The organism is Mesorhizobium tianshanense (assembly GCF_007830515.1).
Lineage (GTDB): Bacteria > Pseudomonadota > Alphaproteobacteria > Rhizobiales > Rhizobiaceae > Mesorhizobium > Mesorhizobium tianshanense.
This window is the reverse complement of record NZ_VLKT01000010.1, coordinates 1-55,011: the sequence shown is the minus strand read 5'-3', so window position 1 is coordinate 55,011 and position 55,011 is coordinate 1. Positions and strand designations below refer to the sequence as shown.

Genomic DNA, 55,011 nt, shown 5'->3' with positions numbered 1-55,011 from the left:
CTCTGCTTGGGCATGAATGGATTGCCACCCATGCCGTTCCCGGTTGAGTGCGATGCGCTCCTTCCTAGGGATCGAACATCGAGACGCCGCCAAGGGTCGCCGTCACCGGCACCTCGTTCTGCAATACGTCCCAATGTTCAGCCAGCTTGCCGTCTTGAATCCAAAAGAGATCGACCACCACCTGCGGTGCGTCCGCCCAGCCGCGGATGCGGCCGTGGATGGCGACGAAATCACCTTCCGCTACGATCAGGCCGGGCTCGTAATAGACGTCCTTCGACAGCTCAGCGACGAGCGCCTGCAGCGCGTCGCGACCTTGGGGAATGTTGGGATTGTGTTGGATATAGTCTGTCGCGTAGAGGCGTTCCACTGCCGACGCATCACGACGTTGGAATAGCGAGATCATCGCCTCGATCACGAGCGCCTTGTTGCGCTGGGGACGATCATCGAAGACACGATCCGGTGGCCGAGTGATCGCAAATGGCCCGGTCATTCGAATAAACTGGCCACTAGGCAGCGTAGCAAACGAGTGGATCAGGCCGCGATCATAGTCCTGAACGTTCGTTACAGTCGCGCCGTCCTTCTCCTGCCAGCTTACAGCGAAGATGCTGTTGCTGAGGGGCACGACCTGAATATCGACGGTCTCCGTCCGAGCGAACGACCCTTCCTTGATCTCGAACCTCAGTTGCGTGACTGAGAGTAGCGTCAGGCTGACTTTGAAGTTCGGATAGGTGACATCCATTTCCTGTCCGATGGGGAAGCGCTCCACCGACATCTTCATGGTCCTTTCTATGAGGCGATGGATTGCCAGGCTAAGCCGGCTGCAGTCGCGGGTATGGCTGGAGGAAGTGGTCGTTGATCATGCCGGCCGCCCCGCATTCAGGCATGGGCAGCCGTCTTGTGGAGCGGGGATGACGCAGCTCGATAAGCAGTCAGCGTGCTGGCGCTGGATCGCTCAAGACTTTCGTCACCCCGCCCAGATCAGCCCGCGGTGTTCGGCACCGGCGTGTTAAGCAGCTGCTGCTCCCAAAGATACGCGATGCCGCTGCCGCCGAAGTGCTGGATGAGAATCTCGGTCAGCTCCTCGACGTGCTCGGTGCGCGCCCAATCGCGTTGCCATTCGCCAGCGAGCGCCATCACGGTCATCACGTTCGCGCCGGCCGCGGCCATGCGCTGGATGGCAACTTCGTGAGACTCCTTCGAAATCCCGCCCGACGCGTCGGTGATCACGGTCACATCCCAGCCTTCGCCGGCGGCCTGGATGACAGGCATTGCGACGCAGACCTCGGTCCACAGGCCGGCGATGATCAGTTGCTTGCGGCCGGTCGCCTTGACGACGTTCACCACATTCTCGTCCTGCCAGGTGTTCACCCAGGTGCGATCGATGACTTCCTGGTCCGGAAATACGTCGGTGATCTGCTTAAAGAGAAGTCCACCGCGCGCCGCGATCACGCTGGTGAGAATGGTCGGAACATTGAAGGCTTTTGCTAGCTTCGCCAGCGCGGTCGTGTTGTTGACCACCATATGCGGATCGTGGCTGTTCAGGTTCGCGAGTTGATAAGGTTGGTGATCGATCAGAACGAGGACCGAATCTTCGGGACGAAGAAGCGAATCGAGGCCGTTACGAGGGGTCATCAAGACTTCCTTTCTCTGCCGCTATGGACGGCGATGGGTTCACGGGAGACATGCGCCAGCGGGCGACGTTGCCTGGACGCAATTTGCTGTTCCTTTTGGTGGTGCGGTAGTGCCAAAGTCGGGCAAGCTGTGTCGCGAAATAAGGAACGCCGGAATGGACATCGAAGATCTACAGACATTCGTCGCAGTGGCCGATGCCGGGGGCGTATCGGCCGCCGCGCGCCGGCTTGGCGTCTCCAAGTCAATCGTCAGTCGACGGCTCTTTCGGGTTGAAGCAGAGCTTGGCGTTCAGTTGCTTGCACGAACGACCCGCGGCGCCGCGCTCACGGAAGCGGGGATCACGTTCAGGGACCATGCGGCCAGAGCCAGCGCCGAGATCGACACCGCCAAGGAAACGATCCTCCCGACCGGCGACCTTCGCGGCCGCCTGAGGGTTGCCATGCCGCTTACTTTCGGCCCAACCCACTTCGCCCCGGTGCTCGCGGAAATGGCGCGCCAGCACCCGCGGCTTCACATTCATACCTCCTACAGCGATCGCTTCGTCGATCTCATCGCAGAGGGTTTCGATTGCGCGATCCGGGGCGCCTACCTTCAGGACTCCAACCTGATCGCGAAGCGCGTCGGGCCGATCCATGGAAAGCTTGTCGCCAGCCCGGATTATATCGAAGCGCACGGATCACCCGAAACGCTGGACGAACTCGTAACCCATCAGGCCCTCATGCAGGGAACGGAAGCCTGGCAGTTCATGGATGGCGACAAGATCGTCACGGTCCAGCCGCAGGGCAGGTTCAAGGCCGACAGCGCCACGGTGCTTGCCGCCGCGGCGGCGGCAGGTCTCGGCATCGCCTGGCTCCCTGATTGCATCACACATGAATATGTGGCCTCCGGCGCGCTGGTCCCGATCATGACACGCTATCCGGTGCCTTCGGGGGCCGCGTATGTCGTCCGCCCGCCGGGTCAGCACCCCACACGGAAAGTCCGGGTCCTCACCGACATGCTGATTGAGTATTTCAAACGGAATCCGGATCTTTGGGGTCTCGACCGTTAAAACACGAACGGGGCGAAGCCTTATTAAAGAGTTGCGTTCGGCGGTCGCTCTACAGCGAGCCGCTGAGCTCGACCACATTGCCCGCACGTTCCACTTACTGCGACACAGCTTGACGTATCACAGGGCTAGTTGGGCAGACGGTCGCTCGCCAGTTTAGGCATTCGTCGGGCCGAGAACGCTCTTCCCGCTCGCGCGATCCAGATTAATCGAAATCGGGCATGCGCATCGGCAAGGGCGAGGCCTCCCGGAAACCCAAGAGAGGATGAGGCGCATGAGTTGGAACCCGGCAATCGAACCGGGCTGCCCCGATGAGGTTGGCCTCGACGCGATCGAAACCCTCATCATCCCGCGCGCTCGAGACCTGGGCGGCTTCGAGGTTCGGCGCGCCCTGCCCGCACCCAAGCGGCAGATGGTGGGGCCATTCATCTTCTTCGATCAGGCCGGCCCTGCCGAGCTGCTGACCGGGCAAGGCGTCGATGTCCGACCGCACCCGCATACCGGTCTCGGCACCGTTACGTACCTCTTTCGCGGCGACTTCCATCATCGGGACAGCACCGGGGCAGACCAGATCATCCGCCCCGGCGAATTGAACTGGATGGTCGCCGGGCGCGGTGTCACCCATTCGGAGCGCACGTCCGCAGCGGCCCGAAGCGGTCCGAACAGCCTGTTCGGGATCCAGACCTGGCTGGCTCTACCCGACAGCCATGAGGACATGGCGCCCATGTTCGAGCATTACGGCAAGGAGGCGCTGCCGGTGATCGAGGATCGTGGCGTCTCGGTTCGGCTTATCCTCGGGAACGCCTACGGCAAGGCTGCCCCAGCGACGATGTATTCGGAGACATTTTATGCCGATGTGCAGCTCGAACCGGGAAGCCGGTTGCCGATGCCGCACGATCACGAGGACCGGGGCATCCACATCGTCGAAGGCTCGATCTCGATCGCCGGCCTGGATTTCGAGGCTGGCCGGATGATGGTCTTCCGCCCCGGCGACAGGATCACGGTCGCCGCCGGCGCAAGAGGCGCGCGGCTGATGATTCTCGGCGGCGCGACCCTTTCGGGTCCCCGCTATATCTGGTGGAATTTCGTCGCGTCTTCGCAGGAGCGCATCGAAGAGGCCAAAGCCGAATGGCGCGCGCAGAACTGGGGCAAGGGGCGCTTCGACCTCCCGGTCGATGACCGGGATGAGCACATTCCTCTTCCGGACTGACCGGCACAGGTGACTCAACCACGCCAGCTAGAAGGAGCAATTCCCATGAAGGTTCGCAAGTTCACCATCACCGACGCAGTGCTGGAGCGTTCCCCGGGACAGGACGGGGACGTGTTTGTGGGCAATCTGGTCGACCAGCGCCATGCCTCCCCGATCACCATCGGTTACGGGCGCTATGGGCCGAACCAGACACTCGAGGAGACAATGGCCGTCGATGATGTGATGGTCGTCCTCGAGGGGCGGCTGTCGGTGTCCGGAAACTCAGACAGCGTTACCGCAGGGCCGGGCGAGATCGTCCATATGCCCAATGGCCAGAAGGTCACGATCCGCTCGCACGAGCAAGGCGCGGTCACCGCCTATGTCACCTATCCCCACTGGGAGGAGGCACGGGAGTAAGTCCTCCGGGCGACGCCGCAGGCTCGACGTCCACGCGGATCATGCTCAACCGAGTGGCGTTGAGGTCTTGCCTGTGCAGATCTGGCGCGAGGCCTCTCCGCTTTGTCCCAGCGACGCCTCGCGCGCGCAGGCTCAAAGCTGTGCAAATCCGCCGTCCACGAACACCTCGCGCCCGTCTCGAAGCTGCTGTCGTTGAGGCAGCGACGGCAGTGATAACGGGCGGCAACGTTCGGATGCCGCCGCGGCGAACTGAACGGCGGACTCGGGCGCAAAGCGGCCGTCCAGAGTCTTAGGATGTGGCCGTCGCCACGGTTGGTGAGCGATATGTGCCCCTCGTTCTTCAAAACTTACGGTAAGGAAGGCTATGGAGGGCTATAGCGTAGACATAGTTCTCATCGCTATCTCGCGCGGCCCGCCAGATGCCGCCAATTATCTTATTGAATTAATTCAATAAAGAACACTCAGTTGCCTTTTCCCTAGCCAAATCGCTTCGCCATTTTGAACCGACTCGGGCAGCTGGAAGCGCCGCATGGAATCACTGCGAGGCTGCCGGCGACAGTCGTAAGATCCGCCCCGCTGGTTCGTCGGTCAGCGCCATCACTGCGCCGTCGGGAGCCTGCACCACGTCTCGGATACGCCTGCCGAGAGCGAGGACTTCCTCACCCGCGACCTGCTCGCCATCAATCCTGACACGAATGATGCCTTCCGCCGACAATCCGCCAATCAGGAGGTCGCCTCGCCAGTCGGCAAACATGCCGCCGGTGTAGAAGGTCATGCCGGAAGGCGAGATAACGGGCGTCCAGCTATGGATGGTGCCGGCAAACTCCGGCCGAGTCGACGGATCGGGGATGCGTTCCCCCGAATAGTGCCGGCCCCAACTGACCACGGGCCAGCCGTAATTCCTGCCTGCTTCCGGAATGTTCAGCTCGTCGCCGCCGCGCGGTCCCAGTTCCGCTGCCCAGAGCACGCCGGTTTCGGGATGGATCGCCGCGCTTTGCACATTGCGATGGCCGTAGGACCATATCTCGTCGGCGCCGTCCTTGCCGACGAAGGGATTGTCGTCAGGCACGGAACCATCGGGATTGATGCGCACGATCGTCCCGAGATGATTGTTCGCGTCCTGCGCCTGCCGCATCTTGAAGCGCTCGCCGAGCGTGACGAAGAGCTTGCCGTCCGGCGCGAATACCAGGCGGGAACCGTAGTGGTTCTGGCCGGAGACGGCCGGTTCCTGCCGGAAGATCACTTCGAAGTCCGAAAGCGCGCTCTCGTTCTCGTTCAGACGTCCACGTCCGACGGATGTGGCCGCGCCGCCGCGTTCCTCCGAGTAGGAGAGATAGACCATCCGGTTGTTGGCAAAATCCGGATCGAGCGCCACATCCAGCAGGCCGCCTTGTCCGCCTGCGACGACGTCCGGCACACCGCCGATCGGATCGGAAACGGCCCCGTCGGTCGAGACGAGCCGCAGGCGCCCCGGACGCTCGGTGACCAGCAGCGCACCGTCTGGCAGGTAGGTCGCGCCCCAGGGGTGTTCGAGCCCTTCGGCAAAGGTCTCGATTGCAATACGGCCTGTTTCGCTCTCTATGCTCCTGGAAGGGGCCTGGGCGAGCGTGGGCGCACTGAAGGCAAGAAGAAAAGACGAAGCAATGAGTATACGCAGCATGATTTCTCCATCCGAACGGGGTATGGCGGAGGAGCCGGCGGCTCCTCGATATTTAATGACCGGCTGCCGATGCGGTTCCCAACCTGCGCGCCTGCGGCGAATTCCTCGGAACATGCGGCGCACGCACCGCCTCCGCCAGCCGTCGATCGCCGCATGAGCTTACATAAGGGCTTGAACGACCTGGTGCACCCATCGGCTCGTGCCGTAAACGCTGCGTTGGCCGCTTGCATCAGCGTAGACGTGGTTCTCATCGCTCTCCGGCAGCCGCCGATGGCATAATAAAATCAAAAGGTTAGGAACGAGTTTGGTTTTGTCGTGTAAAGGCCGCCTCGTGGGCGGGCACGAAAAGTTGACTTTTCGACCTGGGGATATGCCACTAGCCTGTCCTCGCCCTCAACAAAGCTAGGAGCCATAGGATGAAGACCGCTCTCTTGGTTGTCGCCGCTCTGGGCCTTTCAGTGTCCGGCGCCGCGGCGGAATGTGTTGGCCACACCAAAACGACAGCTTCCGTAGATCAGCAAACCAAAGTAGCAAGCATCGCGAACAGCAGTGCACCGACGGCTGCCGACGCCGCGACGACTGCCGACACGCCGATCCTCAAAAAGGACGAGGCGAAAGAGGCGGAATAGGCGCTTCAGCAGGAAGCAAGCGCTAAGCCAATCGCCAACTAGGTGTCGGCGAGCGCCTGACATTGGCCGAAGCATCTTCGGCTTCGCGCCACGAACGGCATTGTTCCCAATGCCCGCACAAACCATTCGAAAAGAGAGGCGCCGGGCTCGGCTCGGCGCCTCTCTCTGCTTTCCTCACTTGCTTGGGCTTGCTCACTTGCTCGACCACACTGCCAGTTCGTAGCCGTCCGGATCGGAAAAGTGGAAGCGCCGGCCGCCCGGGAAGGAATAGGCGGGCTTGACGATCTTCCCGCCAACCTCCTCGACACGGCGCTGGGTCTCGTCCAGCCTGTCGGCATAGAGGATCACCAGCGGTCCGCCCGCCGTCTTTTTCTGGCCGCCGAGAGCGAAGCCGCCGAACAGGCGGCCGTCGTTGAACTCGCAATAGCTCGGCCCGTAGTCCTTGAAGGACCAGCCGAAGGCCTTGCCATAGAAGTTGCGCGAGCGCGCGATATCGCCGACCGAAAACTCGACATAGTCTATGCGCTTGTCGTTGCTGGATTTGGCCATGATCTTCTCCTTTCGTGCTCTTTGGAAGCTCAGCGTTCGAGCATTGCCTTCAGGCTGTTGAGGTCGCGCTGCACCGCGGCGGCGTCGGCGGCGAACGTCTCCTCCGTCATGTCCGGCGCCTTCAGAAGCGTGAACATGACCTCCGCGCCGGTGCCGTTGGGAACCACGCGCACCGCATTGCGGGTTTCCTTGCCCTCGGCAAAGACGATGTGATCGAGGACACCGAATTCGTTGGGCCGGGAGAAGCGGATGCGGATGAGCCGGCCGTCGGGGTCCTCCGCCGTCCAGTCCTCGCCCGATCTCTCGAAGCGCCTGCCGAGGCCTGCCGCCCAGCGCTGGAAATTCTCCGGGATGGAGGCGAAGTCGTAGACTTCGCGCCAGTCCCGGTCGATAGACACGGTGATGATACGGGATCTGTAGATAGTCATATCTGCCTCCTTTCCAATGAAGGCAGACTAAGCGGATACGGCGGTGGCGTATTGAACGAAACGGCCAGCTCAGGCGCCGAACTGTCGCAGGACCGTTGCGGGCGAGAAACCCGACAGACGCCGCACCTCGCGCGTGAGATGCGCCTGGTCGGCATAGCCCGCATCGAACGCAAGATCGGCCAGGCGCGGCTCGGCGGATTGCTGCGCCAGGTTCAGAAACCGCTGGAAACGGAGGATGCGGTCAAGCGTCTTCGGACCGTAGCCGAAAGCCTCCTGGCAGCGGCGGCGAAGCGTTCGCGGGCTGACGTCCAGCCGGTCGAGGATCACCGCCATGCCCGGCCCGGCGGATTCCGTTTTCAGCGCGTTGAAGGCAAATCCCATGTCCGGAGGCGGCGGCTCGACATCGGGCGCGAGCCTGGAGAGTGCCGCTTGCATCGCCCGCATCCGCTCCGTCGTGGAGGACGCATCACCGATCCTCTGGGCGATTTCGCGCGCCAGCGCGCCCCAGAAATGGCTGAGCGCCACCCGGCTGCCGACGATCTCCGACATCGGCAGGCCAAGCCACCGGCTTGCCGCACCTGGTCGGAAGCGGGTGCCGATCACCGTAGTACCGGGTGTCATCACAGACAGGGCGACGGCAATGTCGGGGCCCGCCACGACCAGCTCGCCGTCGATCCAGGTGATGTCGACGCAGCCGTCGGGGACCACGGCCGATAAGCGCCCCGCGTCCGGTTGCAACGTATTGGACCAGACACACCGGAAATGCCCTTCGAGTGCGGCCGGAGGATCGAACTCGCGGTATTCTCCGATCACCCCGGAAAGGACGGGCACCCCGGAAAGGATAGGCGCCCCGGAAAGGACGGGGGTGTTGTCGTCAGACCTCACGAGCCTCTCCTGTGAGGAACACGTTCTCAGGCATCGTCGGCCCCGTAATCTATTGCGACGATGGCTTGCATCAACCCCTCTTGACGTTCTCAATACTCGCCTGGCCCGCCATTTTCCGCCGATTCCACGCCGCGCCGCGACACAGTCGCCGATTGCCGCATGGCACCGTTTTTACTATCCCTATTCCTGCAGAGGACCGGTTGGCATGAGCATTTTCGACAGATTTTCCTTGGCTGGGCGTGTGGCGCTCATCACCGGAGGTGGGCGCGGGCTCGGCTTCGAGATCGCGCGCGCCTTTGCCGAAGCGGGAGCTCATGTGGTTGTGACCGGACGTACGGCAGCGGTGCTCGATGGCGCCGTCGCTGCCATCGCCAAGGGTGGCGGCAGTGCCCAGGCGGCGGCCTTCGACATAGCGGACGTGGCGGCCGGCCGGAAGGCGATCGCGGATATCGCCGAGACCCGTGGCCGGCTCGATATCCTCGTCAACAATGTCGGCGCCCGCGACAGGAGGCCGCTCGCCGCGTTCGGCGACGACGATATCCTTGATCTGATCCGGACGGATCTGCTTTCGGCGATCTCGCTGTCGCGGGATGCGGCGGAAATCATGAAGGCGCAAGGCCATGGGCGGCTGATCTCTGTTACCTCGATCGTTGGCGAGATGGCACGTCCGGGCGATGCCGTCTATCCCGCTGCCAAGCAGGGGCTGACCGGCCTGATGCGCAGCATGGCCGTCGAATACGGCGCGCACGGGATAACCAGCAACGCCGTCGCCCCGGGGATGTTCGCTACCGAGACCAATGCTGCGCTGGCGGAAGATCCCGACATGCTCTCCTTCGCCCGCCAGCGGGTTCCGCTGCAACGCTGGGGACGGCCGGAGGAAATCGCCGGCGCCGCCCTTTTCCTGGCCAGCGATGCGGCATCCTTCGTCAACGGGCATGTTCTGACCGTTGACGGCGGAATGTCCGTGCAGATGTGACGATTGCGGAAAATCCCCGTTCATGGTGATTCCACCGCGATCAGCCGGTTTACCGGCCTTGGCTTCAAGCGGTCTCTTGACGCGCGGGAACCATACACGTTAGGGCGTCGGATACTCGACGCCGATGATCGGCAAACAAGCAAGGAACTTCCGGTTGATGGAAATTTTTACCGCCGCAGGCTTCTCGGCCCTGCTCCAGGTTATCGCCATCGACCTCGTACTTGCAGGCGACAACGCCATCGTCATCGGCCTTGCCGCGGCCGGCCTGCCGGCCGAACAGCGCAAGAAGGCCATCCTCATCGGCGTGCTCGCGGCGACCGTGCTGCGCATCTGCTTTGCGGCAGTAACCGTTCAATTGCTCCTGATCGTCGGCCTGCTGCTGGCCGGTGGCATCCTGCTTCTGTGGGTTTGCTGGAAGATGTGGCGCGAACTGCGCACCTCCCATGCCGACGAACTGGAAGCGACCGAGGCGCTGTCCGACACCGATTTCGACGCGGATCATGCAGTGGCCGGCAAGACGCCGCGCAAGACACTTGGCCAGGCAGCGCTCCAGATCGTCGTCGCCGACGTCTCGATGTCGCTCGACAACGTTCTGGCGGTCGCTGGTGCGGCGCGCGATCATTTCTCCGTGCTGATCATCGGCCTGGTTCTGTCGATCGCGCTGATGGGTCTGGCCGCGAGCTTCATAGCAAGGCTGCTGTACCGCCACCGCTGGATTGCCTATATCGGCCTGCTGATCATCCTCTATGTCGCGCTCGACATGGTCTATCGAGGCGCGCTGGAAGTCTGGCCGCATGTGAACAACGCGGTGAGCTGACGCCGCCCGTCACGCCGCTTCCGCCATCGGCACAAATACATTCTTCGTGTTTCGTCGCGGGCTGCCGCGGGCCATACCAATGCCGCAATAAGTGTGGTACTGCGCCGCCAATCCCGAAAAAGCCGGAAAACCGTCATGTCCGCCCCTCGCGTCAGCTTCGTCAGCCTTGGATGCCCGAAAGCCCTCGTGGATTCGGAGCGCATCATCACGCGCCTGCGCGCCGAGGGCTATGAGATCGCGCGCAAGCATGATGGCGCCGATCTGGTCGTCGTCAACACCTGCGGTTTCCTCGATTCGGCTCGCGATGAATCGCTCGATGCCATCGGCTCCGCCCTTTCGGAGAACGGCAGGGTCATCGTCACCGGTTGCCTCGGCGCCGAACCGGACGTCATCCGCGAAAAACACCCCAACGTTCTCGCCATCACCGGTCCGCAGGCCTACGAGAGCGTGATGGCGGCGGTGCATGAGGCCGCGCCCCCGAGGCACGATCCCTATGTCGACCTTTTGCCGCCGCAAGGCGTCAAGCTCACGCCGCGCCACTATGCCTATCTCAAGATTTCGGAGGGTTGCAACAACCGCTGCACCTTCTGCATCATCCCGGCGCTGCGCGGCGACCTGGTCTCGCGGCCGGCGGCCGACGTGCTGCGCGAAGCCGAGAAACTGGCCAAGGCCGGCGTCAAGGAAATCCTGGTCATTTCGCAGGACACCAGCGCCTACGGCATCGACATCAAATACCAGGCAAGTATGTTCGGCGATCGCGAAGTGCGGGCAAAGTTCCTCGATCTGTCGGAGGAATTGGGTAAGCTCGGCATTTGGGTGCGCATGCATTATGTCTACCCCTATCCGCATGTCGCCGATGTCATCCCGCTGATGGCTGAGGGAAAGATCCTTCCTTATTTGGATATCCCGTTCCAGCACGCCTCGCCGCAGGTGCTGAAGAACATGCGCCGGCCCGCCCACGGCGAAAAGACGCTCGACCGCATTCGCGGCTGGCGCGAAATCTGTCCGGATCTCGCCATCCGCTCCACCTTCATCGTCGGCTTCCCCGGCGAGACGGACGATGATTTCGAGATGCTGCTCGACTGGCTGGACGAAGCCAGGATCGACCGCGCCGGCTGTTTCAAATACGAGCCGGTCAGGGGCGCCCGCTCCAACGAGCTCGGCCTTGAACAGGTACCGCAGGAGATCAAGGAGGCGCGCTGGCACCGCTTCATGCAGCGCCAGCAGAAGATCTCGGCGACGCAACTCGCCAGGAAGGTCGGCAAGCGCCTGCCTGTCCTGATCGACGAGGCGCATGGCACCTCGGCGAAGGGCCGCACCAAATACGACGCGCCTGAAATCGATGGCTCGGTGCACATCCAGTCGCGGCGTCCGTTGCGCGCCGGCGACATCGTCACCGTCAAGATCGACCGTGCCGACGCTTACGACCTCTACGGCTCGGCAGTCTGACGGCTAATATGCGAAATCCAGGCAAATCCAGTGCGGTCAATAAGGAATTTTTTGACCGTGTAAAACCGATCATGGAATCGTGGGGGCTATCAAAGCACCCGAATCCAACGTCTTACTTTGGTCGAAGCGGTCACGGATTCAGGTATGATTTTGCGGACCTGAGCAACAATAATGACATTAAGATAACGGCATTTTATATCTTAGATCGGAGCGGCCCTTCGCTATGGATAAAGGGCTTCGCTTGAATCATGGACTTCATGACAGTGCAGACCTGCCAATAATATTTGACAGTCTGGACGGCGTCTTCACACTTGAGAGAAAATGGTCAATACTCCGACCATTAAATGTTAGATTTGAATTTTACAAAAAAGGTAACGAATCCAACGAATCGGCCGCATCTCGACTCATGGATGTTGTCGTTAGCGAGATACCTAAACTAAGAAACTACTTATACGGCTAATTTGCCAGGCCAAGTACGGCCGAGTGCTAAACGGCACCCTAAGTCGAGCATGATGGCCCCGCTTATGGTTGTTAAAAAACCAGAATGCCGCCGATTTTGGCGGCCTTGGGCTGCATCCCGCTGATGGTCCTGATCTCGTGGGCGATCTGGCGGTATTTCAAACGGCCAACCCAGCGCTGGGCCAAGGCCTGGATCGGCCGCGTGATCGATGCCGTGCTGGCGCGGTTTCGCGTCACCGGTACGCAACCCGCGGAATGAAAAAGGGCGCCATGTGGCGCCCTTTTTTGTCTCGCGTTTCCTGGGCTTTACTGCGGCAGCTTGTCGTCGACGCCCTTCACATAGAAGTTCATGCCGAGCAGCGTGCCGTCGTCCGCAACCTCCCCTTCTTTCAGCCACGGCGTGCCGTCCTGCTTGGCAATCGGCCCGGTGAAGGGGTTCCATCCGTCGACGATCTTCTTCTCGGTGGCTTGCGCCATCGCCTTAACGTCGTCGGGCATGTTGGTGTAAGCGGCCATTTTAACGGCGCCGTCCTTGATGCCCAGCCAGACATTGCCGGGCTTCCATGTGCCGTCGAGCGCTGCCTTCACCCGGCTGACATAATACGGGCCCCAATCGTCGACGATCGAGGTCAACTGCGCCTTGGGGGCGAACTTGATCATGTCCGAAGACTGACCGAATCCCTGCAGGCCGCGCTCTTCGGCGACTTGCAGGGCAGCTGTCGAGTCGGTGTGCTGGACGATGATGTCGGCACCCTGGTCGAACAGAGCCTTGGCGGCGTCGGCTTCCTTGCCCGGATCGAACCATGAATTGACCCAGACGATCTTCGCCTTGAAGTCCGGGTTGATCGACTGTGCGCCGAGCATGAAGGAGTTGATGCCCATCACCACTTCGGGGATCGGGAACGAGACTATGTAGCCGGCGACGCCCGACTTCGATTGCTTGGCGGCGATCTGGCCGAGAATGTAGCGGCCTTCATAGAAGCGTGCATTATAGATGCCGAGATTGTCCGATGTCTTGTAGCCGGTCGCGTGCTCGAACATCACGTCGGGGAATTTCTTGGCGACCTTCACTTCGGGGTCCATGAAGCCGAAGGAGGTGCCGAAGATGATCTTGCATCCCTCGCGCGCCAGGCGCTCGAAAGCACGATCGGCATCGGGACCTTCGGAGACGTTCTCCAGATAGGCCGTCTCGACCTTGTCGCCGAGTGCCTTCTCTACATCCAGGCGGCCCTGGTCATGCTGGTACGAATAGCCGAAATCGCCGATCGGGCCGGTATAGACCCAACAGGCTTTCAGCTTTTCCTGAGCTTCGGCGGTCGCCGCCAGCGACAATGCCGCCGCCGTCGTCACCAGCGCAATAAGCAGTTTTTTCATCGTGTTACCTCTCTGAGTTAGCCTTGGAGCTTCCCGTCTGTCTTTTGTTGTCAACGATCCGGAACGAATGGCTGCCCCAAGGAAGCCGGTGTGTTCATCATCGTCAAACGCTTGTTGCGCGAGATTAGAACGAGAACCACGATGGTTGCCAGATAGGGCAACGAAGAAAGCAGTTGCGAGGGAACCGGAATGCCAAAAGCCTGTGCATGAAGCTGGCCGATCCATACGGCGCCGAAGATATAGGCGCCAGCCAGCACCCGCCACGGCCGCCATGATGCGAACACGACCAGCGCCAGCGCGATCCAGCCGCGTCCGGCGGTCATGTTCTCCACCCATTGCGGCGTATAGACCAGCGACAGGTGGCCCCCGGCAAGGCCCGCACAAGCGCCGCCGAAGATCACCGCCAGATAGCGGTAGCGGATGACGTGGATGCCAAGCGCATGGGCCGATGTGTGGCTGTCGCCGATCGAGCGCAGCGTGAGCCCGGTGCGGGTCTTGAACAGGAACCACATGACGGCGGCGGTCAATGCGATCGAGATATAGAAGATCGGGTCCTGGCCGAACAACAGCCTGCCGACGACGGGGATCGCTGTCAGGCCTGGAATGTCGAGGTTTGGCAGCCTCGCGCCGGGCTGGCCGACAAAGCTGGTTCCCATCATGCCGGAAAGGCCGAGGCCGAGTAATGTCAGCGACAGGCCGGTGGCCACCTGGTTGGTGGCCAGCGACAGCGTCATGACGGCGAACAGCAACGAAAACACCGCGCCCAGGGCGATCGCCGCCAACAACCCGATCCACGGCGATCCGGTGAGATAACCGGCGCCGAAACCGCCGACCGCCCCCATGATCATCATCCCTTCGACACCGAGATTGAGCACGCCGGAACGTTCGACCACCAGCTCGCCGATCGCCGCGATCAGCAAGGGCGTCGCCGCGGTTGCAATGGTCAAGAGAATGTTGACGGTGATGTCCATCAGCGGGCTTCCTCCAGCTTCGGCGCGGCTTCAAGCTTCGGTGTGGCAAAGCCGATCAGGCGAATGCGGTAGTGGATGAGCGTGTCGCAGCCGAGCACGAAGAACAGGAGCATGCCCTGGAACACGCGCGCCACCTTGTCGGAGATGCCGAGCGCGCTTTGCACCGCCTCGCCGCCGAGATAGGTCAGCGCCAGCACCAGGCCCGCAGCGACGATGCCCAGCGGATTGAGCCGGCCGAGGAACGCCACGATGATGGCGGTGAAGCCGTAGCCGGGCGAAATGACCGGCTGCAGCTGGCCGATGGCGCCGGAGACTTCCGAGATGCCGGCAAGTCCGGCCAGTGCACCCGACAGCATGAAGGCGAAGAACACCATCCGGTTGATGCCGAAGCCGGCGAAGCGCCCTGCCCTGGGGCTTGAGCCGAGCACGCGGACCTCGAAGCCTTTCAGCATGCGGCTCATCAGGATCCAGACCAGCACCGCTGCGACCAGCGCGAAGACGAAACCCCAATTGGCGCGGCCGGAGGCCGGCATCAGTTCCGGCAATATCGCCGAATCGTTGAACTGTATCGTCTGCGGGAAATTGAAGCCCTTCGGATCGCGCCACGGCCCGCGCACCAGCCAGTCGAGGAAGAGTTGGGCGACATAGACCAGCATCAGGCTGGTCAGGATCTCGTTGGTGTTGAAGCGCGTCTTGAGCAACGCCGGAATGGCGGCATAGGCAGCACCGCCGACCATGCCGAACAGCAGCATCAGCGGCAGCACCAGCGGGCCTTCAAACTGCGGAAACAGCACCGGAATGATCGAGCCGACGATACCGCCCAGGATGAATTGGCCTTCTGCGCCGATGTTCCAGATATTGGCCCTGTAGCAAACCGACAGGCCGACCCCGATCAGGATGAGCGGTGCCGCCTTGATCGCCAGCTCATGCAGCTGCCAGACCTGACTGACCGGCTCGATGAAGTAAATCTCAAACGCCTTCAAAGGGTTGACGCCAAGCAGCGCGAACAGGATGGCGCCGGCAACGATCGTCAGCATGAATGCAATGAAGGGCGACAGCGCCGAAAACAGCATGGAGCGCTGCGGGCGTTTGATGAGTTCGAGGCGCATCATGCCGTCTCCAGAGTGTGTTCGGCGTGACCAGGCTCGGCGCCGCCCATCAACAGTCCGATCTTTTCGAAGGTGGCCTCGGCGATCGGCAAAGGCTTCGACAATTCGCCATTGTGCATCACGGCGATCGCATCGGATATCTCGAACAACTCGTCGAGATCCTGGCTGATGACCAGCACCGCCGACCCGCTGCGCGCCAATCCGATCAGCGTCTGGCGAATGTGGGCGGCCGCACCGGCATCGACGCCCCATGTCGGCTGATTGACGACCATGACATCAGGCCTGCGGTCGAGCTCTCGGCCGACGATGAATTTCTGCAGATTGCCGCCTGAAAGCGCTGCCGCCTCCGGGTCGGGAGCGCTCTTGCGCACATCCATCGCCTCGATGATGCGCTGGGAAGCAGCATAGATCGCATCGCTTTTGACCATTCCGCCGGCGCCGACAAACACTTTGCCGTCGGTGGCATGGCGCGACAGAAGCAGGTTCTCCGAAAGCTTCATGCGCGGCGCCGCACCGTGGCCGAGCCGCTCCTCCGGCACGAAGGCGGCGCCCATCAGCCGCCTGCCGGTGATGCCGAGACCGCCGGCATCCTTGCCGCGGATGCGCACCGAGGCGGCGTCCTGCTGCGGCACTTCGCCGGAAACGGATTCGAAGAACTCGCCCTGGCCGTTGCCGGCGACGCCGGCAATGCCGATCACTTCGCCGGCGCGCACGGTCAGGTTGATGTTCTTGAGCGGGATCGAGAACGGCGTTGCCGGCTTGCGGCTGAGTGCACGGATTTCAAGTAGCGGCTGCGCGGTCTCGATACCCTCGGCCGGCGCGCGCACCACGGCCTGCACGTCGTTGCCGACCATCATGCGCGCCAGCGATGCCGCGGTTTCCGCGCGCGGGTTGCAATGGCCAACCACCTTGCCGTGGCGCAGCACCGTGGCGCGGTCGCAGATGCGTTTGACCTCTTCCAGCCGGTGCGAAATGTAGAGGATGGACTTTCCTTCCGAGCGCAGCCGTTCGAGCGTCTCGAACAGCTTGTCGGCTTCCTGCGGCGTCAGCACCGAAGTCGGCTCGTCGAGGATGATGAGCTGCGGCGTCTGCAGAAGGCAGCGGATGATCTCGATGCGCTGACGCTCGCCGACCGACAGATCGCCGACCAGCGATTGCGGGTCGAGCGGCAGGCCGTAGCTGTAGGAAAGTGCCCTCGCCTTCGCGGCGATCGCGCTGATCGGCGAACCGTCCTCCAGCGACAGCGCGATGTTCTCGGCCGCCGTCAGTGCCTCGAACAGGGAAAAATGCTGGAACACCATGCCGATGCCGAGCTTCTTGGCAAAGCCGGGATCGGTGATCGTCACCGCCTGACCGTTCCATAGAATCTCGCCCGAATTGGGCTCCAGTGTTCCGAACAGCATTTTGACAAGTGTCGACTTGCCGGCGCCGTTCTCGCCGAGCAACGCGTGGATTTCGCCTTTTGCGACGTCGAGATCGATATGGTCGCACGCTGTCAGCGTGCCGAATACCTTGGTGAGGCCACGGACCTCGAGCAGGTTTGCGCCGTCCTGATTTGCACTCACAGTGCCTCCCATCTGGTTTGCCAGATATGTTCTGTGTTCCCGCAAGCATGGTATGCGCGGCCGGCTCTCGTCGGAAAGCGGCACACGTCTTGAAAGAGCTTCAAGAATTTCAGCGGAAAACCTAGCGCATCGGCCCGAAAATCGAAATCGATTTTCGGAAAAGCACGATGCGGGGTCAAAATATCAGAGGGCACCTTGTGCGTCCGGGTGGACGCATAACGCTCTATGGGAAAGCAGGGCCCAAGTGGTGGAAAGGCTCAAGTGGTGGAAAAGCTCAGGGGATGAGAATGGTTGTCCCGGTCGTCCTGCGGCCCTCAAGGTCGGAATGCGCCTTGCCGGCGTCCTTGAGCGCGTAGCGCTGGTTGATCCTGATCTTGACCGCGCCACTGAGCACGATTTCGAACAGCGCGGCGGCGGACGCCTCCAGGTCTTCGCGCCTGGCGTTGTAGACGAACAGCGTCGGACGGGTTGCGAACAGCGAACCTTTCTGCGCCAGCAACGACATGCTGAACGGCGGGATCGGACCTGACGATTGACCGAAGCTGGCGAACATGCCGAGCGGCTTCAGGCAGTCGAGCGAGGCCGGAAAGGTGTCGTTGCCGACTGAATCATAGACGACGTCGCACTTCTTGCCGCCGGTGATGGCGATGACGCCGGCGACGAAATCCTGCTCGCGGTAATTGATGACATGGTCGAAGCCGTGCGCCTTGGCCAGTTCGATCTTGTCGGTGGAGCTGGCGGTGCCGATGACGGTCGCGCCGAGATGCTTGGCCCATTGGCCAAGGATCAGCCCGACGCCGCCGGCCGCCGCGTGGAACAGAATCGTATCGCCCGCTTTCACCTTGAAGGTGCGGCGCAGCAGATATTCCGCCGTCATCCCTTTCAGCATCATGGCAGCCGCCTGTTCGTCGCTGATGCCGTCCGGCAGCTTCACCACGCGGTCGGCGGCGATCACGCGCTGTTCGGCATAGGCGCCGGTCGTCACGGCGTAAGCGATGCGATCGCCTGGCTTCAGCCAGTCGACGTCCGCACCCACTTCCACCACCACCCCGGCCGCCTCGCCACCGGGTATCAGCGGGAAACCGCCCGGCGGCGGATAAAGACCCGAGCGATAATACACATCGATGAAATTGAGACCGATCGCCGTGTGCCTGACCAGGATCTGTCCCGAGCCGGGTTGCCCCGGATCGGCGTTCTCATAGGTCATAACTTCCGGACCGCCATTGGCGTGGATGCGGATTGCTTTGGACATTGATCAGGCTCTCTTGGGATCTCGTCTCTTGGGATCAGGCTTTCCTGGCGCCGAGCGTTGGAAAGATCTGCATGATACCGCCGATGCAAGCGAGGTAAACCCCGGTGACCGTGATGCCGATCTTGGTGAACACACTCACCTGCTCGCCCAAGACGCCAATCTGGTCGTAGAAGGCGGCAAGAGCTGCCTGCGCCAGGGCCAGCGCGCCGAAACCGCACCAAAGCAGCGTCATGCCAAGGTTGATCGACCGCAGCCGCACCACCCGCACCGGATGGATGAAATAGATCGGCACGAAGGTCAGGATGCCGGCCACCACGACCACGGCGAAGGAAACCCATTGTCCCGGATCGATGACGAACAAAGTGAACACCACCATGTTCCAGACCACCGGAAAACCCTTGAAGAAATTCTCCTTGGTCTTCATGCCGGTGTCGGCATAGTAGATCGCGCTCGATACGACGATGATCGCCGCTGATAGGAACGACAGGCCCTCACCCATGAAGCCGCGCTGGTAAAGCGCGAAGGCCGGGATCAGCACGTAGGTCACGTAGTCGATGATGTTGTCGAGGAGTTCGCCCGACCATGTCGGCAGGATTTCCTTGACCTCGAGCTTCCTGGCGATCGGCCCGTCGATGCCGTCGACGAACAGCGCCAGTCCCAGCCACCAGAACATTGCCGTCCAGCGCCCCTCGCTCGCCGCCACCAGCGACAGGAATGCGAGGAACGAGCCAGACGCGGTCAGCAGATGGACCGAAAACGCGCGCGCCTGCGGCCACGTGACTTTCTTCTTCGGCATCGGAATCCGGTCGGCGATTTTCCTGGCCGTCGTCTTCTTCTTGCTCACGGGACCCTTCTTGTTCACGGGCCCCGCCAGTCCAGCTTGCAGATTTCTGCCGAACGGCCGGCAAAGTTCCAGTTGCGGCCGAAAGCCCGCATCTTGCTTTTGTCGGACCTGGCGACGATGATTTCCGGTGCGATCCAGTACTCCGAATTGCTGATGACCGTGTCCTTGTCGCGGTCCTTGCCGGGAATCGGCGTCACCGCCCCGTCGATGATCTTCGGTATCTGGAAGATCCGCGTCCTGTCACGCGTCTCATAGGTGATCGGCGCTTGCTCGATGCCGAGGAACTTTCCGACCAGGATGGAGAGCAGCGAAGTGGTTCCGCCGGCCTTGCCGGTGAAAATCCTGGTCAGCGCCTTTACCGCATAGACTGAAGCCCGCTTGTCGATGAACAGGCCGGCGGTCCAGTTGCCACGGCTCATATAGCCGGGGATTTCCATGACCAGCCCAAGATTGAGTCCGGACAGGTCGACCTCGCCGAAATGGCCGGCATCGATGCGGAACCCCGCCCAGGTCTGGCAATAGCCCTCGGTTGGCGGATGATTGCCAAGAGACATCACGCAAGGGCAAAAAACCGTGCAATTGCAGGAGAGTACCAGCTCTCCTTTCATTGCCCAGCCTTGATCTGCCATGGAATCCCTCCCCTCATGCCGAGACTACTAGCAGGGCGGTTGCCCAGACAAGCAGTATCACACCGGCGATCCGGGTTGGCAGCCTGCCCGCCGTCTGTTTTTCGATCAAGGTGAACAGGCCGATCAGCGCCATCCAGAACACATTCATCACACCGACGGCGAACATCACCAGCATCAGCGCCCAGCAGCAGCCGAGGCACCACACACCCTGCTCCATGCCGAGCCGGAAAATGCGGCCAGGCCTCGCGCTCCAGTTCGAAAACAGGACCGAGAACGGGTTTTTGCATTTTGTCAGGCAGGCTTCCTTCAGGCCGCTGAACTGGTAGAGGCCCGCAACCAAAAGCGCGGCTGCGCCGGTCGGTCCGATCACCGGGTCGAGCATCTGCATAGATGAGGCGAAGGCGTGGACGAGGAGCGTCAGCGCCGCAAACACCGCCGACGCAGCCAACCACACGCTGAGGTAACCGGCGACCAGGACCAGCGGATGGACGACGGGTTCGCCCTTGATCCGCGCGGTATCGGCGATCTCGCAATAGGTGCGGATCATTGGCGCCGCCGAGGGGAGCATGGTGGCGACCGCCATCAGGAACCACATGACGATGAGCGCTTCGGCCTGCGCGCCGACGCCTCCGTCGAGCGGCGCGGGTGCAAGACAAAGGGTGAAGAAGCGCTCGAGAAAGTCCGGCAGCGGCAGCTTCGGCAGAGATCTGAGCATCGTGTCGCCGGGTGCATCGATGCCCGGCCCCCGACTCTGAGCGCCACGTATCGCCATGGCTCCAAGAAACAGCCATGCCAGGAGGACGCCTGCGCCCAAAATGATGTTGACCGTCAGTCGAGGATTGCGCGAGACGCTTGCGGTGGCGCGGCCGGCACGGTCGAGATGGCTGAAATCGTGGTCTTGGCCGGTCATGGCAATCGAATGGGCCGAATCGCCGCGTTGATCAAGCCGCATGATAGGGCCTATATCCTCACCAGGTCGGACCGACCGCCTCGCCTCGCAATCGGGAAGCCGAATTTTGGATCATCGTGAGACAGCACGGATACTGGTTGCCGGCAGCGGCCCGGCGGGACTGATCGCAGCACTTGGCTTCGCGGATGCCGGCTTTCCCGTGACGCTCGTCGGCCCTGAGGCAAACGGCCAGGACGGCCGCACGACGGCCTTGATGAACCCTGCCCTGAATATCCTCGAGCGCTTGGGCGTCCTCAGCGCGGTGAGACCCCAGGCAGCACCGCTGAAGGTGATGCGCATCGTCGATGCAACCAGCCGGCTGATCCGCAGTCCGGTGGTCATTTTTCGCGCCAGTGAAATCGGCGAGGAGCAGTTCGGGCTGAATTTGCCCAACGGCGCGCTCAACCCCGCGCTTGCCGAGGTCGTTGCAGCGCATCCCGGCGTCGAATGGCGAAAGTCGATGGTGGAAACCTGGCGCCTCGACGCCGATCATGCCCATGCCGTCCTGTCTGACGGCAGTGAGATCGCAGCATCGCTGGCGGTCGCTGCCGACGGGCGTCTGTCGCCGGCCCGCGAGGCTGCCGGCATCTCGACATCCGCCCGATCCTATCCGCAGGCGGCATTGGTTCTCAATTTCGGCCACCGCAGCGACCATGCCTTCACCTCGACCGAATTCCACACCGAGACCGGCCCGTTCACCCAGGTCCCCCTGCCCGGCAACCGGTCCAGTCTTGTCTGGGTGGTGGAACCGGAAACAGCGAAAGAGCTCGCCGCACTGGACGATGCCACGCTTTCGAAGCGGATCGAGCAGCGGATGCAATCGATGCTGGGGCGGGTGTCCGTGGAGGCCGGCCGGCAGATCTATCCGCTTTCGGGCGTGACGCCCCGGTGCTTCGCGCGAAACCGGGTGGCGCTTGTCGGCGAAGCCGCCCACGTGTTTCCGCCGATTGGCGCGCAAGGTCTCAACCTTGGTATCAGGGATATCGACGATCTGATTGGAATTTCTTGCAAAAACAGGGAAGATCCAGGCGCCGTCAAGGCGCTCGCAGCATATGATTTCAGGCGGCGGCCCGACATTCTGGCACGCAGCAGCGCGGTCAATCTGCTCAACAAGTCGCTGCTCTCGGACATGCTGCCGGCACAGATGGCGCGCAGCGCCGGCCTCGGCGTGCTCGGCGGCTTCGCGCCGCTTCGCACCTTTTTCATGCGCGAGGGGATGCGGCCCGGCAGTGGTTTTGCGGCGCTTGCCGGCGGCTTAAGGAAACAGGTCCGGGGGTAGCACGCCCTGACGGATCATGTAGAGCAGCCCGGTCACCGTCATGACCGAGAGGCAAGTGGTGATCAGCACGCTGGCTGAGGCACGTTGCACCCAGACGCCATATTGCTGGGCGATGACGAAGACGTTGGTTGCGGTCGGCAATGCCGCCAGCAGCACCGCCGAAAACAGCCAGGTCTCGGAAAAATCGCCGACCCAACTCAGCACGACATAGCACAGCAACGGGTGCAGGATCAGCTTCAATGCGGCGATCACCGCCAATTCGTGCGGGATGCGATTGAGTGGCCTGAGCGCCAGGGTGACACCCATGGCGAACAGAGCGCAGGGAGCCGCGGCGCCGGAAAGATATTCGAGGAAGCGCTCAACCGGTTCGGGCGGGCGAAAGCTGATATAGGCGGCAGCCACCCCCATGGCGGTCGCAATGATGAACGGGTGCAGCACGATCTTCCTGAGAACGCCCAGAACGAGCTGCAACGGCGATGTCTTGTCGTCCCCGGAAAGTGCCATCATCATCGGCGCGACGGCGAAATGGATGATGTTTTCGAAACAGAAGATCAGAGCCACGGGCACCGCCGCGTCGTTGCCGAACGCCAGCAGCGCAAGCCCCGGTCCCATATAGCCGATATTGCCATAAGCGGCGGCGAGCGCCTTGATGGTCGATTGCGCGATCTCGCCCCGCGAGGTCAGCACCGACCATGCGAACATCAGCGAAAAGATCGTGTAGGTCGACACCACCGAGCCGAGGATGAAGCTCCATTCCGTCAGCCGCTCGAACGGCGTTTTTGCAAGCAGTTGGAAGAATAACGCAGGGAGCGCGACATAGACGATGAAGGTGTTCATCCAGCCGAGCGCTTCCAACGGCTGCCTGGTGATGCGCGCCACCAGGAAACCCATGAAAATCAACCCGAAGAACGGAAGAACAAAACCGATGATGTCTGACATTTTGTGCCGGCGCGGAACTCTCGGGCGGGGCTAGCCCGTGGCGTGATGGGGCGTCAAGCGCTTCGGCATTGGATTGATGCTGAGTCTGCGCCAATAGAGCTTATGCATCAGCCCTAAAGTCGGGCTCGATTTTTTGTAGCGTGGTGTGTAGATTCAAAGTCTTAGAGCGTCTTTTTGCGCAACCAAGGAAGCGCGGCACTCTTGGGGTTCAAGTGGTGAGTACGATGAAAACAGCGAAATTCTCGATCGGGCAGGTTGTTCGCCACCGGCTGTTTCCATTCCGCGGCATCATTTTTGATGTCGACCCGCAATTCGCCAACTCGGACGAATGGTACGAGGCGATCCCCGCGGAGGCGCGCCCGCGCAAAGACCAGCCGTTCTACCATCTGCTCGCCGAGAATTCGGAAACCGAATATATCGCTTACGTGTCGGAGCAGAACCTGCTCGAGGATCAGTCTGGCGAACCGGTACGGCATCCGCAGATCGGCGAGATGTTCGACAAGAAACCGGACGGACGTTACGAGCCGAAACGCCGATCAAGACACTGATCTTGCGGGATGGCGGCCGGAACGAAAAAAGCGGGGCATGACCCCGCTTTTTCCTAGGCATGGGAAATGTCTCGTTTGGCCCCTTGGGGCGATCAGTTGGCGACCTTCGCCTTGTCCTGCTCTTCCTTGAGCTTCTTGGCGAAGTCCTGATTGTTCTTGGCAACGAAATCCTGAAGCTTCTTCTGCCGATCCTCGATGTCGGACTGCTGCAGCGGAGGACCGTCGAAGGCGCCGCTGAAGCCGGTCAGCGCGATCTTGATCGGGTTCGGCTGGTTCTGGAAATTGACCGAGGTCAGCGTCAAGTTCGAACCCTTCTTGAAGGAATTGACGAGCTGGTCGGTCAGCGGCACTTCCGCCACGCACCGGTCGGGAAAGCAGATAACATAATCGAGCTTCTGCGCCTTGCCGCCATCGATCTGAAGGCCGATGCCGGGAGGGACCAGACGGCCGGTCGGAACCGTCACCTGGAACACCTTGCGGTTCACCTTGCCCTTCAATTCGATCAGGCTGACGCCGGTGACGAGCTGGCCGTTGCCGGCAGTGGTGATGTTCTGGACATTGCAGATGTCGACGTCTTCCTGCTTGGTGCAGGCTTTGAACCAGCCCTGCGGAATCTGTTGTTGCTGCTGCGCAAAAGCAGCGGGAAGTTGTGCACCCAGAAAGCCGACCACGCCAGCGGCAATGACCGAAAGGCGGTACGCGTTGCTGTTCAGGCTCGTCATGTCGTGCACTTCCTCTCAAATGATCCCGGACCCGGCTTCTTCGCGCCGTGTGGTCCTGCTACCTGTTGCCAAAATGAGGCAACAGAATGACTCGGACGGCGTGTTACACTGCAAGCGGTGCCGAATCCAGCCCGATACTCGCAATTCTTGAATTCACGATTGGCCGGCAGGCAGCCGGCTCGTGTTAGGGTGCGCTCCGAATCATAAAGCCGACCCAGTAAGGAGACGGTCATGGGCCGCGTTCTTGTTTGGCTGATCACCGCGATCTCGTTCGTCACCCTTTCGCCCCAGCCAGCTCTGTCGGAGCCGAAACACGCGATCGCCATGCAAGGTGAACCGGCGCTGCCGGCCGACTATACGCATTTCAGCTACGTCAATCCCGATGCGCCCAAGGGCGGCCGCATCACCTATTGCGTCGTCGGCAGCTTCGACAATCTCAATCCGTTCATCCTGAAAAGCCTGCGTACGACGGCGCGCGGCGTGATTGACAAGATCTTCGGCAATCTCGTCTTCGAGCCGTTGATGCAGCGCAATGACGATGAAGCCTTCAGTCTTTACGGCCTGCTTGCAGACACTGCCGACATGGACCCGGAGCGCAAGAGCATCGAATTCCACCTCGACCCGAGGGCCAAATGGTCGGATGGCCAACCGGTGACTGCGGAAGACGTGCTGTTCACTTACGACGTCTTTACCGAGAAAGGCCGGCCACCTTACAGCGCTCGCATGAGCATGGTCGCCAAACTCGAAAAAACCGGCGACCGCAGCGTGCGCTTCACATTCAATGAGAACGCCAACCGCGAGACTCCGTTGATTATCGCGCTGACGCCAATTGTGCCGAAGCACGCTTTCGACAAGGAGACCTTCGACAGGACCACGCTGAAACCCGTGATCGGCAGTGGGCCTTACACCGTGGCGCAAGTGGCGCCCGGTCAGCGCATCGTGTTCAAGCGCAACCCGGATTATTGGGGCAAGGACGTCCCCGCCAAGCGCGGTTTCGACAATTACGACCAGATCACCATCGAATATTTCCTCAATGCCAACGCCAAGCTGGAAGCTTTCAAGAAAGGCATCTGCGCCATCGATGACGACAGCGATCCGGTCAAGCGCGAGCGCGATCTCGATTTCCCGGCCTTCCACAAGGGCGATGTGATCGCCGAAACGTTCGAGACCGGCATCCCGCCAGTGGTGACGGGGTTCCTGTTCAACACACGGCTGCAGAAGTTTTCCGATCCAGTCGTTCGACGCGCGCTCGGCATGCTCTACGACTTCGAATGGGCCAACAAGAACCTGTTTGGCGGCAAGTACATGCGCACCATGAGCTACTGGCAGAATTCCGAGCTTTCCGCGCTCGGCCATCCTGCCGACGACAGGGAAAAGGTGCTTCTGGCACCCTACCCCGGCCGTGTGCCGGCCGATGTCATGGACGGCACCTGGCGGCCACCCGTTGCCGACGGTTCAGGCCAGGACCGCAAGGTGCTGAAGGCCGCCTTCGATATATTGAAGGGCGCGGGCTATACTTTGCAGGATGGAGCGATGCTCGATCCCGGGGGGAAGCCCTTCGGTTTCGAGATCCTGATCGCCTCGCAGCACGAGGAGCGCCTTGCCGCCATCTACCAGCGCACGCTGGGAAAGATCGGCATCGATGTCACCATCCGCAGCCTTGACGGCGACCAGATCCAGTCGCGCAAGCAACGTTTCGATTTCGAGGTGCTGATCGGCGCCAGCGGTTTCGAGAACTCACTGTCGCCCGGCATCGAACAGCTCGGGCGTTGGGGATCCGCTGCCGCCAATGCCGAAGGGTCATTCAATCTTGCCGGCGTCGCCGATCCGGCGGTGGATGCCGCGCTCGAGGCTATGCTCGAGGCCCGCAGCCGCGAGGATTATGTTGCCGCCGTCCGGGTTCTCGACAGATTGCTGATCTCCGGCAACTACATGGTTCCGATGCAGCACAACACGCAGCAATGGCTTGCCTACTGGAACTATCTGGAACATCCGCAAAAGACGCCCATATCAGGCTATCGATTGCCTACATGGTGGCGCAAGGCGGACTAAGGACCCGAACCGAAGGTCCGCGTCAGCATTGGAGACGAAGATGAGCGCGTTGAACTCCATCACCGTCGATGTCGTGTCCGATGTCGTCTGCCCGTGGTGCTTCATCGGCCAGAAGCGGCTCGACAAGGCGATTGCCGCGGCAAGCGGTGTCGACGTGCACATACGCTGGCGGCCGTTCCAGCTTGACCCGACTATCCCGCCAGAAGGCAAGGATCGCCGCGAATACATGGTGGCCAAGTTCGGCAGTGACGAACGCATCCGCGAAATCCACGCCCGCATCGAGCCCCTGGGTGAAGCCGAGGGAATCAACTTCGCGTTTGCCGCCGTCAAGGTCGCGCCCAACACGCTGAACGCGCACCGCGTCATCCGCTGGGCTGGTGCTGCTGGCGAGGTCGTGCAGAACCGGCTGGTGCGGCGTCTGTTCCAGTTGAATTTCGAGGAAGGCGCAAATCTTGGCGATCACGTCGTGTTGATCAAAGCCGCCCGTGAGGCCGGCATGGATGCATCCGTGGTCGAGACGCTTTTGCCGACAGACGCCGACGTCGAGGCGGTGCGCACCGAAATCGCCACCGCTTCGCGCATGGGTGTCTCAGGCGTGCCGTGCTTCCTGCTTGAAGGCAAGTATGCGGTAATGGGCGCGCAGGACGCCGATACGCTCACCGACGCCATTCGCCAGGTTGCGGCGGCCAAGGCGCGGGGTGAGCTGGAGAAGGCGAACTGAATAGCGCCTCGGCCAACGCCGTTTTCGATCACTTTTCCCACCGCCACCAGGTCAACATGGCAACAAGGATGCGCGGAAGACGGCACGTTTTTGCGCGCATACATCTTCCGCAGTACAGAGTTGGCCGATCGATCACGCTTTTACCTTCACAAAACTGTGTGAAGAGCTTCCCTTGGGGCAAGGTGTCGGTTCTCACATTTCTAAACTGGCAATTACCTGAAATTATTAGATAATATGCCTCCCGGACTGACACCGCATGACATTGCGGTCGCTAAATTCTGTTGCTTGACGGCAACGGCGAGCGAGCCAATCTCTCGCCGCCCAAGAAAAGATAATGGAAAATGATCAATTGGTGTTACTCTCTGTAACAAAACAAAAAGAGGTTTGGGCGGGATAGTGATTCGGGTCGGTAGACCAGAGCGACATTCAATATCGGAAAAATGGCTCCGCGGTGCCGCAAGGCCTCCGCTCCTGACACCGGTTTCCCCGATGCGCAGCTTCTGGGGACTGATGCGGGCCTACTGGTTCTCGGACCGCTGGGTCGAGGCCTGGACGCTGACGCTGGTCATCGCACTGTTTACCGCGCTCTCCAGCAAAGCCGGCGTCTGGTTCGCCGAGGCATCTGGGGAACTGGTCAACTCGATCGCCTTTTACCACGATGCCGCGAACACCACGCCGCTCGCATCGCTGCTCAACAACGCCGGCATGCTCGTCCTTCTGGTCGTGCTCAAGGACGCAGGCTTTACCGGCATCCGCACCTTTGTTTCCGCGACGCTGCATCGCAAATGGCGCGGCTGGCTGGACAGCCGTTTCAACGAAGCGCTGCTCGACACCAATCATACGCATTTCCATGCCCAGCATGGTTCGTCCGGCACCGCCGCTCCCGACAACATCGACCAGCGCGTCCAGGAATCGATCAAGGACATGACTGGCGGAGCCATCGGCCTCGCCATGGGGGTCATGGCTGTCGCCACATCGCTCTATTTTGTCGGCCGGAAACTGCTTGAAAGCTCGGCGGAAGTGAAAGGGCTGGAGTTCCTCGGCAGCTACGGCAGCGCGGTCCTGGCTTTCCTGGCGGTCGCCATATACGTGCCGCTGAACACCTGGATCGCGGTGAAGCTCGGCAGACTGCTGGAACGGCTCAACGTCCGGATGCAGCAGTTCGAAGGCAGTTATCGCGGCGAGCTGACCACGTTCCTGCGTCGCAGTTTCCACGTCGCCGCCTCACAGGGCGAGAATGTGCAAAAGACGATGCACGACCGGCTTTACGTCGACATCGACCGCACCTGGGCGCAGCTGAACATCGTCAACACCGGCTACCGTTCGTTCGAGCTGGTCTACAATTTCATCGGCGCCCGCATTGTCGCCTACGGGCCGGGCCTCGTTCCCTACATCCACAACCGTTTCGATCTCAAGGGCTACATAACCGGCTCCGAGATGGTCAACTCGCTGATCAATCAATGTTCGTGGTTCATCCATGTCATGCCTTCCATCGCCGCGCTGCGGGCCAACAGCCAGCGCGTGACCGAACTCGCCAACGCTATCGAAAACGTCCAGCGCCCGCAGGAATTCTACAGTCTCACCGGCTGCTCCGATTTCCGCTACGATCGCCAGAACCCGGTTTTCGGCTTGACCATCCAGAAGCTGGAGCTGGCGCATCAGGGCGAGGACGCAGCGCCCTTCCTGAGCGCCGCGAACCTGCGCTTCCGACGCGGCGAGTGGACGTTCCTGAAGGGTGAATCAGGCTGCGGCAAGACATCGCTGATCAAGGCGATCAACGGCTTGTGGCCCTATGGCCGCGGCACCATCGTCTTCCCGGAAGGGATCGATAGTTTCTATGCAGCCCAGGAGGTCAAGCTGCAGCAGGTTTCGCTGAAACAACTGGTCTGCCTTCCCGGCTCGGAGCGCGATCACACCGACACGCAGGTCGCATCGGCTCTGCACAGAGCCGGCCTTGGCGATTTCATCGAACACATGGCCGATGAAAGCCGTGAGGGAATGAGCTGGGACCAGGTGCTTTCGGGTGGCCAGAAACAGAAGCTGGTTGTCGCCCGCATCGTGCTGCAGCAGCCGGGGCTGCTGTTCCTCGACGAAGCGACCGGCGCGCTCGATCCCGAAGGGAAGATAGCCTTCCATCAGGCGATCAAGGACAATTGTCCAGACGTTACGGTGATCTCAATCATGCACGAGGCCGTGCCGCCAAGATCGCTTTCAGGCGCCGAATTCTACCACAGCATCGTTACGATCGCGGATGGCATCGCGACCAAAAAGCCGCTGGCGCCGAGCCTGCCGGTCGAGCTCACCACCATCCTCGCGCATCCCAGGCCGGTCGAGGAAAGATGGCTGCGTTTCCCTCGCCGGATGAGGCAGAAATAGCGGCGACACAACAATCGCAGTCCACCGTGGCGTCTCACCCGGACTGGTGATCTGTTTTGCAGTGTCGCTGGTGATCCTGCGCGAGAGGCGACCGGCAGGAGGGTACAATCAGCCCAGCCGGCCATAGATCGCGTCGCGCAACGTCGAGGCCGTTCGCGCCGGGGCGACCAGGACAAAGGCGCCAACGATGCGCCCTCCTCGACAGCCCGGTCGACGACCTGATCAAGGCGCCGGCCAAAGTTGCGGTCGAGCGACCCGCACCATTGGTCGCATGCAAGGAATGCTCCGTTGGTGACGATACGGGCGGAACCTCAGACGCGCTCGCCGTCCTTCACCCGGTAGGTCGGCTTGTACATGGTGACGAGTTCTTCCGCGGCGGTCGGGTGCACGGCCATCGTACGGTCGAAATCATCCTTGGTCAGCCCGGCCTTCAGCGGGATGCCGAGAAGCTGCGCCATCTCGCCGGCGTCCGGCCCGAGGATATGGGCGCCGAGCACTTTTTTCGAGGCACCGTCGACCACCAGCTTCATCAGCATCCTTTCGTCGCGGCCGGACAGTGTGTGCCGCATCGGCCGGAAGGTGGCGCGGTAGATCTCAAGATCGGAAAAACGCTTGACGGCCTCGTCTTCCGACAGGCCAACCGTACCGATTTCGGGTTGTGAAAAGACGGCGGTGGCGATCGTATCATGGTCGGGCGCGGTCGGGTTGCCCTTGAAGGCGGTCTCGACGAAACACATCGCCTCGTGGATCGCCACCGGCGTCAACTGCACGCGGTTGGTGACGTCGCCGATCGCCCAGATATTGTCGATGTTGGTGCGCGAATATTGATCCACATTGATGGCGCCGGTCTGGGTCATCTCGATGCCAACGCCCTCAAGACCCATGTTTTCGGCATTGGGAAGGCGGCCGATCGCAAGCATGACCTGGTCGACCGTCAGCACCTTGCCGCCGGTGAGGAGCGCGTCGAGCCGTCCGTCCGGCCGCTTCCTGATCCATTCGGACACGGCGTGACAGAGAATTCTTATCCCCTTCTTCTCCATCGTCTCGTGCAGCATGCGCCGCAGATCCATATCGAAGCGGGAAAGTATCTCCTTGCCGCGATAGACCAGCGTGGTGTCGACGCCGAGGCCGTGAAAGATGTTGGCGAATTCGACGGCGATATAGCCGCCGCCCTCGATCATGATCGCCTTCGGCAATTCCTGGAGGTCGAAGGCTTCATTGGAAAAGATGCAATATTCGTGGCCGGGCAGAGCCGGGTGCGGCGCTGGGCGGCCGCCGGTAGCGATGAGAATCTGGTCGGCCGTGACGGTGCGGTCCTCGCCGAGAAGATGCACCACATGCGGATCGACCAGCATGGCGCGAGACTGAAACGTCTCGCCGCCGGCGCCTTGTACATTCTTCTTGTAGATGGCTTCCAGCCGGCTGATCTCGCGATCCTTGTTGGCAACCAATGTTTGCCAGTCGAAGCTCGCCTGCGGCACGGTCCAGCCATAGCCGGCGGCGTCGGCAAAGTGTTCGGGGAACTGCGAGGCATAGACGTAGAGTTTCTTCGGCACGCACCCGCGAATGACGCAGGTGCCGCCATAGCGGTATTCCTCGGCAATGCCGACGCGCTTGCCGAGCGCCGCCGCCACGCGCGCCGCCCTCACCCCGCCGGAGCCGCCGCCGATGACGAAAAGATCGTAGTCGTAACCGGCCATGGTGCGGCTCCTTGCCCTTCAAGCGTCCGAGACAGGTAGGCTGCAAACCACCAAAAGAAAAGCCCGGGCTACAACGCCGCGCATGCCGTCGGACGCGCAACGGAGGCCGGGCTTTCCGGTCCAGCAGCGACAACGCCGCCTGGAAAATATGCTCAGTTCTTCGGTGCTTCCGGCTGCGTGCCAGCGGCATTCGCCGGTGCCGCCGGCGCCGCGGCCTTCGCCGCCGCGGCCAGCGTTTCGCCGACCTGCTGTGCGAGATCGCGGGCGACGCCGTTCTGCCAGATGTCGGCGGCCTTGACCAATTCACGCGTCACGGCCGGGCCGCTGTCGAGCAGCTTCTTGCCGGAATCGGAATTGTAGAAAGCGGCGATGTCGGTAAGCTCTTTTTCGGAAAACACCTTGGCATAGGCCATGGCTGCTTCCTTCTCGAGATCGGCACGGCGCGAGGCCAGCGCCAGCGCCTTTTCGCTGATGGTCCTGCCGATCAGTTCCTGCATGTCCGGGTTCTTCTGGATAAGCTGCTGCTGAAGCGCGGCGGCGGCCTGCGGCAGGATGTTGTCGAACGGGTCCGTCGCGTGGATCGCCGCGACCGCGGCGCGGGCCGCCTTCAGATGCCCGTCACTGACGTCCTGCGAGAACGCCGGCGATGAAAACGCAAAGACGGCTGAAGCTGCCAGAATGGCAGAAAGACGGCGAACCCGGTTATGCAACGTCATGATCGATAGAACTCCCTGGTTTTCGGGCGGCATGGACGGTTTGGATGCCGTCGCTGCCGGCGATGATGGCCACTGATGCCAGCCCGATGAAAAGACCATGCTCGACCACGCCTGGAATGGCATGGAGAGCATTCGAAAGCGCTCTTGTATCCGGAATGCGGCCAAAAGATGCATCGAGGATAAAATGGCCGCCGTCTGTAACAAAAGGCTGGCTCCCCGTCATCCTCAATGTGACGGGACCGGAAAGACCGAGCCTTCCGGCCGCCGCGGCGACCGCGATTTCCGTGGCACGCAGGCCGAACTGGTTGACCTCTATGGGCAGCGGAAAACGGCCGAGCGTCTCGACCATCTTCGAATGGTCGGCAATGACGATCATGCGGGCGGAAGCCGCCGCCACGATCTTTTCGCGCAGCAGCGCGCCGCCGCCGCCCTTGATCAATGTCAGCGCCGGATCGATCTCGTCGGCGCCGTCGATGGTAAGATCGAGTTCGGGCGTTTCCTCCAGCGTCGACAGCGGCACACCGAGCTCGCCGCAAAGGATGGCGGTGCGCTCCGAGGTCGGCACGCCGAAAATGGTGAGGCCGGTGGCGACCTTTTCGGCGAGCAGCCGCACGAACTCCTCGGCCGTCGAGCCGGTGCCGATGCCTAGCCGCATGCCGTCACTCACATGGGCAAGCGCTGCCCGTGCCGCCTCGACCTTCAATTGCCTCGCATCCATGCTTTGAGTCGCGCCCTCAAAATTTGTTTCGGCGCTCCTAGCATCTTTGCCAGTCCGGTCAAAGACCTTGGCTGTGGACCGATCAAGCACCGCTTGCCTGAATGGATCGCAGCGGCTATCGCCTGCCAACGACGCAATCGCCACAGGACAGGCCATGACCCGACCGATTATCGTGTTCGACCTCGACGGGACGCTGATCGACACGGCGCCGGACCTGCTCGACAGCCTCAACCACAGCCTTGCCGCCAGCGAACTCGCAGCCGTCGACGAGGTCGGCTTCAGGCGCTTCGTCGGCCATGGCGGGCGGGTGATGATCGAGCGCGCGCATGCCGCGCAGCAGAGATCGCTGGCCGTCGAGGAACACGACCGGTTACTGAAACGGTTTCTCGATCATTACACCGACAACATCCCGGGCAAATCGCGCCCCTACCCCGGCGTCGTCGAGACCATCGCCCGATTCGAGGCAGCCGGTTATCTCTTGGCCGTCTGCACGAACAAATACGAAGCCAACTCGGTGGCGCTGATCGAGGCACTTGGCCTGGCGAAGCATTTCGCTGCGATTTGCGGTCAGGATACGTTTGCGTTCCGCAAGCCAGACCCGCGCCACCTGACCGAAACCATTGCGCTGGCCGGCGGCGATCCGCACCGCGCGCTGATGGTGGGTGATTCGCAGACCGACATCGATACGGCCAAGGCCGCCGGCATTCCCGTGGTGGCGGTCGATTTCGGCTACACCGATCGCCATGTGCGCGAATTCGAACCGTCGGCGGTGATTTCGCATTTCGATGCGCTGACGCTCGGTCTGGCCGAACGCCTGATTGCGGCTGCGGGGCGCTGAGCGCGACAGCGACCGGGTCGCTCCAGCCGGGTTGCATCCGGTCTTCGTCGGAACGCCCGGACATCGCCTTGACTTCCTCGGCCGGCCTCCCTTATATCGCGGCGCGCTTGGCCTTCGGGCAACGAGCGGGCGATTAGCTCAGCGGGAGAGCACACCCTTCACACGGGTGGGGTCGCAGGTTCAATCCCTGCATCGCCCACCATTATCCGCTCCCGGAACAGAGCCACAAATCCGCATCTCGGTCGCCTAGGCCTCGAACTTCTGCCTCATCGCCAGGTTCGCAGACCGACCGTTCATGCGATGCGTCAAGCGATCATGTACACATCACAAGCGTGTCTACCCCCGGGGAGCCGCTCAGGCCGCATTGAACGCGGGCTGGGGGAGAAAGTTGACGGACGATGAAATCGTCCTAGGTGAGCTTCTATCTCCGTAGTGGTGCCCGGGAATTGACGAGAGGAAATCGCCACCGACCTTCTGCTCCGAAACGCTGGATGAGATAGCGCGGTTGCAAATGCTTCCGGCTTCCGCAAACATTGCTGGACCTCATTAAGGGCCGCAGCGCTCGGCCCGGAACCAGGACGCCGGTGTCATGGCGGCACTCGGGGCTGACTTTGAATTCGTCAGCGTCCTTACGTCAAAAGGGAGGAACAACCAATGAAACTGACAAAACACCTCGCCGGAGCGATGATCGCGTCGACCTGTCTGTGTGTGCCCGCGGTGGCGCAGACGAAGTTGACCATGTGGTATCACGGCGCCGGCAATGAGGTGGAGTCGAAAATCCTCAACCAGATCATCTCCGACTTCAACACCAGCCAGTCCGACTGGACGGTGAGCATCGAGAGCTTCCCAGAGAAGACCTACAACGATTCCATCGCGGCGGCAGCCTTGGCGGGAAACCTGCCCGACATCTTGGATGTGGACGGGCCCATCATGCCCAATTGGGCCTGGGCCGGCTATCTGCAGCCGCTGCCGATCGACGAGAGCGAGTTCGCCGACTTCCTGCCCGGCACCAAAGGTGTGTGGGACGGCAAGCTCTATTCGATCGGTCTGTGGGACGCAGCGGTGGCGCTTTTTGCACGCCAGTCGACGTTGAAGGAGCTGGGCCTGCGCACTCCGACCCTCGACAAGCCCTGGTCGCGCGAGGAATTCATGGCCGCGCTCGATGCCGCCAAGGCCTCGGCCAAGTATGAATATGCCCTCGATCTCGGCATGAACGACCAAGCCGAGTGGTACTCCTATGCCTTCTCGCCGTTCCTGCAGAGTTTTGGCGGGGACATTGTCGACCGTTCGACCTACCGGACCGCGGAAGGCGCGCTAAACGGCGAGGCTGCGCAGGCTTTTGGCAAGTGGTGGCAATCGCTCTTCACCGACGGCTATGCGCCTGGCACCAGTGAGGACCCCGCCGATCAGCAAACCGGCTTCATCGACGGTAAGTTCGCGTTCCAGTGGAATGGCAATTGGCGCGCGGTGGAGACGATGGCAGCCGTAGACGACGTTGTCTTCCTTCCAGCCCCCAACTTCGGCGCGGGCAGCAAGATCGGTGCGGGCTCCTGGCAGTTCGGCGTCTCGGCCAAGTCCAAGCATCCGGAAGGTGCTGCCGAGTTCATCAAGTTCGCCACGCAGGACAAGTATCTGGCTGCCTTCTCCGACGGCATCGGCCTGATCCCGCCCACGCCCTCGGCGGCACAGATGACAAAGAACTACAAGGATGGCGGCACGCTCGCAATGTTCTTCGACCTCTCCAAAGCACAAGCTCTGGTGCGCCCGATCACTCCGGGCTACGTGGTCCAGTCCAAGGTCTTCACCAAGGCAGTGGCCGACATCGCAAACGGTGCCGACGTGGCCGATACGCTCGATGCGGCCGTCGACGAGATCGACGCCGACATCGAAAACAACGACGGCTACGGTCACCGCTAGTTCTATCGCACCGGGCTCCGCGCCAGCCGCGGACTCCACGCTTTCTAGCTTCCTGTGCGGATATCGCAAATGGCGTCGAAACTAACCCTGTCGAACCGGACGGGCTGGACATTCGCCCTGCCGGGCTTCGCACTCATCGTCATATTCGTCGTCCTGCCGTTTTTCTTCGCGATCGGTCTCTCCTTGACAAATCAGCGGCTGCTGTCGCCTAACCCCACCCAGTTCGTCGGGGTGGAAAACTATCGGCAGCTCCTGGGCCTTGCGGTGGTGACCCTCGAGCCTGAGCGCGACGATGCTGGCGAAGTGGTTCGAAACGAGGCCGGCGAAATCCAGTATCCGCGCCTGCGTAAGATCACCCGCAGCAACGACTATCCCCAGTATCGCGGCATGCGCGAGTGGTTCCGCTGGCAGTCCGGCGAGAACGTCACGGTCGTCATCGCCAGCGACGTTGTGTTCATGAAGGCGCTGGTGAACACCTTCCTGTTCGTCCTGGTCGTGGCACCGGTGCAGGCCGGCCTCGCGCTGGTACTCTCTTTGCTCATCAACCAGAAGCTCAGGGGCATCAACGTATTCCGGACCATCTACTTCATGCCGGTGGTGGTCTCCATCGTCGTGGTCTCGCTCCTCTGGCGGTTCATCTATGACGGCCAGAACGGGCTGTTGAACAGCATCCTCCATGGCCTCACCTTCGGCCTCTTCCAGCCCGTCGACTGGCTGGGCAATCCCTCGACGGCGCTGCCCGCGATCATGGCCATGTCGATATGGCAGGCCGTCGGGTTCCACATGGTCATCTGGCTGGCCGGGTTGCAGACGATCAGCCCCACGCTCTACGAGGCCGCCGCGATCGAAGGGGCTTCGAAATGGCAGACCTTCCGCTATGTCACCTGGCCGGGCCTGCGCAACACCGCCGTGCTTGTCCTCATCGTGATCACCATGCAGGGCTTCGCGCTCTTCGCCCAGATCGACGTGATGACCAATGGCGGTCCGCGCGACAGCACCCAGACCCTCGTCTTCCAGGCGGTTGAGCGCGGCTACGGCAAGCAGGACATCTCGGGCGGCTCGACCATCTCGGTCATCCTGTTCGTGATCGTGCTGACGATCTCACTCATCCAGCGCTGGCTGACACGGGAGCGTTAAGATGGTCATCAATCCCGACAATTACGGCCTGAGGCTCTTCGTCCGCTACCTGGTGCTATGCCTGATCGCGCTGATCTTCATCTTTCCGCTCGTGTTCATGATCAATTCGAGCTTCAAGCCCGACAGTCAGCTCCTCGCGGACACTTCCAGCCTGCGTGCCTTCCTGCCCGTGGGGGATATCAGCCTCGACAATTATTTCGGGGCGTTCCAGCGGGCGCCGGTCGGCCTGTTCGTCTTCAACTCGGTTCTGGTCACCGGGATGACCGTCGTTCTTTCGCTGCTCATCTGTTCGCTGGCCGCGTTCTCCTTCACTTTCCTGCGGTGGAAGGGGCGCGATGTGATGCTCTCGATCGTCATCGCCACGCTGATCATTCCTTTCGAGATCATCGCTATCCCGCTCCTGCTCCTGGTCTCGAAACTGCCCTGGATCGGGCTCAACGGGCTGGAATTGGGCTGGCTCAACACCTACCGGGTGCAGATCATTCCCTGGATCGCCGACGGGCTGACGATCTTCCTGTTCGTGCAGTATTTCAAAGGGCTGCCGGGCGAGCTGATCGAGGCGAGCCGGGTGGAGGGCGCGAGCTGGTGGCAGGTTTACTATCGCGTCGTCATGCCACTCTCAGGGCCGGTTCTGGCGACCGCCGCCATCCTGAAGTTCCTCGTCATGTACAACCAATATCTCTGGCCGCTCATCGTGGTGCAACAGGAAAACCACCGCCCGGTCATGGTCGGTCTCGGCTACTTCTTTCAACTCAACGTCGCTTGGGGCGAGGTCATGGCTTATCTCACCCTTATCACCGTCCCGGTGCTGATCTTCTATCTCTTCCTGCAGCGCGCCTTCATCGCATCGATCGCCTCGACCGGTGTGAAGGGCTGAATACAAGGAAGGCAAAATGGTTCCCGTACTCAAAGACGAGTGGATCTGGAGCGGCTGGCATGTTCATGACGGCAAGCGCCAGCACAGCCATTTCCTCAAGGCCGGTAAATCGATCGGTGATCCCGAATTGCGGCACATGGGAACGGGAGCCACCGCTTATGGCTGAGGTCTCGTTCAAGGGCGTCAAGAAATCATATGGTCGCGTCGACGTCGTCAAAGGAGTCGACATCCACATCAACGATGGCGAATTCGTCGTCTTTATCGGACCGTCGGGCTGCGGGAAGTCCACCTTGCTACGCATGATCGCCGGGCTCGAGGACATAACCGAAGGCACCCTCGAGATCGGGGGCCGGGTGGTCAACGAGCTCCAACCCAAAGAACGCGGTGTGGCGATGGTTTTCCAGAGCTATGCCATCTTTCCGCACATGACCGTGCGCGAGAATATGGCGTTCGGTCTTACCATTGCGGGCGCTTCCAAGCCGGAAAAGGAGCAGAAGGTCGCCGAGGCCGCACGCATCCTGCAAATGGAGCATTTGCTCGACCGCCGCCCAAGCCAGCTTTCGGGCGGCCAGCGCCAGCGAGTCGCTATCGGGCGCGCAATCACGCGGAAACCGGCCGTATTCCTGTTCGACGAGCCGCTCTCCAATCTCGACGCAGCCCTGCGCATGGATATGCGCATGGAAATCGGCCGGCTGCGCAGGCAGCTGGGCGCAACAATGATCTATGTCACCCACGACCAGGTCGAGGCGATGACGCTGGCTGACAGGATCGTGGTCCTGAAGGACGGTGAAGTCATGCAGATCGGAGCACCGATGGAGCTCTATCACGAGCCGGCCAACAGGTTCGTAGCCGGCTTTCTAGGAGCTCCGTCGATGAATTTCCTGATTGTCGACATTCTCGACCTTGACGGCGAAGCGGCGACGGTCGGCAACCAATCCCTGGAGCCGATCAGGGTCGCGACCAGAAGCCGCCCCTTCCGGAAAGGCGGCAAGGCCATCCTGGGTATCCGTCCGCAGTACCTGCGGGAGGCGCCGTCTGGAAAGGGCATGCTGCACGGCACCGTAGCACTTGCCGAGCGGCTGGGCAGCGAAACGGTCGTGGACCTGATGCTTCGCGACGATCGCGAGCTCATCGCGGCCTTCGATGAGGACAAGATATTTGAACCGGGTGACGCTCTGGAACTCATATTCGACACGGCCTTGGCCCATCTCTTCCCCGAGGACGGGTGATCTGCAGTTGGTTGCCGTAACCGTGTGCATTCCAGAACCCGGAACAAACCTGCATGGCCGCGAGTTTCTACTTGTCGAAGTGTGAGGGAAAGCCATGTCCAGACTTGTTTTGGCGACAGCTGTCGCAGTTCTTCTTTTCGGTGGACCGGCATCTGCCGCGGATGACAGACCGCTGCCACCCCAGAATGCCAAGAAACTGTCGGAAATCGTCGCCAAGGTCGAGCAGCGCAGCGACTTTCGTTACATCGACGAGGTCGACTGGGACAGCGGCGCCTACACCGTCACCTACTACACGACCGACAGGGCGAAAGTCGAAATCACCTACGATCCGGTGACAGCCGAGCCGAAATAGATCGTTCCTCTCGGCGTTCCGCGCGAGCGACTTCATCCTTGGCAGCTTTTTCTCTAAGGTGCCGGTGACCGGAGCCGGTAATCCGAGTCCTCAGCTTGCCGGCGAGCGCACTGCTTCCGTGCTGTCGAGCGCCTGTTGCAGACGCGTGTCGCGGTCGTAGACGTCATGGAAGTATTCGACATTGCCGGACATGTCCGGCCAGGCGGTGAAATAGGCGACATAGACCGGGATCGTGCGCGCGACCTTTTCGGTCGAATGTCCGTGCTTCAGCTTCTCCGCGACATAATCGACCGAGGTGCCGAGCACGGCGGCCGCCATGCCGCGCGGATCCTGCAGGCGAACGCAGCCGTGGCTGAGGGCCCGCATGTCACGTTCGAAGAACGACTTCTGCGGCGTGTCATGCATGTAGATTGCGTGCTTGTTGGGGAAGAGTATCTTCAGTTCGCCCAGCGCGTTGGCCTCGCTCGGCAGCTGGCGCACGCCATAAGGTATCTTCGCGCCATAGGCGCCCCAGTTGACCGAGGAAGAGGGAATGCGCTTGCCGCGCGCGTTGACCACTTCGTAACCAGCGCGGTCGAGATAGCCGGGATCCCTGCGCAGCCGGGGCAGCATCTCATTGACGAGGATCGACTGCGGCACGCCCCAATAGGGATGGAAGTCGACCTGCTCCACCTGATCGTAGAAGAATGAAGTCTGGTTCGTGATTTTGCCGATCACGGCGCGGGTCTTCAGCTTCTCCTCGCCATTTTCGATATAGCTCGCCGTGAAGGCCGGCTGGTTGATGAAGACACGCGGACTGCCGAGATCGGATGGCAGCCAGCGTAACTCTTCCAGCGCGACCTTCACTTTCCGGATCTTGTCGACCTTGGACGTTCCGACCAGCGCCGCGACGGTGCGCGGCCCGATGACGCCGTCGCCCTTCATGCCAGCCTTCTTCTGCACCGCCCTGATGACCGGCACCAGTTCCGGATCGTAGACTTCGCTGGTGGCAAGCCTGGCCAGTATCTCGCCATAGGCGCCGCCCATCTCGTCGTCGAGGTCGCGCGCGATCTTCGCCAGAAGCTTCGGCAGTTCGGGGCTGGTCTGCCCCGGTTTCAGCAACAGCTTGGGATCGACGACCACTTCGTCTTCGGCGCTGGCCTGAAGCGATTCCAGTTCGACGCGCAGCGCCTGATACTCCACGTTCTGCGGATGCCGCGATTCGAGGTAGGTGCGCGCCTGCTGGGTGCGTGCCAGCGTTTTCAGCACGCCTTCCATATCGAGCGGCTTGGCCGGGAAATCGTAATAGCCGGTGATGCGATTGGGATCGACGCGCCCGCTTTGAGCGTCATGGACGTAGCGCAGGACGCGCGCCGACAGCGCCATCTCGAAGCGGGCGAGCTCTTTCAGCCGCGTATCTGTGTTGCTCGTCGATGCGCCGGCGGCGGGCACCTCTACCGTGTAGTCGTTGGGCGTGAGGCCATAGCTCGCCGTTTCACCAAGCACCCGCACCGCATCCTGCGCGCGGCTGTTGGCACCGTTTTCCGTTACCCAGATGAAATCCGGATTGGCCGAGTAATAGGCAATGAGCGCCTTGGCGATGTCTTTTTCGGCGTAGAGTTCGTAGTCACCGAGCCCGGCGATCGCTTCGCGGAAGGCAACGTCCGTGGCGGAAGATGGCTGGAAGGCGGCATCCTGCGGCATCGCCGGCTCCGGCGTTGCCGCCAGCGTCGAGAAGTCGACGCGCACGAGCGGATCGCTCTTGTAGGTGCGATAGGACGGGCTGCTGATTTGGGCGCCACCACCGCCGCTGCGAGAAACGGCCGGCGCGTTTGCATTTGGCTTGTATCTCGGCTGCCTTGAAGGCGGCGGGGGGAAATCACCTTGCGGTGTGTGCCTGATGCCACCACCGAAAAGCCTCTCGAAAAGCCCTTGCGCGTCCGCTTGCGGCACGCCGAAGGCCAGCATTGCCGTGACCACCGCAAGCGGCATCACGGTTGCTTTGTTTCCGAGGAATTTCATGGATCACCCGTTCCGGCTGCAACCGGTTCCCGTTGCGCATCGCTTGACGGTCTCGCCCACCGCATGACGGATGTAAGACGCGACTACACCGATTCATACTGATTTCGTTAAGCTTCCATAAATTTCGGAAGATCTGTTGCAGAACAGTTTCACAACATAGTGATAACCGGAGCGAATTGGCTTCGCTCCGGTTCCGGGCAACAGTGCACGGGTCAGGCGTTGGCGCCGCCGTCGATGGTCAGTGCAGCGCCTGTTACAAAGCGCCCTTCGGGACCTGACAGCCAGGCGACCATGCCGGCAATCTCTTCAGCCTTGCCGAAGCGAGGCGTCGCCATTTTCTGTCGCTGGTGCTCGGCGTGCGGACCGCTGGCCGGGTTCATATCGGTATCGGTCGACCCGGGATGAACGACGTTGGCGGTGATGCCGCGCGAACCGAGGTCGCGCGCCAATGCCTTGGTCAAGCCAACCAATGCCGCCTTGCTGGCCGAATAGGCGCTGAGGCTGGTGTCGGTGACACGCTCCGCCAGATTGCTGCCGATCGAAATGATCCTGCCGCCCTCGCCCATATGCTCGACTGCCGCCTTCGAGGCCACGAACGGGGCTCTGACATTGACCTCCATGGTCTCATCGAAGTCGGCGAGCGGCAAGGTGTCGATCGGCGCGGCGCGCCAGATACCGGCGCTGTTAACGAGGATGTCGAGCCGCCCGAAAGCCCTCACCGCCTCGCTGACCGCCTCCTGGATTGCGGCGGCGTCGCGATTGTCGGCCTTGATGGCGATGGCGCGACCGCCGGCTGCCTCGATTTCCCTAACGACCGAGCGGGCCTTCTGCTCGCCGTTCACGTAGGTGAGCGCGACACGGGCGCCGTCGGCCGCGAGCCTTCGCGCAATCGCCGCGCCGATGCCGCGGCTGCCGCCGGTGACGAGCGCCACCTTGCCGTTCAAGCCTTTGGATGACATTTTTGTTCTCCATTTTGTAAGGATCGATACATAAATATCTGTCAGCCTTGCCCGCATACGTCAACTGATTTATGTATCAATCAATACAGAAAAGGATGCCATGCCTGAACGAGGACGCCCCCGCACCTTCGATCGAACCGCCGCCTTGCGGCGCGCAATGGAGGTGTTTTGGACCAAGGGCTACGAGGGCGCATCGGTGAGCGACCTGACGGCGGCGATGGGCATCAACTCGCCCAGCCTCTATGCCGCCTTCGGCAGCAAGCAGGCGCTGTTCCTCGAGGCGGTCGAACTCTACACGCAGGTCGAAGGCACCGATATCTGGTCGGCGCTGGAGAAGGCGCCGACCGCACGCCAGGCGATCGAGCGTTTCTTGCGTCAGACGGCCAAGGCCTATTCGCAGACCGATCGTCCGCAAGGCTGTCTGATCGCGCTCGGCGCACTGCACCAGGACTCAAGTCGCGGCCCCATCTGCGATGACCTGCGCCGCCGCCGAGCCGAGAGCCGCGCGGCCCTGCTGAAACGGCTCGAACGTGGCGTGGCGGAAGGCGAACTGCCGCAAGGCTTCGATAGCAGCACGGCTGCGACCTTCTACGCGACCGTGCAGCATGGCATGTCGATCCAGGCGCGCGACGGCGCATCGCGCGCGGCGCTTCTGGCGACGGTGGCCGGGGCCATGGCGGCGTGGAAGGCGATGGCCGGCACGGACGCGGCGTGAGACACCGGCCGCATGGCAGCCGGATTCTCGGTCAAATCAATGCAGCAGCGACGGTTCCCGGTGTTCGGCAACGAAGCCGACTGCGCGCGCGACCACGCCCTTGTCGGCGAGAATGCGGCGATGACCGAGCCCGTCGGCCCAGTAAAGTCGCACATGGTCGCCGGCGCCGGCATAGAGCCTTGCATGGTCGGCTGACACTTCGCGGTCATCCGGCGCATGGATGACCAGCGTTGGCACCGGCGTGCTGGCAAGCTGGCGATCGCCGACGAAATCGTGCAGCGGCCGTCCGGCGATGTGTTCGACCCGGTCGGCCATGGCGGCCTGCGAGCGCGGGCCGACACGGAGCATGCGGCTGAAATCGTTGAAGATCGCCGGCAGGGAACTCGGCGCCGCGATCAGCACCAGCCGCCCGGCCGCCAGCGGCGGAATGTTCTTGACCGAACCGACGACGGCATTGGCAGCAACGGCACCGCCGAAAGAATGGCCGACGATCGCCACGAACGGGCCGAACCATTCGCCGGCGAGCCGTGCGGCTTCGACAGCGCTGACCAACGTCAGCCGGCGGCCCTGCGATTGGCCATGGCCCGGCAGGTCGAGCGAAACAACCTTGTAACCGGCGTCACGGTAACCCTCGATCAGCGTGCGCATATATTCGGTGCGCGAACGCCAGCCATGGATGACGAGCACCGTACCGGCGGCCACCCTGCCCGGCTCTGGCCTGAACTCATGCACCATGACGCAGCCGTTTTTGGTCTTCAGCCGATGATGGCGGGCCTCGGCCATGAAGCCGGCCGCGCGGTCGACGGCGCGTCGCTCGCCCTCGCTGAGAACCTTGGCGTTCGGCGTGCGGCAGAACAGTTCGAACGCAGCGCGCCCGGTAAGGCGGGGGGCCACGTGCTCGGCGGCAGCAAACACGCCCCGGATGACCTTCAATCCAAATGATGCCATAGTGGCGATCCATCCATTCGTTCAAGCATGAACATAATAGTTCAAACATGAACATTAAACAAGAGCTACCCTGGGACAACCCGCGTTTTCGCAACTGGGTCGCGGTGGCGCGCGCCTGCCACGTGCTGGAGCGCACGCTGGCGGTGAAGCTCGCGCCGCTGGATCTGAAGCCGGCGCAGCTCGACGTGCTGATGAACCTTTACCGCCATCCCGGCATGTCGCAGCACGATCTCGCCCGCCGGCTGCTGGTCGGACGCTCCAACATCACCATGCTTTTGCCGCAACTCGAAACACGCGGCCTGCTGCGCCGCGAAGGCGATCAGAAGGACAAGCGGGTGCTGCGGCTGACCTTGACCGAAGCCGGCACGGAACTGCTGATGCAGGCGCTGAAGGTCCATATGGCACTGATCGAGAAGGCAATGAGCCAATCGACGCCGGAGCAATGCGACATGATCGGCGAGCAGATGCGCAAGATTGCCGACGTGCTCAAGGAAGCGTGACCGGAGCATCGGACCCAAAAAGCCTGCCCTCGGGCCTGACCCCGGGGGTGGAAACCGGTTTTTGGAAAATCCGATGCTCAAACAAAAGGATGGAGCTCGCGGAGCGATCCGCTCACCACATCGACTTTTTCGCGCGCTCCGGCCATTCCCTGTCATACGCCTCGCCGTCGATGCCTTTCCGGCTGGTGATTTCCAGGATTTTTCCGGGTGTCGGCAGCGACTTCGGGTCGACATGCCTTGCCGGGTTCCAGAGTTCCGACCGATGGACGGCGCGAGCGCACTGGAAATAGACCGAATCGACATCGATGACTGTGACTGAGCGCGCCGGCTTGCCGTCGACGCTGAACGAGGCGCAGAGCGCGGCATCCGCGGTGATATGGGCGCGGCCGTTGACGCGCAGTGTCGTGCCGGAACCGGGTACCAGGAACAAAAGGCCGACGCGCGGATCGCGAAGGATGTTGCGGAGCGAATCGGCACGGTTGTTGCCGCGCCGGTCCGGCATCATAAGGGTTTTCGGATCATGGATGCGCACGAAGCCGGCGCGATCGCCGCGCGGTGAGCAGTCCAGCCCTTCCGGCCCACTGGTCGCGAGCGCGGCAAAGGGCGAGGCCTCGATGAAGGCGGCGTATTCGGGAATCACATGGTCGAGTTCCTTGACCAGAGAAGTCTCGCCGGGCAGGCCATAGAGCGCTTCGAGCTGTTCGACCGTGGTGATGATGGACATGTTTTCGTCTCCGAATATCCGCCGCCGCTACTCCATGTCCGTGACGCCTTCGCGACGATGGATCGTTGCGAGCTAGCGATCGCGGCTCAGCCCTTTTTCCTCGAGCTCGGCGAGATAGGCGGCCCAGCGTGCGTCCTTCTCATGGCCCAGCGTATGCAGGTAGTTCCAGGTGAAGATGCCGGTATCGTGGAAATCGTCGAAGGTGATGCGGACGGCATAGTTGCCGATCGGTTCGATCTTCAGGATCGCGACGTTGCGCTTGCCGGGAACGGTGACGCGCTGTTCGGGCGAATGGCCCTGTACTTCGGCCGATGGCGAGGCAACGCGCAGAAACTCCGCCGGCAGTTCGAACGGCTGATGGTCGGGGAACGTCACGGTAAGCAGCCTGCGATCCTTCGAGACCCTGAGTTCCTTCGGCGCCGTCATGGTGATAAGTTCCGCATCATCTGCCCTTCCCCTACGCCGCTTCGCGCAACGGGGAAAGGCTGCGTCGAGACTTCCGACACAATCTGTCGGCGACGCGATGTTAGCACGGATCGAAACCTATTATCTTGAATGGCAGGTTGGATCGTATCACATAGCCATATATAACGATGCCGTTCGCAGCCACGGGAAACGCACTCGCATGGACATGATCGATCCTTTTGGTCGCACGATCAGCTATCTGCGCGTATCGGTCACCGACCGCTGCGATTTCCGCTGCACCTATTGCATGGCCGAAGACATGGCGTTCCTTCCCAAGAAGGATCTGCTGTCGCTCGAAGAGCTCGACCGGCTTTGCACGGTCTTCGTCGAAAAGGGTGTCAGGAAACTGCGTCTTACCGGCGGCGAGCCGCTTGTACGCAAGAACATCATGCATCTGGTGCGCCGGATTGCCCGCCATCTCGAAAGTGGCGCTCTGGAAGAACTGACGCTGACCACCAACGGATCGCAGCTTTCGCGCTTTGCCGCCGAGCTTGCCGATTGCGGGGTCAGGCGCATCAACGTCTCATTGGACACGCTGGACCCGGAAAAATTCCGCCAGATCACCCGCTGGGGCAATCTCGACAAGGTCATGGACGGCATCGACGCCGCGCAGGCAGCGGGGTTGAAGGTGAAGCTCAATGCTGTGGCGTTGAAGGGTTTCAATGACGCCGAGCTGCCGGAGATGCTGCGCTGGGCGCACGGCCGCGGCATGGAGTTGACGGTCATCGAAACCATGCCGATGGGCGAGATCGATGCCGACCGTACCGACCAGTACCTGCCGCTGTCGCTGCTGCGCGCAGCACTTGAGCGGCAGTTCACCCTGACCGATATTTCCTACAAGACCGGCGGCCCTGCCCGCTACGTCCACGTTGCCGAGACCGGTGGCAGGCTCGGTTTCATCACGCCGATGACGCATAATTTCTGCGAGAGCTGCAACCGCGTCCGGCTGACCTGCACCGGCACGCTCTACATGTGCCTCGGCCAGGAGGATGCCGCCGACCTGCGTGCACCGTTGCGTGCATCCGAAGGCAACGAGCTGGTCGCCGAGGCCATCGACGAAGCCATTGGCCGCAAACCCAAGGGTCATGATTTCATCATCGACCGCCGCACCAACCGTCCATCGGTGTCGCGGCACATGAGCGTCACCGGCGGCTGATTTCTTCGCCGATTTAGTGCAAGATCGCCTCCGGTCGTCGGCTGAGAGGTGATGGTTTGAAGCATTTCTTTTCGATCTTGGCGTTTTTGGCGGCGATCGCGACGACCGACGCGGTCGCCGCGCCGTTCACTTATACCAATGCGCGCTTTGGCACCGTCTGCACCTTTCCCGACGAGATTTTCACCGATCGCCTGCCAGAGCCGGAGAATGGCGACGGGCAGCAATGGCTCAGCGCGGACGGCGCCAGCCTGATCTGCTCCGGCATCTTCAACATCGATCACGACACCCCGAAAGGTTTTGTTGCCGCTGAGAAATCCAGCGAAGGGCCGAGCTACAAGATCACCTACAGCAGGACCGGCAAGGACTGGGCGGTGCTGTCGGGACTCAAGGACGGGACCATCTTTTACGAGCGTCGTCTGTTCGGAAAGGACGGCGTCATCCGCAGCGTCTGGATCAATTACCCGCCGGCTCTGAAATCGAAATACGACCCATTGGTTGGAATGATAGCTGACAGCCTCAGGGGTCCGTGAACATTTCGGTCACGCCCAGAAAAAGTCCAGTCCGCAAGCGGTTGCCGGATTTACCGCGAAACGTTCCAGCCTGGCGTTCCGCTCCGGAGCGGCGAAAAGGCTGTGGTCCAGCCCTTTGACGTTGCGGTTTTGTGACCGGCTGCTACAGGCTTGATGCAAAGCACAACTGGTAACGTCCTTTGCTTCTTTCGCCAAATCTGCGCGGCGCGCTGTTCATGGTGGTGGCCATGATTGGTTTCACCCTAAACGACGCGATCACCAAATTCGCGTCGGAATCCATGAACATGGCGCAGGTCATGCTGATCCGCGGCGCCTTTGCTTCGCTTTTCGTAGGCCTGCTTGCCTGGCAACGCGGTGCGCTTGCCTTCCCCGGCTCAATGCTGCAGCCGATGGTTGCGGTGCGCGTTGCCGGCGAAGCCGGTGCTACGGTGTCGTTCCTGGTTGCTTTGGCGCATCTGCCGATCGCCAATGTCTCAGCCGTGCTGCAGGCGCTGCCGCTGGCGGTGACGATGGGCGCAGCACTTGTGTTCAATGAAGGCGTCGGCTGGCGGCGCTGGCTGGCCATCGCCATCGGTTTTGCCGGCGTGCTGATCATCGTGCGGCCCGGCTTCGAGGGATTCAGTGTCTATTCGCTGCTGGCGCTCGCCTGCGTCATCTGTTGTGCGGTGCGTGACCTTGCCACCAAGCGGATACCGCAAGCCATTCCGACATTGCTGGTGTCGACCGCCACGGCACTCGCCATGACGGTGCTGGGGGCGGCACTGCTTTCGCCAATGGGTGGATGGACACCGATGGCGGGAAAAAGCACGGCGCTGCTGGCACTGGCGGCAGTGCTCGTGGTCACCGGTTACCAGTTCATCATCATGGCGATGCGGGTCGGCGACATCTCGTTCATCGCGCCGTTCCGCTACACAGCCCTGCTCTGCTCGATCCTGCTTGGCCTGTTCATCTTCGGTGACGTCCCCGACCTGCCGATGATACTCGGCGCCACCGTCATCGTCGGCTCCGGTCTCTACGCACTTTACCGGGAACGCATCGTCGGCCGGCAAAAGACCGCCGCCGAAAGCGCTGGACCTGATATGGCACCGGACGGCATATAGATGAGCCCCGAGGGTCGCTGGAACCTGACGATTTGGGGCAGCGAGGCGGACGATGAACCGAGACATTGCAGGGATCATTCTGGCCGGCGGCCAGTCGCGGCGAATGGGCGGCGGGGACAAGAGCCTGCTTACTCTGGGAGGCCGCAGCGTACTCGACCAAGTCGTAGCGCGTCTTGCCCCGCAGGTCGGACCGCTGGCGCTGAGCGCCAACGGCGATCCGACACGCTTTGCGGGGTTCGGACTGCCGGTGCTTGCCGATACGGTTGAGGGTTACGCAGGACCGCTTGCGGGCATTCTGACCGGCCTCGAGTGGGCATCCATGGCTTGCAACGGGGTCGTCACTGTCGCCGGCGACACGCCGTTCTTTCCCGAGGATGTGGTCGGGCGGCTGGCCGCGGTAGTCAAACAACGTCCCGGCGCGATCGCTGTCGCCAGTTCGGGTGGCAAGCGGCATCCGACATTCGCGCTCTGGCCGCTTGGTCTGCACGACGCCTTGCGCCGTTTCCTGGTCGATGAAGACAATAGGCGGGTCTCCGCCTTCATCGAGCGGTACGGCGTTGTCGATGTCGAATTTCCGATGTGGAGCTCTGGTGGGCACGAGATCGATCCTTTCTTCAACATCAATACGCCCGACGACCTTGCCGAAGCCGAACGTCTGCTGCAGAGCATGGAGCCATGATGAGACGCGTCTTCGGCATCACCGGCTGGAAGAATTCCGGCAAGACGACACTGACCGAAAAGCTGGTCGCCGAATTTGCTCGGCGTGGCTGGAAAGTCTCGACGGTGAAACATGCCCATCATGATTTCGACATCGACAAACCAGGGGCAGACAGCTTTCGCCATAGGCAGGCCGGGGCCACGGAAGTCGCCATCGTATCGGACAGGCGCTGGGCGCTGATGCACGAATTGCGCGACGAGGACGAGCCGACGCTGGACGCGATCCTGTCGCGGCTCGGCACCTGCGATATCGTGCTGGTCGAGGGTTACAAGCGCGAGGCGCATAGCAAGATCGAAACGCGGCGGCTGGAGGCCAAGGACCGGGCACCGCTTTCGGCAAAGGATCCGCATATAGTCGCCATCGCAGCCGACTTCGCCGTAGCGGGCGAAAACCTGCCAGTCTTCGATCTCGACGACACGAAATCGATAGTCGACTTCATCGAGCGCACGACAGGTTTGGCGCGCTGAGGGTTGCCTAAGGAGCATTCGGCAGCCCTCTCTTTCCGTTACCGTGCCTGCCCCAGCGTCAGCATTATCCGCGAATGCAAAATCCCGAAGGCAACGGTTTTGCAGTTGCTTTTTCTCGGAAAAGAGTGGGAGTATCGAGCCAGCGGGCGGTCAAAAGCACCGCCCACAGAGCCGTTTGGAACGACGGCCGGGACACATAGAGAGGACCATCATGCGTATTGCACTGCGTATAGCGCTCGCCGCATCGGCCGCGCTGCTGACGCTTGGCGTTGCCCAAGCTCAGGAAAAAACCCTCAGGATCGGCACGGAGGGTGCCTACCCGCCATTCAACAACCTGACCGCCGATGGCAAGCTCGAAGGCTTCGACATCGACATCGCCAAGGCGCTTTGCGACGAGATGAAGGTGACGTGCACGTTCGTCGCGCAGGATTGGGATGGCATCATCCCGGCGCTTCAGGCCGGTAAGTTCGACGCCATCATCGCCTCGATGTCGATCACGCCGGAGCGTGCCGAGAAGGTCGACTTCACCAACAAATACTACAACACGCCACCGGCGATCGTCGCGCCCAAGGACAGCGACATCAAGGGCGTAACCAAGGAGGACCTGGCCGGCAAGACGATCGGCGTGCAGGGTTCGACGACGCATTTCAACTATTCGACCGCAACCTACACCGACAGCACGATCAAGCCCTATCCGACCGCGCAGGAATACCAGCTCGATCTGGCCAATGGCCGCGTCGATGCGGTCAACGACGATATCACCGTTCTCGAAGGCTGGCTTGCCACGCCGGACGGCGCCTGCTGCAAGCTGATCGGTGCGATCACGCCTGACATCAAGATCCATGGTCCGGGCGCCGGTATTGCCGTGCGCAAGGGCGAAACCGAGCTGGTCAATCAGTTCAACGCGGCGATCGATGCCATCCGCGCCAATGGAAAGTACAAGGAAATCAACGACAAGTACTTCAAATACGACGTCTACGGCGGCGAGTCCTGATCCCTCCGGATTGACGGCGAACGGCGGGACATTCCCGCCGTTCGCACAACAAGCGGCGCACGAGGGGTGACACCGCTGCTCTCAAAGAGCCAATAAGGGAGACCAGGCAGGCGGATGCAAAGCGTTTGGACGCTGCTCAGTTGGGGACCCGAAGGCTGGCTCGACGACATCGCCTACGGCGTTTTCATCACCGTCTCGCTTGCAGCCGCGACCCTGCCCGTCGGTCTGGTGATCGGCTTTCTGGTCGCATTGGCCAAGCAATCCGGTGAGCCGTCGCTGCGGCTGGCCGGCAATATCTACACCACGATCTTTCGTGGACTGCCCGAACTGCTGACCCTGTTCATCATCTTTTACGGCGCGCAAGTCGGCATCCAGCAAATAATACACCTGTATGATCCGACCGCCTCGGTCGAAGTGAATGCTTTTGTCTCCGGCATGATCGCGCTCGGCGTCGTCTTCTCGTCCTACGCCAGCGAGGTCTTCCTCTCCGCGTTCCGCGCCATCCCGAAGGGACAGTACGAGGGCGGCTATTCGGTTGGCCTGTCGGGCTGGCAGACGATGCGGCTTGTGGTGCTGCCGCAGCTTATCCGTATCGCGCTGCCGGGTCTTGCCAATCTGTGGCTCATCCTGCTCAAGGACACCGCCCTGGTGTCCGCCATCGGTCTTACCGACATATTGCGCCAAGCGGGCGTCGCCGCCCGCGTCACCAAGCACGCCTTTTTGTTCTTCGGTGTTGCCGCTCTTATCTATCTGCTCCTCGCCATCATATCGTCCTTCGGCATCAACGCGATCGAACGTGCGGTCGGTCGCCAGCAGGTGCAGCGATGAACGTAGCCGCCGCCAAAGTCGACCGACCGCCGGCTCTGCCACGCGGCTGGCCCCGGCAACGCGTTCTCGGCTACGGGCTGGTCTGTCTGTGGATCGTTTTTCTCGCCGGGATCGCCGCCTATCTCGTTGTCGCCTGGAACGGCGAACTTTTCGCGAAGTACGCGCCGTCCTATGTGACGGGCCTTGGTGTGACGCTGTTGCTGGTCGCCATCTCGATCGTGCTCGGCGCGATCCTGTCGGTGCCGATCGCCTATGCCCGCATGTCGAAGAACCGGATTCTTTCGGGTCTGGCTTATGCCTATGTCTATTTCTTTCGCGGCACGCCGCTGCTGGCCCAGACCTTCCTTGTCTATTACGGCGTGGGCTCCTTCCGGCCGCAACTCGAGATGGTCGGCCTCTGGGGTTTTTTCCGCGAGGCGTTCAACTGCGCAATCTTCGCCTTCTCGCTCAACACTGCCGCCTATCAGGCCGAAATCCTGCGCGGCGCGATCCAGAGCGTACCCAGGGGCCAGTGGGAGGGTGCCGCCTCGCTCGGCCTGCACAAATTGCAGACGATGTGGAAGATCATCCTGCCGCAGGCATTGATCGTGGCGTTGCGACCCTACGGCAACGAGATCATCCTGATGATCAAGGGCTCGGCGATCGTCGCCATCATCACCGTCTATGACCTGATGGGCATCACCCGGCTCACCTATTCGCGCACTTTCGACTTCCAGTCCTATGTCTGGGCGGCGATCATCTATCTGATCATTGTCGAGATACTGCGCCACGCGGTCGAATGGATCGAACGGCGCATCACGATCCATCTGCAACGCTGACTCCCATAGCCTCGCCTGATCCGCTAAGAAGGCCGGAAAGCTGGCTTCTAAGGGATTCGAAAACATGGCATCGGTGGCATTTCTGGGTCTTGGCGTCATGGGCTATCCAATGGCCGGACATCTCAGGAACAAGGGCGGCCACGACGTCACCGTCTACAACCGCACCAAGGCAAAGGCCGAGCAATGGGTTGGCCAGCATGGCGGCAGTGCTGCCAAGACGCCGGCCGAAGCGGCCGACGGCAAGGACTTTGTCTTTTCCTGCGTCGGCAATGACGACGACCTGCGTGCGGTGACGATCGGGGCCGAGGGTGCCTTCCAAACGATGAAGAAGGGAGCGATCTTCATCGACAACACCACGGCTTCGGCCGAAGTCGCGCGCGAACTGGCGGAGAAGGCGCAAGTGCGCGGATTTTCGTTCCTCGACGCACCGGTCTCCGGCGGTCAGGCAGGCGCCGAAAACGCTGTGCTGACCGTGATGGTCGGCGGCGAGCAAAAAGCCTTCGACGAGGCGAAGCCCGTCATCGATGCCTATGCCCGCATGGTCGGGCTGATGGGCCCGGCCGGTGCCGGCCAGCTCACCAAGATGATCAACCAGATCTGCATCGCCGGATTGGTGCAAGGATTGGCTGAGGGTATTCATTTCGGCAAGAAGGCCGGGCTCGACATCGAAAAGGTCATCGAGGTGATTTCCAAGGGCGCCGCCGGATCGTGGCAGATGGAGAACCGTCACAAGACGATGAATGCCGGCAAATATGATTTCGGCTTCGCCGTCGATTGGATGCGCAAGGACCTCGGCATCTGCCTGGCGGAAGCCGACCGCAACGGTGCCAAGCTGCCGGTGACGGCACTTATCGATCAGTTTTACAAGGACGTGCAGGCGATGGGCGGCAAGCGCTGGGATACGTCCTCGCTGCTGGCACGATTAGAAAAATAGGTTTTGCCGTGGCCGAGCTTTCGCCGCAATCCAGCGCCGAGGAGATCGTCGCCCATCTGCGCTCGATCGGCTCGGAGGAGAACCGCCGCGGCATGCTGCGCTATGGCATCAAGATCGAACGTGCGCTTGGTATCTCGCACGGCGTGCAGAGGCAGATCGCCAAGAAAATCAAGCGCAACCATGAGCGTGCCTTTGAGCTATGGCAGACAGGCCTCATGGAAGCGCAGTTCATCGCTTCCGTTACGGCCGATCCGAAGCGGTTCTCTGCCGCGGATGCGAGACGATGGGCGGCGACTTTCGATTCTTGGGATGTCGTCGACGGCGTCTCCGATCTCTTTGTCGACACCGATTCCTGGAGGGAACTGGTAGGCGAGTTCGCGGCCGACGAACGGGAATTCGTTCGGCGCACGGCCTTTGCCATGATGGCCTGGTCGGTCGTCCATCGGAAGAAAGAACCCGAATCGACTTTCCTCGACTTCCTGTCGATCATTGAAGCGCATGCCACCGACGGCCGAAATTTTGTGAAGAAGGCGATAAACTGGGCGCTTCGTTCGATCGGCAAGCGATCGATGAGTTTGCACGGCCCTGCCCTTGCCCTGGCACAGAAGCTGGCGGTCTCGACCGACAAGACGGCGCGCTGGATCGGCAAGGATGCGGCAAGGGAACTTTCCAATGCCAAGACGCTCGAGCGGCTCGCCAGGAAAGGCTAACGAGAGCCAAATCCGCTTTACGGACGTAACGCGGTCGACGCGTGCCGATTTCGAGAAACTGTTCGAGCAGCCTGGCGCACCAAAATACTGCTGGTGCATGGCCTGGCGCCGTCTGGAAAACCGCGAGCATGCATCCAATGATGAGAGGAGACGGGGCGTGATGGCGCTCATCGAAGCCGGCACGCCGGTCGGCATTCTCGCCCATGCCGAAGGCAGGACCGTCGGCTGGTGCTCGGTGGCTCCACGCGAGACCTATCGCAAGCTGTCGCGGCAGCAGGACGATACCGAGGCGGGCATATGGTCGATCGTCTGCTTCTACGTGCCGAAGGCGTCGCGCGGCAGTGGGCTGGCAAGCGCCCTCCTCGACGCGGCCATCGATCACGCCTTCGCCAACGGCGCCAGGACAATCGAGGCCTATCCGGTCGACAAGGCTTCGCCGAGCTACAGATTTATGGGATTTCGAAACATGTTCGTGGCCCGCGGATTCCACGAGATCGGCATGGCTGGCTCGCGCCGGCATGTGATGCGGCTCGAACGTTGACGCTGTCGGCGACGGCAGCTTTACTCGATGTCGAATGGGAGCACACGATGAGCAATCGTCTCAAATCGACAGCGGCGCTGGCGGCGATGCTGATTTCCATCACGGCGGGCAGCGCTTCCGCCGAAACCACGCACATACTCTGGAAGGATCTGCGCCCGGCGACCCAGCCCGCCTCCGAAAGCGTGGGATTGCCGATGATCGCGGCAAAAATGCCTGATCGTGGGGAGACGCTGTCACTCAATCTGCAGGACAAGACGGTCCAACTGGCGGGGTACGCGCTACCGATCGATCGCGAGGGCGATCTCGTCTACCAATTCCTGCTGGTACCGTGGACGGGTGCGTGCAGCCACATGCCAACGCCGCCGCCCAATCAGATCCTGCTCGTCACGCCCTCCCGCCCCTACAGGATATCGCAGGCCTACCAGCCTGTTTCCGTGACCGGCGCGCTGGAGCCGGGCATGGAGAAAAGCCAGCTCTTCCTCCTCGATGGCGCCAGCGTCATCCAGTCGGGCTATACTGTGCGCAAGGCGGAGGTGGTGAACGTTGATGCAGTGCCGGACACCATCACGCAGCCGGCAAATTCACCGTGGCGTTTTCTTAACAAAAAGAAGAACTAGTCGACCGTGAACTATCCGCAAGCCATTGATCTGGCATGTTGATTGAGGCGGATAGCGGCTTTGGAATTGCAGGATTGGCGGTTTATGAGCGCTGTTTTCCTGCAATTTGGTTTTGCGATTCCCTTGTGCTGCGGAGCGTGATTCACTCGGTTCGGCGGCGGCGAATCGAGGGGACGGCGAATGTCCAAGCCACGCGAGAAGCGCGAGACGGGAGAGCAGGATCTGTTCCGCTCCAGGCTCGATCAGATCATCAACATGAAGCACGAGCTGGTGCGGCTGGCGCAGGCGATCGACTGGCCGGTGCTGGAGGAGCGTTTCGGCGCCGTCTATTCGGACG

General features: G+C 61.6%; 58 protein-coding genes, 1 tRNA gene and 1 pseudogene. 36 read left to right on the top strand and 24 right to left on the bottom strand.

Features of this window, described 5'->3' with window-relative positions; genetic code table 11:
• Positions 1 to 64: 64 nt before the first annotated feature.
• Together IQ26_RS39925 and IQ26_RS09885 are read right to left on the bottom strand one after the other, a co-directional pair.
• The gene (locus IQ26_RS39925) at positions 65 to 778 is read right to left on the bottom strand and encodes a nuclear transport factor 2 family protein (protein ID WP_208760132.1); all 714 of its coding nucleotides are present in this window, start codon (positions 776 to 778) and stop codon (positions 65 to 67) included.
• Positions 779 to 978: 200 nt separating this feature from the next.
• Positions 979 to 1,632 carry a hydrolase gene (locus tag IQ26_RS09885; RefSeq protein WP_145716350.1) on the bottom strand — a complete coding sequence of 218 codons (654 nt, stop codon included), beginning with the start codon at positions 1,630 to 1,632 and terminating at the stop codon, positions 979 to 981.
• A 154-nt stretch (positions 1,633 to 1,786) separates the two neighbouring features.
• Here IQ26_RS09885 and IQ26_RS09880 point away from each other — a divergent pair, with 154 nt between their 5' ends.
• The 3 genes from IQ26_RS09880 (at position 1,787) to IQ26_RS09870 (ending at position 4,283) form a co-directional block, all read left to right on the top strand.
• Positions 1,787 to 2,680, top strand: a complete 894-nt coding sequence (locus IQ26_RS09880; protein WP_145716348.1) for a LysR family transcriptional regulator — start codon at positions 1,787 to 1,789, stop codon at positions 2,678 to 2,680.
• Between the two features lie 271 nt (positions 2,681 to 2,951).
• Positions 2,952 to 3,887, top strand: a complete 936-nt coding sequence (locus tag IQ26_RS09875; protein WP_145716346.1) for a pirin family protein — start codon at positions 2,952 to 2,954, stop codon at positions 3,885 to 3,887.
• Positions 3,888 to 3,932: 45 nt separating this feature from the next.
• Complete coding sequence (locus tag IQ26_RS09870) at positions 3,933 to 4,283, top strand: ethanolamine utilization protein (protein ID WP_145716345.1); 351 nt, start codon at positions 3,933 to 3,935, stop codon at positions 4,281 to 4,283.
• Between the two features lie 535 nt (positions 4,284 to 4,818).
• Here the strand turns inward: IQ26_RS09870 and IQ26_RS09865 are convergent.
• On the bottom strand, positions 4,819 to 5,943 hold the full coding sequence (locus tag IQ26_RS09865) for a PQQ-dependent sugar dehydrogenase (RefSeq protein ID WP_145716343.1): 1,125 nt from the start codon (positions 5,941 to 5,943) through the stop codon (positions 4,819 to 4,821).
• A gap of 416 nt (positions 5,944 to 6,359) precedes the next feature.
• On the opposite strand from IQ26_RS09865, the gene IQ26_RS09860 reads away from it, so the two are divergent.
• A complete protein-coding gene (locus IQ26_RS09860) occupies positions 6,360 to 6,572 on the top strand; it encodes a hypothetical protein (protein WP_145716342.1) in 213 nt (70 codons plus the stop codon).
• Positions 6,573 to 6,764: 192 nt separating this feature from the next.
• On the opposite strand, the gene IQ26_RS09855 is transcribed toward IQ26_RS09860, so the two are convergent.
• From IQ26_RS09855 to IQ26_RS09845, 3 genes are all read right to left on the bottom strand, one after another.
• A complete protein-coding gene (locus tag IQ26_RS09855; RefSeq protein WP_145716339.1) occupies positions 6,765 to 7,121 on the bottom strand; it encodes a VOC family protein in 357 nt (118 codons plus the stop codon).
• A gap of 29 nt (positions 7,122 to 7,150) precedes the next feature.
• Positions 7,151 to 7,549: an SRPBCC family protein gene (locus tag IQ26_RS09850; RefSeq protein WP_145716337.1), complete on the bottom strand. Its 399-nt coding sequence runs from the start codon at positions 7,547 to 7,549 to the stop codon at positions 7,151 to 7,153.
• 69 nt (positions 7,550 to 7,618) lie between these two features.
• The gene (locus IQ26_RS09845; protein ID WP_240547048.1) at positions 7,619 to 8,434 is read right to left on the bottom strand and encodes a helix-turn-helix domain-containing protein; all 816 of its coding nucleotides are present in this window, start codon (positions 8,432 to 8,434) and stop codon (positions 7,619 to 7,621) included.
• Positions 8,435 to 8,639: 205 nt separating this feature from the next.
• Here IQ26_RS09845 and IQ26_RS09840 point away from each other — a divergent pair, with 205 nt between their 5' ends.
• The 4 genes from IQ26_RS09840 (at position 8,640) to IQ26_RS39100 (ending at position 12,394) form a co-directional block, all read left to right on the top strand.
• Entirely contained in the window at positions 8,640 to 9,410 is a 771-nt protein-coding gene (locus IQ26_RS09840; RefSeq protein WP_145716335.1) for an SDR family oxidoreductase, read from the top strand.
• A 157-nt stretch (positions 9,411 to 9,567) separates the two neighbouring features.
• The gene (locus IQ26_RS09835; protein WP_145716333.1) at positions 9,568 to 10,227 is read left to right on the top strand and encodes a TerC family protein; all 660 of its coding nucleotides are present in this window, start codon (positions 9,568 to 9,570) and stop codon (positions 10,225 to 10,227) included.
• 135 nt (positions 10,228 to 10,362) lie between these two features.
• Positions 10,363 to 11,676: a 30S ribosomal protein S12 methylthiotransferase RimO gene (rimO, locus tag IQ26_RS09830; RefSeq protein ID WP_145716331.1), complete on the top strand. Its 1,314-nt coding sequence runs from the start codon at positions 10,363 to 10,365 to the stop codon at positions 11,674 to 11,676.
• A 544-nt stretch (positions 11,677 to 12,220) separates the two neighbouring features.
• Entirely contained in the window at positions 12,221 to 12,394 is a 174-nt protein-coding gene (locus IQ26_RS39100; RefSeq protein ID WP_156090927.1) for a hypothetical protein, read from the top strand.
• A 47-nt stretch (positions 12,395 to 12,441) separates the two neighbouring features.
• On the opposite strand, the gene IQ26_RS09825 is transcribed toward IQ26_RS39100, so the two are convergent.
• The 8 genes from IQ26_RS09825 to IQ26_RS09790 all read right to left on the bottom strand — a co-directional run bounded on the left by IQ26_RS09825 (position 12,442) and on the right by IQ26_RS09790 (position 20,831).
• Positions 12,442 to 13,509 (bottom strand): BMP family ABC transporter substrate-binding protein, encoded by a 1,068-nt coding sequence (locus tag IQ26_RS09825; RefSeq protein WP_145716329.1) that lies wholly within the window; start codon positions 13,507 to 13,509, stop codon positions 12,442 to 12,444.
• 50 nt (positions 13,510 to 13,559) lie between these two features.
• Entirely contained in the window at positions 13,560 to 14,480 is a 921-nt protein-coding gene (locus IQ26_RS09820; RefSeq protein WP_126042231.1) for an ABC transporter permease, read from the bottom strand.
• The gene (locus IQ26_RS09815) at positions 14,480 to 15,592 is read right to left on the bottom strand and encodes an ABC transporter permease (protein ID WP_145716327.1); all 1,113 of its coding nucleotides are present in this window, start codon (positions 15,590 to 15,592) and stop codon (positions 14,480 to 14,482) included. Before IQ26_RS09815 ends, IQ26_RS09820 begins: the two co-directional genes overlap by 1 nt.
• On the bottom strand, positions 15,589 to 17,166 hold the full coding sequence (locus IQ26_RS09810) for an ABC transporter ATP-binding protein (RefSeq protein ID WP_162457913.1): 1,578 nt from the start codon (positions 17,164 to 17,166) through the stop codon (positions 15,589 to 15,591). The genes IQ26_RS09815 and IQ26_RS09810 overlap by 4 nt, the downstream gene beginning before the upstream one ends.
• A gap of 262 nt (positions 17,167 to 17,428) precedes the next feature.
• On the bottom strand, positions 17,429 to 18,406 hold the full coding sequence (locus IQ26_RS09805; RefSeq protein WP_145716323.1) for a quinone oxidoreductase family protein: 978 nt from the start codon (positions 18,404 to 18,406) through the stop codon (positions 17,429 to 17,431).
• Between the two features lie 34 nt (positions 18,407 to 18,440).
• Positions 18,441 to 19,202, bottom strand: a complete 762-nt coding sequence (pcsA, locus tag IQ26_RS09800) for a phosphatidylcholine synthase (RefSeq protein ID WP_162457916.1) — start codon at positions 19,200 to 19,202, stop codon at positions 18,441 to 18,443.
• Between the two features lie 62 nt (positions 19,203 to 19,264).
• Positions 19,265 to 19,879 (bottom strand): DUF1326 domain-containing protein, encoded by a 615-nt coding sequence (locus tag IQ26_RS09795; protein WP_145716319.1) that lies wholly within the window; start codon positions 19,877 to 19,879, stop codon positions 19,265 to 19,267.
• A 13-nt stretch (positions 19,880 to 19,892) separates the two neighbouring features.
• Positions 19,893 to 20,831, bottom strand: coding sequence for a DUF2182 domain-containing protein (locus IQ26_RS09790; RefSeq protein ID WP_145716317.1), 939 nt, complete (start codon positions 20,829 to 20,831; stop codon positions 19,893 to 19,895).
• 64 nt (positions 20,832 to 20,895) lie between these two features.
• On the opposite strand from IQ26_RS09790, the gene IQ26_RS09785 reads away from it, so the two are divergent.
• Positions 20,896 to 22,107, top strand: coding sequence for a UbiH/UbiF family hydroxylase (locus IQ26_RS09785; RefSeq protein WP_145716315.1), 1,212 nt, complete (start codon positions 20,896 to 20,898; stop codon positions 22,105 to 22,107).
• Here IQ26_RS09785 and IQ26_RS09780 read toward each other — a convergent pair.
• The gene (locus IQ26_RS09780; RefSeq protein ID WP_145716313.1) at positions 22,084 to 23,046 is read right to left on the bottom strand and encodes an AEC family transporter; all 963 of its coding nucleotides are present in this window, start codon (positions 23,044 to 23,046) and stop codon (positions 22,084 to 22,086) included. The two genes, IQ26_RS09785 and IQ26_RS09780, sit on opposite strands and share 24 nt — an antisense overlap.
• A 224-nt stretch (positions 23,047 to 23,270) precedes the next feature.
• Between IQ26_RS09780 and hspQ the strand changes: the two genes are divergently transcribed.
• Positions 23,271 to 23,594, top strand: coding sequence for a heat shock protein HspQ (hspQ, locus tag IQ26_RS09775; protein ID WP_162457912.1), 324 nt, complete (start codon positions 23,271 to 23,273; stop codon positions 23,592 to 23,594).
• A 92-nt stretch (positions 23,595 to 23,686) separates the two neighbouring features.
• Here hspQ and IQ26_RS09770 read toward each other — a convergent pair whose 3' ends face one another.
• Entirely contained in the window at positions 23,687 to 24,316 is a 630-nt protein-coding gene (locus tag IQ26_RS09770) for an invasion associated locus B family protein (RefSeq protein ID WP_145716307.1), read from the bottom strand.
• A 231-nt stretch (positions 24,317 to 24,547) separates the two neighbouring features.
• On the opposite strand from IQ26_RS09770, the gene IQ26_RS09765 reads away from it, so the two are divergent.
• The 3 genes from IQ26_RS09765 (at position 24,548) to IQ26_RS09755 (ending at position 29,465) form a co-directional block, all read left to right on the top strand.
• Positions 24,548 to 26,368, top strand: coding sequence for an extracellular solute-binding protein (locus IQ26_RS09765; protein WP_145716306.1), 1,821 nt, complete (start codon positions 24,548 to 24,550; stop codon positions 26,366 to 26,368).
• Positions 26,369 to 26,408: 40 nt separating this feature from the next.
• Positions 26,409 to 27,089 carry a DsbA family oxidoreductase gene (locus tag IQ26_RS09760; RefSeq protein WP_145716304.1) on the top strand — a complete coding sequence of 227 codons (681 nt, stop codon included), beginning with the start codon at positions 26,409 to 26,411 and terminating at the stop codon, positions 27,087 to 27,089.
• 489 nt (positions 27,090 to 27,578) lie between these two features.
• Positions 27,579 to 29,465, top strand: a complete 1,887-nt coding sequence (locus IQ26_RS09755) for an ABC transporter ATP-binding protein/permease (RefSeq protein WP_162457911.1) — start codon at positions 27,579 to 27,581, stop codon at positions 29,463 to 29,465.
• A gap of 311 nt (positions 29,466 to 29,776) precedes the next feature.
• Here the strand turns inward: IQ26_RS09755 and gor are convergent, their stop codons facing one another.
• The 3 genes from gor to rpiA all read right to left on the bottom strand — a co-directional run bounded on the left by gor (position 29,777) and on the right by rpiA (position 32,599).
• Positions 29,777 to 31,165: a glutathione-disulfide reductase gene (gene gor / locus IQ26_RS09750; protein ID WP_145716300.1), complete on the bottom strand. Its 1,389-nt coding sequence runs from the start codon at positions 31,163 to 31,165 to the stop codon at positions 29,777 to 29,779.
• A 152-nt stretch (positions 31,166 to 31,317) separates the two neighbouring features.
• Entirely contained in the window at positions 31,318 to 31,881 is a 564-nt protein-coding gene (locus tag IQ26_RS09745) for a DUF2059 domain-containing protein (protein ID WP_145716298.1), read from the bottom strand.
• Positions 31,868 to 32,599, bottom strand: a complete 732-nt coding sequence (gene rpiA, locus IQ26_RS09740; protein ID WP_145716296.1) for a ribose-5-phosphate isomerase RpiA — start codon at positions 32,597 to 32,599, stop codon at positions 31,868 to 31,870. Before rpiA ends, IQ26_RS09745 begins: the two co-directional genes overlap by 14 nt.
• Positions 32,600 to 32,753: 154 nt before the next feature.
• On the opposite strand from rpiA, the gene IQ26_RS09735 reads away from it, so the two are divergent.
• The 8 genes from IQ26_RS09735 (at position 32,754) to IQ26_RS09705 (ending at position 38,949) form a co-directional block, all read left to right on the top strand.
• Entirely contained in the window at positions 32,754 to 33,437 is a 684-nt protein-coding gene (locus tag IQ26_RS09735) for a phosphoglycolate phosphatase (RefSeq protein ID WP_145716294.1), read from the top strand.
• Between the two features lie 127 nt (positions 33,438 to 33,564).
• A tRNA-Val gene (locus IQ26_RS09730) sits at positions 33,565 to 33,639 on the top strand.
• Between the two features lie 452 nt (positions 33,640 to 34,091).
• Positions 34,092 to 35,354, top strand: a complete 1,263-nt coding sequence (locus tag IQ26_RS09725; protein ID WP_145716292.1) for an ABC transporter substrate-binding protein — start codon at positions 34,092 to 34,094, stop codon at positions 35,352 to 35,354.
• A 69-nt stretch (positions 35,355 to 35,423) separates the two neighbouring features.
• Complete coding sequence (locus tag IQ26_RS09720) at positions 35,424 to 36,491, top strand: carbohydrate ABC transporter permease (protein ID WP_145716290.1); 1,068 nt, start codon at positions 35,424 to 35,426, stop codon at positions 36,489 to 36,491.
• A gap of 1 nt (position 36,492) precedes the next feature.
• Positions 36,493 to 37,368, top strand: a complete 876-nt coding sequence (locus IQ26_RS09715) for a carbohydrate ABC transporter permease (protein ID WP_145716288.1) — start codon at positions 36,493 to 36,495, stop codon at positions 37,366 to 37,368.
• Between the two features lie 16 nt (positions 37,369 to 37,384).
• Positions 37,385 to 37,534 carry a hypothetical protein gene (locus IQ26_RS39095; RefSeq protein WP_156090926.1) on the top strand — a complete coding sequence of 50 codons (150 nt, stop codon included), beginning with the start codon at positions 37,385 to 37,387 and terminating at the stop codon, positions 37,532 to 37,534.
• Positions 37,527 to 38,597, top strand: a complete 1,071-nt coding sequence (locus IQ26_RS09710) for an ABC transporter ATP-binding protein (RefSeq protein ID WP_145716286.1) — start codon at positions 37,527 to 37,529, stop codon at positions 38,595 to 38,597. The genes IQ26_RS39095 and IQ26_RS09710 overlap by 8 nt, the downstream gene beginning before the upstream one ends.
• 94 nt (positions 38,598 to 38,691) lie before the next feature.
• Entirely contained in the window at positions 38,692 to 38,949 is a 258-nt protein-coding gene (locus IQ26_RS09705; protein WP_145716284.1) for a PepSY domain-containing protein, read from the top strand.
• Between the two features lie 90 nt (positions 38,950 to 39,039).
• Here IQ26_RS09705 and IQ26_RS09700 read toward each other — a convergent pair whose 3' ends face one another.
• Both IQ26_RS09700 and IQ26_RS09695 read right to left on the bottom strand, forming a co-directional pair.
• The gene (locus IQ26_RS09700; protein WP_145716282.1) at positions 39,040 to 40,950 is read right to left on the bottom strand and encodes a L,D-transpeptidase family protein; all 1,911 of its coding nucleotides are present in this window, start codon (positions 40,948 to 40,950) and stop codon (positions 39,040 to 39,042) included.
• 212 nt (positions 40,951 to 41,162) lie between these two features.
• On the bottom strand, positions 41,163 to 41,909 hold the full coding sequence (locus IQ26_RS09695) for a 3-oxoacyl-ACP reductase family protein (RefSeq protein ID WP_145716280.1): 747 nt from the start codon (positions 41,907 to 41,909) through the stop codon (positions 41,163 to 41,165).
• 100 nt (positions 41,910 to 42,009) lie between these two features.
• Between IQ26_RS09695 and IQ26_RS09690 the strand changes: the two genes are divergently transcribed.
• A complete protein-coding gene (locus IQ26_RS09690) occupies positions 42,010 to 42,624 on the top strand; it encodes a TetR/AcrR family transcriptional regulator (RefSeq protein ID WP_145716278.1) in 615 nt (204 codons plus the stop codon).
• Positions 42,625 to 42,660: 36 nt separating this feature from the next.
• On the opposite strand, the gene IQ26_RS09685 is transcribed toward IQ26_RS09690, so the two are convergent.
• A complete protein-coding gene (locus IQ26_RS09685) occupies positions 42,661 to 43,572 on the bottom strand; it encodes an alpha/beta hydrolase (RefSeq protein WP_145716276.1) in 912 nt (303 codons plus the stop codon).
• A 47-nt stretch (positions 43,573 to 43,619) separates the two neighbouring features.
• On the opposite strand from IQ26_RS09685, the gene IQ26_RS09680 reads away from it, so the two are divergent.
• Entirely contained in the window at positions 43,620 to 44,072 is a 453-nt protein-coding gene (locus tag IQ26_RS09680) for a MarR family winged helix-turn-helix transcriptional regulator (RefSeq protein ID WP_091590958.1), read from the top strand.
• A gap of 112 nt (positions 44,073 to 44,184) precedes the next feature.
• Here IQ26_RS09680 and IQ26_RS09675 read toward each other — a convergent pair whose 3' ends face one another.
• Together IQ26_RS09675 and IQ26_RS09670 are read right to left on the bottom strand one after the other, a co-directional pair.
• Positions 44,185 to 44,796 (bottom strand): pyridoxamine 5'-phosphate oxidase family protein, encoded by a 612-nt coding sequence (locus IQ26_RS09675; RefSeq protein ID WP_145716274.1) that lies wholly within the window; start codon positions 44,794 to 44,796, stop codon positions 44,185 to 44,187.
• Positions 44,797 to 44,868: 72 nt separating this feature from the next.
• Positions 44,869 to 45,222 (bottom strand): gamma-butyrobetaine hydroxylase family protein, encoded by a 354-nt coding sequence (locus IQ26_RS09670; RefSeq protein ID WP_145716272.1) that lies wholly within the window; start codon positions 45,220 to 45,222, stop codon positions 44,869 to 44,871.
• 199 nt (positions 45,223 to 45,421) lie between these two features.
• Between IQ26_RS09670 and moaA the strand changes: the two genes are divergently transcribed.
• From moaA to IQ26_RS09605, 13 genes and pseudogenes are all read left to right on the top strand, one after another.
• On the top strand, positions 45,422 to 46,417 hold the full coding sequence (gene moaA / locus IQ26_RS09665) for a GTP 3',8-cyclase MoaA (RefSeq protein WP_145716269.1): 996 nt from the start codon (positions 45,422 to 45,424) through the stop codon (positions 46,415 to 46,417).
• Between the two features lie 56 nt (positions 46,418 to 46,473).
• Positions 46,474 to 46,947: a hypothetical protein gene (locus tag IQ26_RS09660; RefSeq protein WP_145716267.1), complete on the top strand. Its 474-nt coding sequence runs from the start codon at positions 46,474 to 46,476 to the stop codon at positions 46,945 to 46,947.
• Between the two features lie 179 nt (positions 46,948 to 47,126).
• On the top strand, positions 47,127 to 48,047 hold the full coding sequence (locus IQ26_RS09655; RefSeq protein WP_145716265.1) for a DMT family transporter: 921 nt from the start codon (positions 47,127 to 47,129) through the stop codon (positions 48,045 to 48,047).
• A gap of 52 nt (positions 48,048 to 48,099) precedes the next feature.
• Positions 48,100 to 48,726 (top strand): molybdenum cofactor guanylyltransferase MobA, encoded by a 627-nt coding sequence (mobA, locus tag IQ26_RS09650; protein ID WP_145716263.1) that lies wholly within the window; start codon positions 48,100 to 48,102, stop codon positions 48,724 to 48,726.
• The gene (mobB, locus tag IQ26_RS09645; protein ID WP_145716261.1) at positions 48,723 to 49,232 is read left to right on the top strand and encodes a molybdopterin-guanine dinucleotide biosynthesis protein B; all 510 of its coding nucleotides are present in this window, start codon (positions 48,723 to 48,725) and stop codon (positions 49,230 to 49,232) included. The genes mobA and mobB overlap by 4 nt, the downstream gene beginning before the upstream one ends.
• A gap of 211 nt (positions 49,233 to 49,443) precedes the next feature.
• Positions 49,444 to 50,226, top strand: coding sequence for an ABC transporter substrate-binding protein (locus tag IQ26_RS09640; RefSeq protein ID WP_145716259.1), 783 nt, complete (start codon positions 49,444 to 49,446; stop codon positions 50,224 to 50,226).
• A gap of 114 nt (positions 50,227 to 50,340) precedes the next feature.
• The gene (locus IQ26_RS09635) at positions 50,341 to 51,054 is read left to right on the top strand and encodes an ABC transporter permease (protein WP_145716257.1); all 714 of its coding nucleotides are present in this window, start codon (positions 50,341 to 50,343) and stop codon (positions 51,052 to 51,054) included.
• On the top strand, positions 51,051 to 51,872 hold the full coding sequence (locus tag IQ26_RS09630; protein ID WP_145716255.1) for an ABC transporter permease: 822 nt from the start codon (positions 51,051 to 51,053) through the stop codon (positions 51,870 to 51,872). The genes IQ26_RS09635 and IQ26_RS09630 overlap by 4 nt, the downstream gene beginning before the upstream one ends.
• Positions 51,873 to 51,912: 40 nt before the next feature.
• Positions 51,913 to 52,806, top strand: a complete 894-nt coding sequence (locus IQ26_RS09625) for an NAD(P)-dependent oxidoreductase (protein WP_276316415.1) — start codon at positions 51,913 to 51,915, stop codon at positions 52,804 to 52,806.
• Between the two features lie 8 nt (positions 52,807 to 52,814).
• Positions 52,815 to 53,516, top strand: coding sequence for a DNA alkylation repair protein (locus tag IQ26_RS09620; RefSeq protein WP_145716251.1), 702 nt, complete (start codon positions 52,815 to 52,817; stop codon positions 53,514 to 53,516).
• A 160-nt stretch (positions 53,517 to 53,676) separates the two neighbouring features.
• Positions 53,677 to 54,057, top strand: a complete 381-nt coding sequence (locus tag IQ26_RS09615; RefSeq protein ID WP_240547047.1) for a GNAT family N-acetyltransferase — start codon at positions 53,677 to 53,679, stop codon at positions 54,055 to 54,057.
• 47 nt (positions 54,058 to 54,104) lie between these two features.
• Entirely contained in the window at positions 54,105 to 54,674 is a 570-nt protein-coding gene (locus IQ26_RS09610) for a DUF3299 domain-containing protein (protein ID WP_145716574.1), read from the top strand.
• Positions 54,675 to 54,854: 180 nt separating this feature from the next.
• Positions 54,855 to 55,011, top strand: a pseudogene (locus tag IQ26_RS09605) (IS5/IS1182 family transposase); the annotation flags it as partial.

Excerpts from the sequence above, each read along its gene's own strand:
- IQ26_RS09805 (WP_145716323.1), bottom strand. The coding sequence starts at position 18,406 with ATGTCCAAAGCAATCCGCATCCACGCCAATGGCGGTCCGGAAGTTATG.
- IQ26_RS09640 (WP_145716259.1), top strand. The coding sequence starts at position 49,444 with ATGCGTATTGCACTGCGTATAGCGCTCGCCGCATCGGCCGCGCTGCTG.
- IQ26_RS09855 (WP_145716339.1), bottom strand. The coding sequence starts at position 7,121 with ATGGCCAAATCCAGCAACGACAAGCGCATAGACTATGTCGAGTTTTCG.
- pcsA (WP_162457916.1), bottom strand. The coding sequence starts at position 19,202 with ATGCCGAAGAAGAAAGTCACGTGGCCGCAGGCGCGCGCGTTTTCGGTC.
- mobB (WP_145716261.1), top strand. The coding sequence starts at position 48,723 with ATGATGAGACGCGTCTTCGGCATCACCGGCTGGAAGAATTCCGGCAAG.
- IQ26_RS09720 (WP_145716290.1), top strand. The coding sequence starts at position 35,424 with ATGGCGTCGAAACTAACCCTGTCGAACCGGACGGGCTGGACATTCGCC.
- IQ26_RS09635 (WP_145716257.1), top strand. The coding sequence starts at position 50,341 with ATGCAAAGCGTTTGGACGCTGCTCAGTTGGGGACCCGAAGGCTGGCTC.
- IQ26_RS09690 (WP_145716278.1), top strand. The coding sequence starts at position 42,010 with ATGCCTGAACGAGGACGCCCCCGCACCTTCGATCGAACCGCCGCCTTG.
- IQ26_RS09780 (WP_145716313.1), bottom strand. The coding sequence starts at position 23,046 with ATGTCAGACATCATCGGTTTTGTTCTTCCGTTCTTCGGGTTGATTTTC.
- IQ26_RS09610 (WP_145716574.1), top strand. The coding sequence starts at position 54,105 with ATGAGCAATCGTCTCAAATCGACAGCGGCGCTGGCGGCGATGCTGATT.
- IQ26_RS09790 (WP_145716317.1), bottom strand. The coding sequence starts at position 20,831 with ATGCGGCTTGATCAACGCGGCGATTCGGCCCATTCGATTGCCATGACC.
- IQ26_RS09885 (WP_145716350.1), bottom strand. The coding sequence starts at position 1,632 with ATGACCCCTCGTAACGGCCTCGATTCGCTTCTTCGTCCCGAAGATTCG.
- IQ26_RS09795 (WP_145716319.1), bottom strand. The coding sequence starts at position 19,879 with ATGGCAGATCAAGGCTGGGCAATGAAAGGAGAGCTGGTACTCTCCTGC.
- IQ26_RS09840 (WP_145716335.1), top strand. The coding sequence starts at position 8,640 with ATGAGCATTTTCGACAGATTTTCCTTGGCTGGGCGTGTGGCGCTCATC.
- IQ26_RS09725 (WP_145716292.1), top strand. The coding sequence starts at position 34,092 with ATGAAACTGACAAAACACCTCGCCGGAGCGATGATCGCGTCGACCTGT.
- IQ26_RS39925 (WP_208760132.1), bottom strand. The coding sequence starts at position 778 with ATGAAGATGTCGGTGGAGCGCTTCCCCATCGGACAGGAAATGGATGTC.
- IQ26_RS39095 (WP_156090926.1), top strand. The coding sequence starts at position 37,385 with ATGGTTCCCGTACTCAAAGACGAGTGGATCTGGAGCGGCTGGCATGTT.
- rimO (WP_145716331.1), top strand. The coding sequence starts at position 10,363 with ATGTCCGCCCCTCGCGTCAGCTTCGTCAGCCTTGGATGCCCGAAAGCC.
- IQ26_RS39100 (WP_156090927.1), top strand. The coding sequence starts at position 12,221 with ATGCCGCCGATTTTGGCGGCCTTGGGCTGCATCCCGCTGATGGTCCTG.
- IQ26_RS09715 (WP_145716288.1), top strand. The coding sequence starts at position 36,493 with ATGGTCATCAATCCCGACAATTACGGCCTGAGGCTCTTCGTCCGCTAC.
- IQ26_RS09680 (WP_091590958.1), top strand. The coding sequence starts at position 43,620 with ATGAACATTAAACAAGAGCTACCCTGGGACAACCCGCGTTTTCGCAAC.
- IQ26_RS09630 (WP_145716255.1), top strand. The coding sequence starts at position 51,051 with ATGAACGTAGCCGCCGCCAAAGTCGACCGACCGCCGGCTCTGCCACGC.
- IQ26_RS09615 (WP_240547047.1), top strand. The coding sequence starts at position 53,677 with ATGGCGCTCATCGAAGCCGGCACGCCGGTCGGCATTCTCGCCCATGCC.
- IQ26_RS09865 (WP_145716343.1), bottom strand. The coding sequence starts at position 5,943 with ATGCTGCGTATACTCATTGCTTCGTCTTTTCTTCTTGCCTTCAGTGCG.
- IQ26_RS09760 (WP_145716304.1), top strand. The coding sequence starts at position 26,409 with ATGAGCGCGTTGAACTCCATCACCGTCGATGTCGTGTCCGATGTCGTC.
- IQ26_RS09765 (WP_145716306.1), top strand. The coding sequence starts at position 24,548 with ATGGGCCGCGTTCTTGTTTGGCTGATCACCGCGATCTCGTTCGTCACC.
- IQ26_RS09735 (WP_145716294.1), top strand. The coding sequence starts at position 32,754 with ATGACCCGACCGATTATCGTGTTCGACCTCGACGGGACGCTGATCGAC.
- IQ26_RS09705 (WP_145716284.1), top strand. The coding sequence starts at position 38,692 with ATGTCCAGACTTGTTTTGGCGACAGCTGTCGCAGTTCTTCTTTTCGGT.
- IQ26_RS09820 (WP_126042231.1), bottom strand. The coding sequence starts at position 14,480 with ATGGACATCACCGTCAACATTCTCTTGACCATTGCAACCGCGGCGACG.
- IQ26_RS09685 (WP_145716276.1), bottom strand. The coding sequence starts at position 43,572 with ATGGCATCATTTGGATTGAAGGTCATCCGGGGCGTGTTTGCTGCCGCC.
- IQ26_RS09880 (WP_145716348.1), top strand. The coding sequence starts at position 1,787 with ATGGACATCGAAGATCTACAGACATTCGTCGCAGTGGCCGATGCCGGG.
- IQ26_RS09770 (WP_145716307.1), bottom strand. The coding sequence starts at position 24,316 with ATGACGAGCCTGAACAGCAACGCGTACCGCCTTTCGGTCATTGCCGCT.
- IQ26_RS09850 (WP_145716337.1), bottom strand. The coding sequence starts at position 7,549 with ATGACTATCTACAGATCCCGTATCATCACCGTGTCTATCGACCGGGAC.
- IQ26_RS09825 (WP_145716329.1), bottom strand. The coding sequence starts at position 13,509 with ATGAAAAAACTGCTTATTGCGCTGGTGACGACGGCGGCGGCATTGTCG.
- IQ26_RS09810 (WP_162457913.1), bottom strand. The coding sequence starts at position 17,166 with ATGGGAGGCACTGTGAGTGCAAATCAGGACGGCGCAAACCTGCTCGAG.
- IQ26_RS09755 (WP_162457911.1), top strand. The coding sequence starts at position 27,579 with ATGCGCAGCTTCTGGGGACTGATGCGGGCCTACTGGTTCTCGGACCGC.
- mobA (WP_145716263.1), top strand. The coding sequence starts at position 48,100 with ATGAACCGAGACATTGCAGGGATCATTCTGGCCGGCGGCCAGTCGCGG.
- IQ26_RS09670 (WP_145716272.1), bottom strand. The coding sequence starts at position 45,222 with ATGACGGCGCCGAAGGAACTCAGGGTCTCGAAGGATCGCAGGCTGCTT.
- IQ26_RS09695 (WP_145716280.1), bottom strand. The coding sequence starts at position 41,909 with ATGTCATCCAAAGGCTTGAACGGCAAGGTGGCGCTCGTCACCGGCGGC.
- IQ26_RS09745 (WP_145716298.1), bottom strand. The coding sequence starts at position 31,881 with ATGACGTTGCATAACCGGGTTCGCCGTCTTTCTGCCATTCTGGCAGCT.
- IQ26_RS09835 (WP_145716333.1), top strand. The coding sequence starts at position 9,568 with ATGGAAATTTTTACCGCCGCAGGCTTCTCGGCCCTGCTCCAGGTTATC.
- hspQ (WP_162457912.1), top strand. The coding sequence starts at position 23,271 with ATGAAAACAGCGAAATTCTCGATCGGGCAGGTTGTTCGCCACCGGCTG.
- rpiA (WP_145716296.1), bottom strand. The coding sequence starts at position 32,599 with ATGGATGCGAGGCAATTGAAGGTCGAGGCGGCACGGGCAGCGCTTGCC.
- IQ26_RS09875 (WP_145716346.1), top strand. The coding sequence starts at position 2,952 with ATGAGTTGGAACCCGGCAATCGAACCGGGCTGCCCCGATGAGGTTGGC.
- IQ26_RS09700 (WP_145716282.1), bottom strand. The coding sequence starts at position 40,950 with ATGAAATTCCTCGGAAACAAAGCAACCGTGATGCCGCTTGCGGTGGTC.
- gor (WP_145716300.1), bottom strand. The coding sequence starts at position 31,165 with ATGGCCGGTTACGACTACGATCTTTTCGTCATCGGCGGCGGCTCCGGC.
- moaA (WP_145716269.1), top strand. The coding sequence starts at position 45,422 with ATGGACATGATCGATCCTTTTGGTCGCACGATCAGCTATCTGCGCGTA.
- IQ26_RS09815 (WP_145716327.1), bottom strand. The coding sequence starts at position 15,592 with ATGATGCGCCTCGAACTCATCAAACGCCCGCAGCGCTCCATGCTGTTT.
- IQ26_RS09675 (WP_145716274.1), bottom strand. The coding sequence starts at position 44,796 with ATGTCCATCATCACCACGGTCGAACAGCTCGAAGCGCTCTATGGCCTG.
- IQ26_RS09870 (WP_145716345.1), top strand. The coding sequence starts at position 3,933 with ATGAAGGTTCGCAAGTTCACCATCACCGACGCAGTGCTGGAGCGTTCC.
- IQ26_RS09860 (WP_145716342.1), top strand. The coding sequence starts at position 6,360 with ATGAAGACCGCTCTCTTGGTTGTCGCCGCTCTGGGCCTTTCAGTGTCC.
- IQ26_RS09710 (WP_145716286.1), top strand. The coding sequence starts at position 37,527 with ATGGCTGAGGTCTCGTTCAAGGGCGTCAAGAAATCATATGGTCGCGTC.